37 protein-coding genes, 1 other RNA gene and 2 pseudogenes (1 of these 40 cut by a window edge) are annotated in these 41208 nt (G+C 65.6%); 32 read left to right on the top strand and 8 right to left on the bottom strand.

The features are described 5' to 3' along the window. Positions 1-2162, top strand: partial view of a calcium-binding protein gene (locus tag AC13C7_RS12980; protein WP_482867726.1) — the 3' portion only. Its footprint begins 616 nt before the window's first position; only the last 2162 of its 2778 coding nucleotides appear in the window; its start codon lies off the left edge, out of view; it ends in the stop codon at positions 2160-2162. On the opposite strand, the gene epsE is transcribed toward AC13C7_RS12980, so the two are convergent. Continuing rightward, the gene (gene epsE / locus AC13C7_RS12985; protein WP_482867727.1) at positions 2138-3349 is read right to left on the bottom strand and encodes an exopolysaccharide biosynthesis GT4 family glycosyltransferase EpsE; all 1212 of its coding nucleotides are present in this window, start codon (positions 3347-3349) and stop codon (positions 2138-2140) included. The genes AC13C7_RS12980 and epsE overlap by 25 nt on opposite strands. A gap of 77 nt (positions 3350-3426) precedes the next feature. Between epsE and AC13C7_RS12990 the strand changes: the two genes are divergently transcribed. Continuing rightward, positions 3427-4248, top strand: a complete 822-nt coding sequence (locus AC13C7_RS12990; RefSeq protein ID WP_482867728.1) for a glycosyltransferase family 2 protein — start codon at positions 3427-3429, stop codon at positions 4246-4248. Next, positions 4245-5615, top strand: coding sequence for an oligosaccharide flippase family protein (locus tag AC13C7_RS12995; RefSeq protein ID WP_482867729.1), 1371 nt, complete (start codon positions 4245-4247; stop codon positions 5613-5615). Before AC13C7_RS12990 ends, AC13C7_RS12995 begins: the two co-directional genes overlap by 4 nt. 98 nt (positions 5616-5713) lie before the next feature. On the opposite strand, the gene ssrA is transcribed toward AC13C7_RS12995, so the two are convergent. Beyond that, positions 5714-6068: a transfer-messenger RNA gene (gene ssrA / locus AC13C7_RS13000) on the bottom strand. Positions 6069-6163: 95 nt separating this feature from the next. Here ssrA and AC13C7_RS13005 point away from each other — a divergent pair. Next, a complete protein-coding gene (locus tag AC13C7_RS13005; protein WP_172320980.1) occupies positions 6164-6805 on the top strand; it encodes an LCCL domain-containing protein in 642 nt (213 codons plus the stop codon). 4 nt (positions 6806-6809) lie between these two features. Here the strand turns inward: AC13C7_RS13005 and AC13C7_RS13010 are convergent, their stop codons facing one another. Then, positions 6810-7535 (bottom strand): FadR/GntR family transcriptional regulator, encoded by a 726-nt coding sequence (locus AC13C7_RS13010; RefSeq protein ID WP_446120488.1) that lies wholly within the window; start codon positions 7533-7535, stop codon positions 6810-6812. An 88-nt stretch (positions 7536-7623) separates the two neighbouring features. Here AC13C7_RS13010 and AC13C7_RS13015 point away from each other — a divergent pair, with 88 nt between their 5' ends. The 12 genes from AC13C7_RS13015 to AC13C7_RS13070 all read left to right on the top strand — a co-directional run bounded on the left by AC13C7_RS13015 (position 7624) and on the right by AC13C7_RS13070 (position 20298). Further along, positions 7624-8361 (top strand): DUF2182 domain-containing protein, encoded by a 738-nt coding sequence (locus AC13C7_RS13015; RefSeq protein WP_172321053.1) that lies wholly within the window; start codon positions 7624-7626, stop codon positions 8359-8361. An 11-nt stretch (positions 8362-8372) separates the two neighbouring features. Beyond that, positions 8373-9038, top strand: a complete 666-nt coding sequence (locus AC13C7_RS13020) for a DUF1326 domain-containing protein (protein ID WP_172320978.1) — start codon at positions 8373-8375, stop codon at positions 9036-9038. Between the two features lie 26 nt (positions 9039-9064). Further along, positions 9065-9544: a DinB family protein gene (locus tag AC13C7_RS13025; RefSeq protein WP_482867752.1), complete on the top strand. Its 480-nt coding sequence runs from the start codon at positions 9065-9067 to the stop codon at positions 9542-9544. After that, on the top strand, positions 9544-10647 hold the full coding sequence (locus AC13C7_RS13030) for a dimethylsulfoniopropionate demethylase (protein ID WP_172320976.1): 1104 nt from the start codon (positions 9544-9546) through the stop codon (positions 10645-10647). Before AC13C7_RS13025 ends, AC13C7_RS13030 begins: the two co-directional genes overlap by 1 nt. Positions 10648-10659: 12 nt before the next feature. After that, the gene (gene acuI / locus AC13C7_RS13035; RefSeq protein WP_482867730.1) at positions 10660-11646 is read left to right on the top strand and encodes an acryloyl-CoA reductase; all 987 of its coding nucleotides are present in this window, start codon (positions 10660-10662) and stop codon (positions 11644-11646) included. 133 nt (positions 11647-11779) lie between these two features. Further along, the gene (locus AC13C7_RS13040; protein ID WP_482867731.1) at positions 11780-13003 is read left to right on the top strand and encodes an aminotransferase class V-fold PLP-dependent enzyme; all 1224 of its coding nucleotides are present in this window, start codon (positions 11780-11782) and stop codon (positions 13001-13003) included. A gap of 42 nt (positions 13004-13045) precedes the next feature. Beyond that, the gene (locus AC13C7_RS13045; protein WP_482867732.1) at positions 13046-14422 is read left to right on the top strand and encodes a cryptochrome/photolyase family protein; all 1377 of its coding nucleotides are present in this window, start codon (positions 13046-13048) and stop codon (positions 14420-14422) included. Positions 14423-14534: 112 nt separating this feature from the next. After that, entirely contained in the window at positions 14535-14978 is a 444-nt protein-coding gene (locus AC13C7_RS13050; protein ID WP_172320972.1) for a TrgA family protein, read from the top strand. 10 nt (positions 14979-14988) lie between these two features. Continuing rightward, positions 14989-16113, top strand: a complete 1125-nt coding sequence (locus AC13C7_RS13055; RefSeq protein WP_482867733.1) for a gamma-glutamylcyclotransferase — start codon at positions 14989-14991, stop codon at positions 16111-16113. A 63-nt stretch (positions 16114-16176) separates the two neighbouring features. Beyond that, positions 16177-17199, top strand: a complete 1023-nt coding sequence (locus AC13C7_RS13060) for a cysteine synthase A (RefSeq protein ID WP_482867734.1) — start codon at positions 16177-16179, stop codon at positions 17197-17199. A 4-nt stretch (positions 17200-17203) separates the two neighbouring features. Further along, the gene (locus tag AC13C7_RS13065; RefSeq protein WP_482867735.1) at positions 17204-19582 is read left to right on the top strand and encodes a DUF3772 domain-containing protein; all 2379 of its coding nucleotides are present in this window, start codon (positions 17204-17206) and stop codon (positions 19580-19582) included. Further along, positions 19579-20298 (top strand): alanyl-tRNA editing protein, encoded by a 720-nt coding sequence (locus tag AC13C7_RS13070; RefSeq protein WP_172320968.1) that lies wholly within the window; start codon positions 19579-19581, stop codon positions 20296-20298. Before AC13C7_RS13065 ends, AC13C7_RS13070 begins: the two co-directional genes overlap by 4 nt. A 6-nt stretch (positions 20299-20304) precedes the next feature. Here AC13C7_RS13070 and AC13C7_RS13075 read toward each other — a convergent pair whose 3' ends face one another. Then, on the bottom strand, positions 20305-21384 hold the full coding sequence (locus tag AC13C7_RS13075; protein ID WP_482867736.1) for a hypothetical protein: 1080 nt from the start codon (positions 21382-21384) through the stop codon (positions 20305-20307). A gap of 251 nt (positions 21385-21635) precedes the next feature. Between AC13C7_RS13075 and AC13C7_RS13080 the strand changes: the two genes are divergently transcribed. The 7 genes from AC13C7_RS13080 (at position 21636) to AC13C7_RS13110 (ending at position 27821) form a co-directional block, all read left to right on the top strand. Beyond that, entirely contained in the window at positions 21636-21923 is a 288-nt protein-coding gene (locus AC13C7_RS13080) for a hypothetical protein (protein WP_172320966.1), read from the top strand. Between the two features lie 186 nt (positions 21924-22109). Further along, positions 22110-22817 carry a hydantoinase/oxoprolinase family protein gene (locus tag AC13C7_RS13085; protein ID WP_482867753.1) on the top strand — a complete coding sequence of 236 codons (708 nt, stop codon included), beginning with the start codon at positions 22110-22112 and terminating at the stop codon, positions 22815-22817. Further along, positions 22721-23791, top strand: a complete 1071-nt coding sequence (locus tag AC13C7_RS13090; protein WP_482867737.1) for a hydantoinase B/oxoprolinase family protein — start codon at positions 22721-22723, stop codon at positions 23789-23791. The genes AC13C7_RS13085 and AC13C7_RS13090 overlap by 97 nt, the downstream gene beginning before the upstream one ends. Positions 23792-24036: 245 nt before the next feature. Then, positions 24037-25980: an aconitate hydratase gene (locus AC13C7_RS13095; protein WP_482867738.1), complete on the top strand. Its 1944-nt coding sequence runs from the start codon at positions 24037-24039 to the stop codon at positions 25978-25980. Positions 25981-26139: 159 nt separating this feature from the next. After that, entirely contained in the window at positions 26140-26364 is a 225-nt protein-coding gene (locus AC13C7_RS13100; RefSeq protein WP_482867739.1) for a hypothetical protein, read from the top strand. Between the two features lie 226 nt (positions 26365-26590). After that, positions 26591-27421 (top strand): sensor histidine kinase, encoded by an 831-nt coding sequence (locus AC13C7_RS13105; RefSeq protein WP_482867740.1) that lies wholly within the window; start codon positions 26591-26593, stop codon positions 27419-27421. Beyond that, positions 27408-27821 (top strand): response regulator, encoded by a 414-nt coding sequence (locus AC13C7_RS13110; protein ID WP_474887569.1) that lies wholly within the window; start codon positions 27408-27410, stop codon positions 27819-27821. Before AC13C7_RS13105 ends, AC13C7_RS13110 begins: the two co-directional genes overlap by 14 nt. Here the strand turns inward: AC13C7_RS13110 and AC13C7_RS13115 are convergent. Beyond that, positions 27796-28521: a Crp/Fnr family transcriptional regulator gene (locus AC13C7_RS13115; protein WP_482867741.1), complete on the bottom strand. Its 726-nt coding sequence runs from the start codon at positions 28519-28521 to the stop codon at positions 27796-27798. The genes AC13C7_RS13110 and AC13C7_RS13115 overlap by 26 nt on opposite strands. Positions 28522-28764: 243 nt before the next feature. Between AC13C7_RS13115 and pdhA the strand changes: the two genes are divergently transcribed. From pdhA to AC13C7_RS13135, 4 genes are all read left to right on the top strand, one after another. Further along, positions 28765-29892 carry a pyruvate dehydrogenase (acetyl-transferring) E1 component subunit alpha gene (gene pdhA, locus AC13C7_RS13120; RefSeq protein WP_482867742.1) on the top strand — a complete coding sequence of 376 codons (1128 nt, stop codon included), beginning with the start codon at positions 28765-28767 and terminating at the stop codon, positions 29890-29892. Next, positions 29885-30874: an alpha-ketoacid dehydrogenase subunit beta gene (locus tag AC13C7_RS13125; protein ID WP_482867743.1), complete on the top strand. Its 990-nt coding sequence runs from the start codon at positions 29885-29887 to the stop codon at positions 30872-30874. The genes pdhA and AC13C7_RS13125 overlap by 8 nt, the downstream gene beginning before the upstream one ends. A 14-nt stretch (positions 30875-30888) precedes the next feature. Then, a complete protein-coding gene (locus AC13C7_RS13130) occupies positions 30889-32289 on the top strand; it encodes a dihydrolipoamide acetyltransferase family protein (protein ID WP_482867744.1) in 1401 nt (466 codons plus the stop codon). A 414-nt stretch (positions 32290-32703) separates the two neighbouring features. Further along, positions 32704-33288 carry an HPF/RaiA family ribosome-associated protein gene (locus AC13C7_RS13135; protein WP_446169099.1) on the top strand — a complete coding sequence of 195 codons (585 nt, stop codon included), beginning with the start codon at positions 32704-32706 and terminating at the stop codon, positions 33286-33288. Positions 33289-33294: 6 nt separating this feature from the next. Here the strand turns inward: AC13C7_RS13135 and AC13C7_RS13140 are convergent, their stop codons facing one another. Next, positions 33295-34278 (bottom strand): WD40/YVTN/BNR-like repeat-containing protein, encoded by a 984-nt coding sequence (locus AC13C7_RS13140; RefSeq protein ID WP_482867745.1) that lies wholly within the window; start codon positions 34276-34278, stop codon positions 33295-33297. A gap of 826 nt (positions 34279-35104) precedes the next feature. On the opposite strand from AC13C7_RS13140, the pseudogene AC13C7_RS13145 reads away from it, so the two are divergent. From AC13C7_RS13145 to AC13C7_RS13160, 4 genes and pseudogenes are all read left to right on the top strand, one after another. Further along, positions 35105-35272 (top strand): annotated as a pseudogene (locus tag AC13C7_RS13145) (IS256 family transposase); the annotation flags it as partial. Between the two features lie 251 nt (positions 35273-35523). Continuing rightward, on the top strand, positions 35524-36303 hold the full coding sequence (locus AC13C7_RS13150) for a hypothetical protein (protein WP_482867746.1): 780 nt from the start codon (positions 35524-35526) through the stop codon (positions 36301-36303). Continuing rightward, positions 36303-38237, top strand: a complete 1935-nt coding sequence (locus AC13C7_RS13155; protein ID WP_482867747.1) for an MFS transporter — start codon at positions 36303-36305, stop codon at positions 38235-38237. Before AC13C7_RS13150 ends, AC13C7_RS13155 begins: the two co-directional genes overlap by 1 nt. A gap of 26 nt (positions 38238-38263) precedes the next feature. Further along, positions 38264-39253, top strand: a complete 990-nt coding sequence (locus tag AC13C7_RS13160) for an ABC transporter substrate-binding protein (protein WP_482867748.1) — start codon at positions 38264-38266, stop codon at positions 39251-39253. Between the two features lie 571 nt (positions 39254-39824). On the opposite strand, the gene AC13C7_RS13165 is transcribed toward AC13C7_RS13160, so the two are convergent. Both AC13C7_RS13165 and AC13C7_RS13170 read right to left on the bottom strand, forming a co-directional pair. After that, positions 39825-40082, bottom strand: coding sequence for a hypothetical protein (locus tag AC13C7_RS13165; protein WP_482867749.1), 258 nt, complete (start codon positions 40080-40082; stop codon positions 39825-39827). Continuing rightward, positions 40079-40333 (bottom strand): annotated as a pseudogene (locus AC13C7_RS13170) (YcbK family protein); the annotation flags it as partial. The pseudogene AC13C7_RS13170 and the gene AC13C7_RS13165, both read right to left, overlap by 4 nt. Positions 40334-40705: 372 nt before the next feature. Between AC13C7_RS13170 and AC13C7_RS13175 the strand changes: the two are divergent. Continuing rightward, positions 40706-41089 carry a hypothetical protein gene (locus AC13C7_RS13175; RefSeq protein ID WP_482867750.1) on the top strand — a complete coding sequence of 128 codons (384 nt, stop codon included), beginning with the start codon at positions 40706-40708 and terminating at the stop codon, positions 41087-41089. Positions 41090-41208: the final 119 nt, after the last annotated feature.

Raw genomic sequence — 41208 nt, forward strand, 5'->3', positions numbered from 1 at the left:
AGCTTGATATCCGCCTGATCCCCACCGCCCGCACGCTGTCGCGCCTCTTGACCGAGACGCCATTGGCCGACATCCCCGTGACCGGGATCTACGAGGATGACGCGCCGCATGGCACGCCGACGCTCTATTTCCTGGCCGCGCTGGTCACCTACGCAACGCTCTACGACGAGGCACCGCCGCGCATCGAGTTGCCCGACACGGTGCACCCCCTCGTGGCCACGCATTACGATGCGATCACCGCGCTGGTGCAGGCCGAGGTCTCGGGCAGCGCCTGGCCCGACCATGCCGGGACGCCACCTGCGACGGGTCTGACCGATCCGGCGCTGGCGATGGGGCTGAACGGGATCGCGGATTGGTCGACGCAACTGCCTTTCATCGACCTGATGCGCTCGGCCCGGCCCTGGGTGGGGCATCTGCCCGGCCAATGGGGCGGGGTGACGGCCGAGGATCTGCAGGCGGGCGGACATCTGGACGCGGCGGGCTGGCCCCTCAGCCTGCCCGAGGGGGTGGAACGGCTGGAAAGCTTCATCCTGACCGATCTGCCGGAGGGGGCCAGTGACACCATCGCGCGCTACCGCGTGACCTGGGAGGGGCAGGGCGATTTCGACATCGGCGGGCGGGCGGAAGGCGTGACGGTATCGGAGGGCCAGGCGTGGTTCTCCTTCACCCCCGGCGAAGGGCCGGTCGCGCTGATCATCCGGGCGACGGATGCGCAGGATCCGATCCGCAACATCACCGTCCTGCGCGAGGATCACATCGCGCTTTATGAGTTGGGCGAGGTCTTCAACCCCGACTGGACCCGGCGCATCCGCGATCTCCGCGTGGTGCGCTTCATGGATTGGATGGACACGAACGGCTCGGAACAGGAGGTCTGGGACGACCGCCCGCGCGTCACCGACTACACCTATATAAGGCGCGGCGTGCCGGTGGAATTGCTGGTCCGGCTGGCCAATGAAATCGGCGCCGATCCGTGGTTCACCCTGCCGCATCGGGCCGATGACGCCTATTACCGGGCCTTCGCAGACTATGTCGAGGCGGAGCTGGCCCCCGACCTCATCACCTATGTCGAATGGTCGAACGAGGCGTGGAATTTCATCTTCCCGCAAGCACGTTGGGCCGGGGAACAGGCCGCCGCGCGGTGGGACGGGGCCGAGGGCGATGCCTGGATGCAATATGGCGGGCTCCGCGCCGCGCAGATGGCCGACATCTGGGGCGAGGTCTTCGCGGGCCAGGAACACCGGCTGATCCGTGTCATTTCCACCCAGACCGCCTGGCCGGGGCTGGAGGAGGGGTTGCTGGAGGCCCCGCTTGCGCAAGCCGAAGGCCTGGACCCACCCGCCGCCAGTTTCGACGCCTACGCGCTTGGCGGCTATTTCGGCTATGAATTGGGCACCGAGGACTATGTCGACCAGCTGCGCGGCTGGATCGAAGAGGGCACCGCGACCCAAGAGGCGACGGCGGCCCTGCGCGACGGGTCCGTTGCCGAGTTGATCGAGGAGTTCTTTCCCTACCACGCCGAGGTCGCGCAGCGCTACGGGCTGCGGATGATCATGTATGAGGGCGGCACCCATGTGGTGGGCCATGGCGCGGCGGTGGAGGATGACGCGCTGACCGCGTTCTTCACCCGTTACAATTACAGTCAGGACATGGCCGCGATCCATGCCGACCTGCTGGCGGGCTGGCGCGCGGCGGGGGGCACTCTGTTCAACGCTTTCGTGGATGTGGCAGCGCCGACGCGCTTCGGCAGTTGGGGCGCGTTGCGCCACCTTGAGGATGCCAACCCCCGTTGGGCGACGTTGATGGATTACAACGCCACCGCAGGCGGGAGGTGGGAGGCGAGGGCCGAGGGGGCCTTCGCGCAGGGGCGCTACATCCATGGCAGCGACGCAGGGGATCGGCTTGAGGGCACGGAGGAGAGCGACGTGATGCTGGCGGGGCCGGGCGATGACGTGATGATCCTGACGCCGGGCGATCGCGCGCATGGGGGAGCGGGGCAGGATCGGGCGGTATTGCCGGGGCTGGCCTCGGATTACGCGCTGGTGGCCGAGGGCGATCTGCGCATCCTCAACAGCCGGACGCTGGCCACGCGGCTGGTCTCGGTCGAGGCGGTGGAGTTCACCGGCGAGCCCGGTGTGCTCTACGCGTTGGAGCCCGCCGAGTGATCCGGACCATCGCCCCATACCGCGCCGATCAGCATTTCCGCGCCGCGCCCCGAGTGGAACCCCTCGACGATCCGTGCGCGCCCCTGCCCGGACAGCTTGCGCGCCCGGTCGGGATCATCGGCCAGCGCGGCAATCGCGCCCGCCAGCGCCTCGGGCGATTTGGGCGGGACAAGCACGCCGTCCACCCCGTCGCGGATCAGTTCCGCCACCCCGCCCGCATCGGTGCCAATGGTCGGAATGCCGCAGGACATCGCCTCCATCAGCGCCACGCCGAGCGGCTCGTGCCAGCTGGCCAGCGCAAAGACATGCGCGCGCTGGATCTGGGTCTTCACAGCGCTTGCGTCGATCGGGCCGAGCAGGCGGACGTGATCGCGCAAGCCCAATTCGCCGATCTTCGCCTCAAGCACATGGCGATACCCGGTGCCACCCGCGTCATCCTCGCCCGCGATGGCCAGCGTCACGTCGCGGCCACGGTCGCGCAGGAGCCTGACGGCCTCCATCAGATCCTGATGCCCCTTCACGATATTGAGCCTGCCGCAGGAGAAGAGCCGCAGGGTCTCGCCCCCGGCCACAGGCTGGTAGGGCCCGGCGGGGGACAGCACATCGGTATCGACGCCCATCGGCTGGATCATCAGCCGCTCGGGCAGATCGTCGGGCAGATCGGCCCGCATCTCGGCCAGCAGCTTGCGGGTGATGATGGTGGCGAACGCCGCATTGCGCCATTTGACCCCCTGCGCGGTCCCGTAATCCGAGAGCGGCCCGTGCAGGGTCAGCGAGTAGTTCGGCCCGCCCATGGCCCGCGCCATCGCCGCCAGCAAGGCCGCGCGGCCGCAGGAGTGAACGTGGACATGGGCGATGCCGCGCGTCTTGCAGGCCCGCAGAAGGCGCATCGCGGCGGGGGCGGAGAGGGCGATATCCGTCAGCGTGGCCCCCTCGCGCCGTATCTCGCGCCAGGGCAGGCGGGGCAGGGCGGCAAGCCCCGCCATCACGTCCGGTTTGCCCAGATAGGTGGTGCGCGCCATCGCCCTTTCCGACCAGTCATGCGCGACGAGGCCGGGAGGCGGCGGGCGGGTCGAGAAGAGATGCACCTCGACCCCGCGCGCCTCAAGCTCCGCGATTTCGCGCCAGAAGAAGATATGCGTCTGGCCGGGGAATTGCGGCACCAGGTAGCCAAGCTTGCGTGTCACGTCGGGGCCTTTGCGGGTAGGAACGCTGCCAAACTGCGGAAGTTTGCCCGTGGCGTCAAAGGCAAAAGGGCGCGCGCATGATCTCGGTCATCCTCCCGGCGCATGACGAGGAACGGCTCCTCGGGTCTGCGTTGCAGGCCCTCCTCGCCTCAAGCCCCGTGGGCGCACAGGTCGAGGTGATCGTGGTCGCCAATGGCTGCACGGATGCGACCGCCGAAGTGGCGCGCGGGTTTTCGGGGGCGTTCGCGGCGAAGGGCTGGCCCTACACCGTGCTGGAGTTGGCTGAGGGCGGCAAGCCGGGGGCGCTCAACGCGGGCGACGCGGCGGCGCGGTTTGCCTCGCGGGTCTATCTGGATGCCGATGTGACGGTCGCGCCTGACATGCTGGCCGCGCTAGGGCGCGTTCTGGACCAAGACGCGCCCGCCTATGCCAGCGGACGGGTGCGGATCACCGCGCGAAGCACCACCAGCCGCCGCTATGCGCGGCTCTGGCAGTGCCTGCCTTTCATGGCGCGGGGCGTGCCGGGATGCGGGCTCTTTGCCGTGAACGCGGCGGGACGCGCACGGTGGGGGGATTTCCCGCCCATCATCTCGGATGACACCTACGCGCGGCTGCACTTCGCGCCGGGGGAGCGGCACCTTGTCGATGCGGGTTATGACTGGCCAGTTGCGGAAGGCTTCGGCGCACTGGTGAAAGTGCGCCGCCGTCAGGATGCGGGCGTGGCCGAGATCGCGGCGAATTACCCCGATCTGCGTGCCAATGACGACACGCCGCGCCTTGGCGTGAGCGGCATCGCGCGGCTTGCGCTTCGCGACCCGATGGGGTTTGTCACCTACGCATCCGTGGCGCTGGCGGTGAAGGCCCTGCCCGCGCCGAAAACCTGGAGCCGGGGCCGATGATCGCCAGTTTCCGCAACCTCACGCAAGGCTCGGGCCTGATGGCGCGCGCCACCCGCAGCGCGGGGCTGAACCTGATGGGGTTCGGCACGGGGCAGGTGTTGCGGCTGGCCTCGAACCTCATCCTGACCCGGCTGCTCTTCCCCGAGGCCTTCGGGGTCATGGCCATGGTCTCGGTCTTCCTGATGGGGCTGGCGATGTTCTCGGATGTCGGCGTCGGGCCCGCGATCATGCAAAGCAAACGCGGCGACGACCGCGATTTCCTGAACACCGCCTGGACGATCCAGATCATCCGGGGGGGATGTCTTTTTGTCGTGGCCTGCGTGCTGACCTGGCCCATGGCGCTCTATTTCGGGGAACCGGACCTGGTCTATTACCTGCCGGTCGCCGCACTGACGCAGCTGATCCTGGGCTTTCTGCCGACGCGCCATGAGACCGCCAACCGGCACCTGCGCGCGGGCCGTGTGACGGTGCTGGACATCCTGACCCAGATCATCGGGCTGGTCGTGGCCATTACGCTGGCCTGGTGGTGGCAGAGCGTCTGGGCGCTGGTGATCTCGGGCGTCGTTTCCTCGGCGGCGCAGGTGATCCTCTTCGACCTTTTCCTGCCGGGCGAGCGCAACCGCCTGCGATGGGAGGCCGCCGCGCGTCACGAACTGATCCATTTCGGCAAATGGGTGTTCCTCAGCACCATCGCGGGCTTTGCCATCGGGCAGGCCGACAAGGTGGTGATTGGCGGCTACCTCGGCACGCATGATTTCGGCATCTACAATATCGGCTTCTTCTGGGCCTCGTTCCCGCTGCTGATGGGTTCCGTGGTGGTGCGCAAGGTGATGATCCCGATCTACCGCGAAAGCCCGCCGGGCGCGAGTCGCGCCAATTTCCTGCGCCTGCGCCGGATGCGGGTGCTGGCGACAGCCGGCATGATCGCGCTGGTCATGGTGCCCGCGTTTTTCGGCGGCTGGCTGATCGAGACGCTCTACGACCCGCGCTACCTCGCGGCGGGAGGGGTTGTCGTGCTGATCTCGGCGATGCAGATCCCCGCGATCATCGGCGTCACTTACGACCAGGCGGCGCTGGCGGCGGGCGACAGCCGACGGTTCTTCGTGCTGGCCGCGACACGGGCCGTCTTCGTGGTCTCGGCCATGGTGATCGGGGTCAACCTCTGGGGGCTGCCGGGCGTGCTGATCGGGCAGGGGGCGGCGATGCTGGCCGCGCATCCCGTCGTGGGCTGGCTGGCCTCTCGGCAAGCGGCCTGGGATCCGGCGCATGACGCTGCCTATTTCGCCCTCGGTGGCGCGCTGGCCGCATTGGCGCTGTGGTGGAACTGGCCCCTGGTCGCGGCGCTGGCGGCGTTTCAGCCGGGGTGACGGCACGTCGATGCGGCCCATGGCTGCGCGGGGTCGACCCCGCGCGGGGAAAACCCATCGACGGAGGTTTACGGCCCGTGATTTCTGAAAGAAGGGAAAGTGCAGGCTTCTGTTGCCAGGTGCCTGCGAACCCCGCCTTACGCTGCTAGGCACAAGGACTTAAGTTTCGGCGACTCGAACTGCTTACGCAGCCAGAGTCATTGCCGGAGCACGATTGTCGTTTGCAATTGTACTTTTTTCGCCGGTAACGGTGGCAGACAGCCGAGACAAAGCTAACCCCTTTAGACGTTCGTCGATCCTGTTTCGGCCCCATGATCCCCAAACGAAGGATATTGGTGGAGCCGCCGGGTACCGCCCCCGGGTCCGATCCGCTTATTACGAGCGCGTTTATGTCCATAGTCCCCTTGCGGGAACACTCCGAATATAGGGCAGGGCGCGGCGCGGTTCAAGCATGCTGCATCGCGGCTTGGTCAATTTCCACCCTTGGCATAAGCTGATTCCGGGTCCGCATCGAAATACCCGGATATTTTTCAAAAAGGAGAGTTTGCATGCAGTTCGAAAGAGCAAAGGCCGCCGTTCTGGCCGCTATCTTCATGGTCATCGGCGCCACTGGCGCGATGGCGCAAGGGGCCTGTCCGACCAATGCCATGTCCCTGCAAGGCACGTCTATCTGTTCCTGCTCCGGCGCGACCAGCGGTGCGGTCTGGGGGTCGGGGCCGTATACCGCCGACAGCAATATCTGCCGCGCCGCGCAGCATGCGGGCGCGATCGGTTCGGGCGGCGGCATGGTCCAGGTCACGATGTCGGGCGGGATGAGCAGCTATCCCGGTTCCAGCGCCAATGGCGTCAGCACCAGCAATTGGGGTCAGTATGGCTCCAGCTTCTCGGTCTATGGCGTTCAGTCGGGCGGCGGTCAGGCCTGCGGGCGGATGCCTCAGGGCCAGGATGTCTATGTCTGCTCCTGTGCGCCGGGTGCGGCAAACGGGACCGTCTGGGGCACCGGCACCTATACCGATGACAGCAATATCTGCGCCGCGGCCCAACATTCCGGCGTGATCGGCGCGGGGGGCGGGAATGTGCGCGTCCTGGCGGCCCCCGGTCTGCAATCCTATCGCGGCTCGAACTGGAACGGTATCACGACCAGCGATTACGGCTCCTGGGGCCGGTCGATCATCTTCGACCGCAACTGAGGCGTCACGCCTTCGCCCGTTCGGCCATGACCGAGCGGGCGAGGGTGACCGTGTAGCGCTCCAGCGCTTCCAATTGGCGGCAGGCCCCCGGCCCGTCGCCTTTTTCGATCGCATCCGCGATGGCGCCGTGCAGGGTCACGATCTCTTCGCGGCTCCGCGCGGTGAAGGTGATCATGTTCATCAGGGGCTGCATCGCCTCGACCGCACCGGCCAGTTGATAGGACAGCACCGGATTGCCCGCGCCATCGACCAGCGCGCGGTGAAAGGCCACGTCCGAGGCACAGAAGGCCTCATCGGTCAGGCCCGGCTGTGATTGCCGGTGGATCTCGGCGCGCATCGTGGCGAGGGTGTCGGCGCTGCGGCGCGCGGCGGCAAGCGGCGCACAGGCGCGTTCCAGCGCGAACCGCGCCTCGCAGGCGACATCGAAGCTGACCGCGTTCATCGACAGCAGGAGCGTCGAGGTTGTGATCTGCTGGCCATACGCCTCCTCATAGGAGAGACGGTTCACGAAGGCCCCGCCGAACGCGCCGCGTTGGGTGCGGATCAGCGATTGTGCCGCCAGCCGTTTCAGCGCCTCGCGCACGGTGGAACGCGACACCGCGAATTGCTCGGCCAGTTCCGCCTCGGACGGCAGGCGTTCATCGACAATCAGGTCGCCGGAGATGATGGCATCGCGGATCGCGCGGGCGATCTGCGCCGAAAGGTCGGGGGAGGTCGGGTCGATTTTCATTTGTCAGACATTTAAAAGTCTGACATTTAAAACGCAAGGCTTGAGTCGCGTGGGAGGGCTTGGCGTGATCGCAGCACGGATCAGATCCATGGGGGCACCGCATTGGCTGACGCTGTTCGGGCTGATCCTTGCCGCCTGGGTTTTGCTCTATTTCATGACGCTGCCCGCCGGGATCGGCGCTGGCGGTCATGGGCGCGGCGGGCAATTCTGGATCGGGCATGGCGCGGTGACGCCCGATCTGACGGGCTATGGGCGCGTGGTGGCGATGTGGGCGCTGATGTCGGCCGCGATGATGGCGCCCACGGCGCTGCCGGCCTTTGCCACCTATGACGATCTCTCCCATAGCGGCGCGACGACAAGGTTCTGGCCACTGGTCGCGGGGTATCTGGCGGTCTGGCTTGGCTTTTCGGTGATCGCGGGCGCGGCGCAGATGGCATTGATCGGCGCCGATCTGGTCACCGGCCTTGGCGACAGCCGCTCGGCCCTGCTATCGGCGGGCCTGCTGGCGGTTGCGGGGCTTTACCAGGTCTCGCCCGCGAAGGAGGCGTGCCTGTCCAAATGCCGCGCGCCGCTTACGTTCTTCATGCAGCATTTCGAGGAGGGCCCCTGGCGCAACGGGCTGCGCCTCGGCCTTGTCTGCCTCGGCTGCTGTTGGGCGCTGATGCTGCTCGCCTTTGTCGGCGGCATGGCGAACCTGGCCTTCATGGGGCTGGCGACACTGATCATGGTGCTTGAGAAACTGCCCCAGATCGGCCGCTGGCTGACCCGCCCCCTGGGCGCAACATTGATCATCGCGGCGATCTGGGTCGCCGCCACCGGCATCTGAAAGGGAAGAGAATGACCACAAAGATCGACAACCGGCATCCCGCCACCCCGAAATCCGGCCTCGGCACGGTGGAATGGGGCATCAAGGGCGAGCTGATCCTCAACTGCAACTGCACCGTCTTCTGTCCCTGCGTCGTCAGCCTCGGCAAGCACCCGCCCACGGAAGGCCATTGCCAGACCTGGGGCGGCGTGCGCATCGACAGCGGGCATTACGGCGACGTGGACCTGTCGGGCCTCAATATCGGGTTGCTCATCGAGATCCCCGGCATGATGGGCCGTGGCAACTGGAAGGTCGCGCTTTTCATCGACGAGCGCGCCGATGACGCCGCCTACAACGCGATCTGCGACATCTTCTCGGGCAAGGCCAAGGGGACCACGGGCCTCTTCAGCGTTTTGGTGGGCGAGATCATCGGGGTCGAGCGCCAGCCGGTCAGCTACGAGACCGAAGGCAAGACCCGCCACATCACCGTGGGCCGCAAGATCCAGGGCGTGGTGCACCCGGTGCCGGGCAAAAGCGCGGATGAGGACATCGTGATCAAGAACACGCAATACTGGATGGGGCCCGATATCACCGTGGCGACCGCGACCAAGGGCAAGGTGCGCAGCCATGGCCGGGTCTGGGATTTCGACGGGCGCTCCGCCGAGATCTGCCAGATCGACTGGCATGGACCAAAGTGATGATCACACCGGATTACATCGCCACGATGTCGCGCTATAATCAGTTGCAGAACAGTATGATATACGATGCAGCTGATGTTATGGATGAAGATGGGCGGCGGCTGGATCGCGGCGCGTTCTTCGGCTCGATCCATGGCACGCTTTGCCATATCCTCTGGGCCGACACGATCTGGATGAGCCGCTTTGACGGCTGGGACGCGCCCGAGGGCGGCATTCCCGACAGCCCCGGAATGGTCGCGGATTGGGCGGAGTTGCGGGCGGCGCGGCGCGCGGCGGATGCCCGCATCGGCGACTGGTCCGGGCGGGTTCGATCGCGCGACCTGGAGGGCGACTTGACCTGGTATTCGGGCGCATTGGGCAAGGAGATGACCCGCCCCCGCGCCATGCTGATCACCCATATGTTCAACCACCAGACGCATCACCGGGGCCAGGTCCACGCGATGCTGACGGCGGCGGGCGCGCGCCTGGGGGCGACCGATCTGCCCTTCCTGCCGGAGGTGGCCTGATGCCGCAGATCGCCCTCTCGCGCCGCCTGCGCCGCACGCCGTTCTCGGACGGGGTCGAGGCGGCGGGCGTCAAGGGCTACACGGTCTACAACCACATGCTGTTGCCGACCGTGTTCCGCTCGATCACCGAGGATTACCACCACCTCAAGCAGGCCGTGCAGGTCTGGGACGTGGCCTGTGAACGCCAGGTCGAGATAAGGGGGCCGGATGCCGCGCGGCTGATGCAGATGCTGACTCCGCGCGATCTGCGTCCGATGGTGCCGGGCCAGTGCTATTACGTGCCCATCGTCGATGAGACCGGCGGCATGCTGAACGATCCCGTCGCCGTCAAGCTGGACGAGGACCGCTGGTGGATCTCCATCGCCGACAGCGACCTGCTGTTCTGGGTCAAGGGAATCGCGCAGGGCTACCGGCTGGATGTGCTGATAGATGAGCCCGACGTGTCGCCGCTGGCGGTGCAGGGGCCGAAAGCCGACGATCTGATGGCGCGCGTCTTCGGCGATGCCGTGCGCGACATCCGGTTCTTCCGCTTCAAGCGGCTGCAGTTCCAGGGCCGCGGCCTTGTCGTTGCGCGCTCGGGCTACTCCAAGCAGGGCGGGTTCGAGATCTATGTCGAGGGCAGCGATATCGGCATGCCGCTGTGGAACGCGCTGATGGAGGCGGGGCGTGACCTAGATGTCCATGCGGGATGCCCCAATCTGATCGAGCGGATCGAGGGCGGATTGCTGAGCTACGGCAATGACATGACCGACGACAACACGCCGCATGAATGCGGGCTCGGCCGGTTCTGCAACACGACCACCGCGATCGGCTGCGTCGGGCGCGATGCGCTTTTGCGCGTGGTCAAGGAAGGCCCGGTGCAGCAGATCAGGCCGGTCGAGATCCATGGGCCTGCGGTGCCGCCCTGTGACCGACTCTGGCCGGTGATGGCGGGCGCCGCCCATGTCGGCAATATCAGCAGCGCCGCCTGGTCGCCCGACCACGGCACCAATGTGGCCATCGGCATGATCCGCATGACCCATTGGGACGCGTTCACCGAGGTCGATGTGCTGACGCCCACGGGCGTGCAGGCCGCGACCGTTTATGAGACATTCTGGACCTGAAGGAGAGATGAGATGAAAGCCCTGATCGTGCGCAAGGAAGGCGACGAGAAACCCGTCGCGGGTGTCGAGGACATCAGCGAGGACATGTTGCCCGAGGCCGAGGTGACGGTCGCGGTGGAGTATTCCACGGTGAACTACAAGGACGGGCTGTGCATCGGGCCGGGGGGCGGGCTGGTGCGCAAGTATCCGCACATTCCGGGCATTGATTTCGCGGGCACCGTCGAGTCCTCCAGCGATGCGCGCTATGCCCCCGGCGACAAGGTCGTGCTGACCGGCTGGCGCGTCGGCGAGGCGCATTGGGGCGGCTATGCCGAAAAGGCCCGCGTGCGCGCCGATTGGCTGGTGCCGCTGCCCGAGGGGCTGACGACGCGGGCTGCGATGGCCGTGGGCACCGCCGGGTTCACCGCGATGCTGGCGGTGATGGCACTTGAAGATCACGGGCTAACCCCTGGACATGGCGAGGTTTTGGTGACGGGTGCCGCGGGCGGCGTCGGCTCGGTCGCGACCGCCATCCTGGCTGCCAAGGGCTATGACGTGGCGGGCGTGACGGGGCGGCCCGAGCAGGCGGATTACCTCAAGTCGCTCGGCGCCAGCCGCATCGTGGCGCGTGAGGAGTTGAACGAGACCACCAAGCGCCCGCTGGAGGCCGAGACCTGGGCGGGCTGTGTCGATGCGGTCGGCGGCGCGATGCTGGCGCGGGTTCTGGGCCAGATGAAATATGGGGGTTCCGTTGCCGCCGTCGGCCTTGCGGGCGGGGCCGATCTGCCGGCCACGGTCATCCCGTTCCTGTTGCGCGGCGTGAACCTCCTGGGTATCGACAGCGTCATGCAGCCCTATGACGCCCGCGTTCGCGCCTGGGAGCAGATCGCAGCGAACCTGCCAATGGACAAGCTGGAGGCGATGGTGACGCCTGCCACGCTGGCGGATCTGCCGGGGCTTGGCCGCGATATCCTCAAGGGTCAGGTCAAAGGGCGTGTTGTGGTCGACGTGACCGCGTGAGATCAAGGGGGTGTCGCCGCGCTGACGCGCGGCGATCCGCCGGGGGCCTTGCCCCCGGACCCCCAGGATATTTTCAGTACAAAGAAGGGAGGAGTCTCTTGCCTTCGAAGAGGACAGGGACGTGCAAGAACCGATGAGCCGACTTGATACAGATTTCGTGCGCGCGCAGTTTCCAGCCTTTGCGGAGCCGTCCCTGCGAGGCCAGGCATTTTTCGAGAATGCCGGTGGCAGCTATACCTGCGCGCCTGTCATCGACCGGCTGACGCGCTACTATCATCAGCGCAAGGTGCAGCCCTATGGTCCCTTTGATGCCAGCCGTCTGGCGGGCGAGGAGATGGACGAGGCCCGGACCCGGCTGGCCGCGATGCTGGGGGTCGAGGCGGATGAGCTGTCCTTCGGCCCGTCGACCACGCAGAACACTTATGTGCTGGCACAGGCCTTTCGGCAATATCTGGAGCCCGGTGACGCGATCGTCGTGACCAACCAGGATCACGAGGCCAATTCCGGCCCCTGGCGGCGGCTGGAGGCCGAGGGGGTCGAGATCCGCGAATGGCAGATCGACCCCGAGACCGGGCACCTGGACCCCGCGCGCCTGGACAGGCTGCTGGACAGCAAGGTGAAGCTGGTCTGCTTTCCGCATTGCTCGAACGTTGTGGGCGAGGTCAATGACGTGGCCGCGATCTGCGCCAGGATCCGTGATGCGGGGGCCTGTAGCTGTGTCGATGGCGTCTCCTACGCGCCGCATGGCTTCCCGGATGTCGGTGCGATCGGGGCGGATATCTACCTCTTTTCGGCCTACAAGACCTTTGGCCCGCATCAGGGCCTCATGGTGATCCGGCGCGACCTTGGCATGGTGCTGCCCAACCAGGGGCATTTCTTCAACGAAGGCAGCCTCTACCAGCGCTTCACCCCCGCCGGCCCGGACCATGCCCAGGTCGCCGCCTGCGCGGGCATGGCCGATTACATGGAGGCGCTGTCGGCCCATCACGGTGGACCCGCCACGGGGCCGGAGGCCGCGCGCCACGCCCATGACCTGATGCGCGCGGCGGAACTGGCCCTGCTCGGGCCGCTTCTGGACTTCCTGAAATCGAAGAACTCGGTGCGCCTGATCGGTGGGGCCAGGACCGAGGACCGCGCGCCGACCGTGGCGATGGAGCTCAAGACACCGGGCGAAGACGTGGCGAGGGCGCTGGCCCCCAAGGGCATCATGGCGGGCGGCGGCGATTTCTATGCTGTGCGGGCGCTGAAGGCCATGGGCGTCGATCCCGAACATGGCGTGCTGCGGGTGAGCTTTACCCATTACACCAGTGCCGCCGAGGTCGAGACGCTGATGGAGGCGCTGGACCAGGTGCTGTGAGGCGGCTTGACCGGGGCGGGGGGCGGTCTAGCTAGGCATCACATGGACAAGACACCGATCCTCTACTGGATGCGCCGGGATTTCCGGCTGGCCGACAACCCCGCGCTGACCGCCTGTGACGGTCGGCCCGTGATCCCTGTCTTCATCCGCAATCACAGCGTCGACGACCTGGGGGCCGCGCCGAAATTCCGCCTCGGGCGCGCCATCGGGCATTTCGCAAAACTGCTGGAGGGCAAGGGCGGGCGGCTGATCCTGCGCCGGGGCGACGCGCTGGAGGTGCTGCGCGATCTGGTGGGTGAGACTGGCGCGGAGGCTGTGGTCTGGAACCGGCTCTATGACGGCACCGCGCGCGACCGGGACGCGAAGGTCAAGAAGGCGCTGAAGGAAGACGGGCTGGCAGCGGAGAGCCACAATGCGCATCTGCTGTTCGAACCCTGGACCGTCGAGACGCAGGCAGGCGGCCCCTACAAGGTCTATTCCCCCTTCTGGCGCGCCGTGCGCGACCGGGATGTTGCCCCGCCGTGCCGGGTGCCCGATCTGACCTGGCCCGGGGATTGGCCCGAAAGCGACCGGTTGGAGGATTGGGCGCTGGAGGCGGAGATGAATCGCGGCGCGGATGTCGTGGCCGAGCATCTGCTGCTTGGCGAGGAGGCAGCGCGCGACCGGCTGGTGGCGTTCATCGACACGCGCGTCACTGACTACAAGGACGACCGCGACCGGATGGACCGCGACGGCACCTCGAACCTTTCCGAGCCACTGAGCTATGGCGAGATCGGCCCGCGCCAGTGCTGGCAGGCGGGGCGGCGGGCGATGGAGCAGGGCAGCAAGGGGGCCGAGACCTTCCTCAAGGAGCTGGTCTGGCGCGAGTTCGCCTATCACCTGATGTTCCATTTCCCCCGCATCGACCGCGACAACTGGCGCGCGGAATGGGACGATTTCCCCTGGCGGCAGGACAACAATGACGCGAAACGCTGGAAGCGGGGCCGCACCGGGTTGCCCATCGTGGACGCCGCCATGCGCGAGCTCTACGTCACGGGCCGGATGCACAACCGGGCGCGGATGCTGGTGGCCTCCTACCTCACCAAGCACCTGATGACGGATTGGCGGGTTGGCCTGCGCTGGTTCGAGGACACGCTGGTGGATTGGGATCCGGCCTCGAACGCGATGGGGTGGCAATGGGTGGCGGGGTCAGGCCCGGACGCCTCGCCGTTCTTTCGCATCTTCAACCCCGAGACCCAGGCCGAGAAATTCGACCCCGATGCCGCCTATCGCGACCATTGGCTGAAGGGCGCGGGGGCGGAGGAGTTCGCGCGCGCGGCCCCCCGATCCTGGCCCGAGGACCCTCAAGACCCGCCGCCCGTGGGCCTGAAGGAGGGGCGCGAACGGGCGTTGAAGGCGTATGAGGATTTGAAGAGCTAAGCGATTCCCGGCGGCAACACTGCGGGCGCGAAATGCACCGGCCCTCTTGCGCCGGGGACGGTCTTTGCGGACAGTCAGGGGCAGAGCAGACCCATAAGAAGGCAGACCGCACATGCCCACCGCCGCGAAACTCGTCGGGGCCATCCTCTTCGCGATCATCGGCTATGCCGCGGGCGTCGCCTATGTCGCGACCCTGCCCGAAGGCCAGACCGCCGCGATGCTGGCGCCCACGGTGGCGGGGATCGGGCTGGTACAGGGCTGGTTCAGCATGGGGCGCAACGCGTCCGGCAACATGATCATGGACCTCGGCACCGGGTTGCGCGTTTCGGTCCAGATCGTCTTTTTCGCGGTGGTGATCTTCGGCCTGCTGGAGATGTTCGACCGCTCGACCAGACTGCGCTATGACGGGCCGGGCGAGGCGACCATCGCGGCGATGGAGCTGTTTCTTGAATACGGGTTGTCCGTGGCCTTTGCGACCACCTGTTTGACGATCCTCGCCCTGGGTGGCATGGCGGCAGGGATCGTCACCGGGCGCGTTGCCCGCCGCTGGAGCTGAACCAGAGTTCATGACCACATTATTCTTTTACGGAACATTGCGTTATCCGGCGTTGTTGAAGCGCGTGCTGGGGCGCGACGTCCCGCTGATCGCGGGGGAATTGCTGCGTCACCGCACGGTCTGGGCGGCGGGTGAGAGCTTTCCCATGATCATTCCCGATGCCGGGGCATGCGCACCCGGTGTCCTAGCCACGGACCTGACGCCGGACGATATCGCGCGGCTGGATTTCTACGAGGGGGCCTTTGCCTATGACCTTGAGGAGGTCACGGTCGAGACGGTGGACGGCCCCGTGCCCGCGCTGGTCTATTTCTGCCATGACGCGCCCTGGCGGCCCGGCGCGGATTGGACCCTGGAGGATTGGGCCGAGACCTGGGGGCCGCTGACCCTGATCGCGGCGGAGGAGGTGATGCGCGCCTTTGGCCGGGAAACGGCGGCCGAGGTCGGCGCGCGCTTTCCCATCATCCGCGCCCGCGCGCAGGCGCAGGTGAGGGCGCGGGCGCGGGCGCGGCCCGTAACGCTCTCGACGCGGCTGACGCGTGAGGATGTCATCGTGACCGGCCTCAACCGGCCTTACGAAAAGTTCTTCGCGCTCGAGGAATACCAGACCGTGATGCGCCGCTTTGACGGCCAGCAATCGCACCCCGGCGAACGCGCCATCTTCCGGGTGGCCGATGCGGTGACGGTCCTGCCCTATGACCCGGTGCGCGACCATGTGCTGCTGATCGAGCAATTGCGCATCGGGGCCTATGCGCAGGGCGATCCGCAGCCCTGGCTGCTGGAGCCGATCGCGGGCATTGTCGATGCCGGGGAAAGCTACGAGGAGACCGCCCGCCGCGAGGCCCGCGAGGAGGCGCATGTCGAGATCGACACGCTGCATGAGGTCGCGGGCTATTACCCCAGCCCGGGCGGCGTGGCGCAATACCTCGTCTCCTATATCGGCCTGGCCGATCTGCCGGAGACCCGCGCCGACACCGGCGGGCTGGATGTCGAGGGCGAGGATATCCGCAATTTCCGGGTGCCTTTCGACCGGCTGATGGCGATGCTCGACAGTGGCGAGTTGGTCAACGCGCCGATGATCCTGTCGGCGCAATACCTGGCCCGCCACCGCGACCGTTTGCGCGCGCAATCGGCTTGAGTTTGCCCCCTTGCCCCCCTATTCGTGCGGGGGCAAGTGAAACTCGATGGGAGCGTGCAGGCCATGGATATCAGGAAAGACCTCGTCGCCACGGTGGGCAACACGCCGCTGATCCGCCTCAATGCGATCAGCGAGGAAACCGGCTGCGAGATTCTCGGCAAGGCCGAATTCATGAACCCCGGCCAGTCGGTCAAGGACCGCGCCGCGCTCTATATCATCCGCGACGCGGTGGCGCGCGGCGATCTGCAACCGGGCGGCACCATTGTCGAGGGGACCGCCGGCAACACCGGCATCGGCCTGTCGCTGGTCGGTGCCGCGATGGGGTTCAAGACGGTCATCGTGATCCCCGAGACGCAGAGCCAGGAGAAAAAGGACATGATCCGCCTGGCCGGGGCCGAATTGGTGCAGGTTCCGGCCTGTCCCTACAAGAACCCCAACAATTACGTGCATTATTCGCGCCGTCTGGCCGCCGAGCTGGCCAAGACCGAACCCAATGGCGCGATCTGGGCCAACCAGTTCGACAATACCGCCAACCGACAGGCCCATATCGAGGGCACGGGGCCGGAGATCTGGGCGCAGACCGACGGCAAAATCGACGGCTTCGTTGCCTCAGTGGGGTCAGGGGGCACGCTGGCCGGTGTCGGCATGGCGTTGCAGCCAAAGGGCGTGAAGGTCGCGCTGGCCGATCCAGAAGGCTCGGGCCTCTACAAGCTCTATACCGGCAACGAGGCGGGGGGCGACAGCATCACCGAAGGTATCGGGCAGGGGCGCATCACCGCCAACCTGGAGGGCTTCACCCCCGATATGGCCTACAAGATCCCCGATGCCGAGGCGCTGCCGCTGGTCTTCGACCTTCTGCGCGAAGAGGGGCTGTGCATGGGCGGCTCTACGGGCATCAACATGGCCGGTGCCCTGCGCATGGCGCGCGAGATGGGGCCGGGGCACACCATCGTGACCATCCTGTGCGACTATGGCACGCGCTATCAATCCAAGCTTTTCAACGCCGAGTTCCTGCGCGAAAAGGGCCTGCCGGTGCCCGATTGGCTGACCGCGACGGCGCGGGATCTGCCCTCGGTCTTCGAGTAACCCGATGCGTCTTCGCCTCATCTTCGCGGTTCTGACCGCTCTCTTCCTGTCCATGGGTCTGGCCCTGGCCCAGGATGGCAACGCGCCCGATTACGAGGCATGGGACAGGACGGCCAGCCGGGCGGAAGCGGCCATCGACGCCGAAGCCGCCTCGGACCCCGCCTTCGAGACCCTTCGCGGCGAACTGGTCGAGTGGCGGAGCCGGTTTCAGGACGCGACCGGGCTGAACGCGGCCCGGATCGAGACCCTGCGCGCCCAGATCGAGGCGCTTGGGCCTGCCCCCGCCGAGGGCGAAAGCGAACCCGCCGAGATTGCCGCACAGCGCAGCGAGTTGACGACAAGGCTTGCCGAGGCGCAGGCCCCCTCGCGCCGCGCCGAGGCCGAGCTCTTGCGCGCCCGCGGGTTGATCGGCGAGATCGACGAATTGCTTGCCGCGCGACAGGCCGGGGCCCTCATGTCGCTGGAGCCCGCGCCGCTCAATCCCGCGAACTGGGCCGATGCGGTGTTCTCGGTCTATGACTGGGTCCATGCGCTTGTGACAGAAAGCGTCAGTCTCTGGACCTCGCCGATCTACCAGACGGAATTCAGTCAGAATCTGCCGGCCGTGGTGATCTACCTCATTCTGGCGCTGCTGCTGCTGGCCCGTGGCCGGGCCTGGGTCGGGCGGCTGATGACGGCCCCCGTCGCAGCCGAAGCCACCTCGCCTGTCGCCCGCCTGCTGTTGTTTTTCCTGTCGCTGGCGCAGAACGCGGCCCCCGTGCTGGGGGTCTATCTGCTGGTGGCGGCGATCAGGGCCAGCAGCTTTGTCGGCATGCGCAGCGGCGTCGTGCTGGATGCGCTGCCGGTGGTGGCGATCTTCTTCTTTACCGCCAACTGGGTCGGGCGGCAGGTCTTCCCCCTGCGCGAGACCGCGCCCCGACCGATGAAGCTGCCCCCGCAACAGCGCCGCCGTGGGCGCATCACCGCAGGCGGGCTCGGGCTGTTCATGGGGTTGAGCTACCTGGTTGAACGGGTGGCCGAAAGCGAAGGCTTCCCCACGGCGGACCGGATCGTCGTTCTTTTCCCTCTCATCATCCTGACGGGATTGTTCCTGGCGCAGATCGGGCGCTTCATCCTGGCCCATATCCGCACCGAGGTCGCGGACGAGAAGATGCTGGCGCAACGCGCGCGCGTCTATGGCTTCCTTGGCCGCGTGGTGATCCTGGCCGGTATCGCCGGCCCGCTGCTGGTGGGGTTCGGCTATTTCAGTGCCGGGTCCATCTTCCTGTTCCCGACCGCCTTGTCGCTGGCGCTGCTGGCCATTCTCGGCGTGCTGCAACGGCTTGTCACGAATGTCTATGGTGCCTTGACCAAGTCCGGCGTGGCCGAGGAGGAGGCGCTGATCCCGATGCTGGTCGGCTTCGTGCTGACGATCCTGTCGCTGCCGGTCTTCGCGCTGATCTGGGGGATGCGCGTGGCGCAGCTGCAAGACCTCTGGCAGCAGATGATCGACGGGTTCACCATCGGTGGCGTCACCATCAGCCCGAGCAATTTCTTCGCCTTCGTGCTGGTCTTCTCGGTCGGCTACACCATCACGCGGCTGGTGCAGAGCTCGCTCAGGAACTCGGTCCTGCCAAAGACCAAGCTCGATGTCGGCGGGCGCACGGCGGTGGTGACGGGGGTCGGCTATGTCGGCATCTTCCTGGCCGCACTTGTCGCCATCACCATGGCCGGGATCGACCTCAGCTCCATCGCCATCGTCGCGGGTGCCCTGTCGGTCGGCATCGGTTTCGGTCTGCAGACCATCGTGTCGAACTTCGTCTCGGGCATCATCTTGCTGATCGAACGCCCGATCAAGGAGGGCGACTGGGTGCAGGTCGGCACCACGGCGGGCTATGTGCGCGACATCTCGGTGCGCTCGACCCGGATCGAGACCTTTGACCGCTCGGACGTGATCGTGCCCAATGCCGACCTGATCTCGGGCGTCGTTACCAACATGACGCATCACAACACCACCGGGCGCGCCATCGTGCCGGTGGGCGTGGCCTATGGCAGCGATACGCGCCGGATCGAGAAGATCCTGCTGGAGATCGCCGAGGCGCATCCCATGGTGCTGCTGACGCCGCCGCCGACGGTCGTGTTCCAGGGCTTCGGCCCCGACAGCCTGAATTTCGAGATCCGCGCCATCCTGCGCGACGTGAACTGGGTGCTGTCCACCATGAGCGACATGAACCACGAGATCGCCAAGCGCTTTGCCGAGGAGGAGATCGAGATCCCCTTCGCGCAGCGCGACGTCTGGCTGCGCAACCCCGAGGCGCTGTCGGGCGGATCGAGACAGGAGGCCGTCGCGGCGCCATCGGTGCCGGACGACCAGCCCACGACAGACGGAGACAGCGACGAATGACGGACCCCCTCTTTCTGGCCGATGCCTATCGCAAATCCGCGTCGGGCAAGGTGACCGCCTTGACCGAGGAAGGCGGCATCGTGCTGGATCGCAGCATCTTCTACCCGCGCGGCGGCGGCCAGCCCGGCGACAGCGGCACGCTGGACTGGTCGGGCGGGCGCATCCGGGTCGCCACCGCGGTCAAGGGCGAGGCAGGGGCCATCGTTCTGGTGCCCGCCGAGGCCGGGAAACTGCCGCCCGTGGGGGCCGAGGTGGAACAGCGCCTCGACTGGGACCGGCGGTTCGGGCATATGCGCGTCCATACCGCGCTGCATCTTCTCTCGGTCGTGGTGCCGCTGCCGGTGACCGGCGGGGCGATCTCCTCCGAGAAGGGCCGGCTGGATTTCGACATGCCGGACGCGCCCGATGACAAGGCGGTGTTGCAGGGCAAGCTGAACGCGCTGATCGGCCGCGACCTGGCCGTCTCGGACAGCTGGATCACGGATGCCGAGCTTGCCGCCAATCCCGGCCTCGTCAAGACGATGTCGGTGCAGCCGCCCACGGGCGCGGGGCATGTGCGGCTGGTGCGGATCGGTGATGCGGCGGGACAGATCGACCTGCAACCCTGCGGCGGCACCCATGTCGCGCGGACGGCCGAGATCGGCAAGATCACCATCGGCAAGATCGAGAAGAAGGGCCGCCAGAACCGCCGCGTCAGCGTCATATTGGCCGATTGATCCCGCTCAGACGACCCAGGGGATGAACGGGTAGAGCACCGCGATCCCGATCGGCCCGAGCGGCAGCAGCCAGGGCAGGATCACCGCGCGCGCGGGCAGCGGGTCGAGGTCCATTCCCCGCGCCCGGCCAAGCGGCGGGCCGGCGGCGATCACCAGGAGCACGGCGAAGAAGACAAGCTGCGACCAGCGCCCGTAATCGACACCAAGCGCAAACAGCGCCAGCGCCGCGAAGGGGGCGAGGAACAGCAGGTCGGGCCGCGTGCGCGCCAGCCGGTAATGGGTCCAGAGCAGGAACAGCGGGACAGCCGCGAAATAGGCGGCGATCAGGTAATGGACGGGGGGGAAGCCGCGCGCGGGCTCCAGCAGGTCGCGGGTCCAGACCGAGGCCGCCAGCGCGACCTCCTCGGGCAGGGTGGCGCTCAGGTCGGCCTCGGTCCCGCCCCAGATCACGAGGGCCAGGGCAGCGGCCAGGGGGGGCAGGGCGGCGACCCACGCGTCGCGCAGGCGGAACCGTATCCGCCAGGCCAGCACCGTGACGACCGGCACCGCGTAGAACAGCGCCGCCTCATGCACCAGCACCGCGACCAGCATCAGCGCGCCCGCGGCGATGCTCCAGCCGCGAAGGGCGCAGAGAACCGCGATGGCGGCCAGCACGAAATTCACATGATCCAGGCGGCCCGCGTCATAGCCCAGTTGCACGAAGCCCACCGGCGACAGGATAAGCGCGGCCAGGATCCAGCCTTGCCCCGGCACGCCGTCTTCGCTCAGGAAAAACCGCATCGCCAGCCAGATCAGCACCAGCATCAGGCCGAGATCCAGCCCCAGCATCACCGCATATTCCGCGCCGCCCCCATCAGTGAGCGGGGCCAGCAGCGGGGCCATCGCCGTGCCCAGAAGCCCACGCCGCAGGAAGCCATATTCGGGATAGGAGACGTGATAATGCGTCAGGTTCCAGACCAGCGCATCGGGCGGGCTGCCAGCCGTGAACCAATGGATCAGGTGCGGGCTGATCCCGATCAGGTAGGCGGCAAGGCAGAGGAGAACGAACAGCGAGCGGCCGCTCTTGCCCCGAAACAGGTTTTCCATCCGTGGCCCTTTCCTGCGCGCACCATGGGTTCGGCGTGGTTAAGCACAGGAAAACGGCAATTTTGGGGAGAGGGCGGCCCCCCGACAGATGCCCCGCAACTGGCCCGCGTCCAAATCAGCAGCGGCAATTGTCGCGCGAGGTGTTACAATCGCGCGAACCGTGCCCACGGAATCGACGGAATGCGGTCAAATTGAGGCCAAGAAGCTCCGTCACGTTTGAAAGGACAATCCAGGATTGGGACCCAACTGCCATGACAACTTCGTCTGAATACACGACCCTGTTCGATGCCTATCGCGAGGCCCGCCTCGCCTATGAACGCCTGTCTGCCAAGGGCCTGTCGCGCCCCGACCGCGATCTGGCCCGCGACCCGGATTACCGGCGCTTCCTGCGCTCGGGCGTCACGATGGCGCGCATCGGCGGCCCGGTGGCCATCGAGGGCGCGATCGCGTCGCTGGACCGGTCAGCCGATGAGCCATTTGGCTCGGAACAGGCCGACCTGGCCCGCCTCTGGGCCGGTGTCGGCGTCTGGACCAACTGACGCAAGGCGACAGCGAAGTCACCACTGATTTCATTGTGGATGTGCGCGGGTCCGGGGATCCGCGCTGGGCAAGCCGCTCAAAACAGGCGTTTTTTTACTATAGGTAAAAAAGCTTGACGGATCGGGCTTTCGGCCTGCAGGGGCGAGGAACGCGAGGGCCTGGACCTCTCGGGTCTGCCTGCCATCCTGGACGAGTTTCGCGCCGAGGGTGTGGAGGCGGTGGCCGTCTGCCTGCTGCACGCCTATGCCAATACCGCGCATGAGGTGGCCGCGCTGGAGGAAATCCGCCGCCTCTGGCCCGAAGTCTCGGTCGTGGCCAGCCACCAGATCACCCGCGAATGGCGCGAATACGAGCGCACCAACACCGCCGTCCTGTCGGCCTATGTGCAGCCGGTTGCCGCGCGCTACCTGGGCAAGCTGGATGCCGGGCTGAAATCGCAGGGTTTGAGGAAAAGCCCCTATATCATGCAATCCAATTGCGGCGTGGACAGCCTCGAGGCGCCATCCGCCGTGCCGATCAACATGGTCGAGAGCGGCCCCGCCTCGGGCTTCTGGGGCGCCGCCGAACTGGGCAAGCTGATCGGAGAGGAGAACATCCTCGCCCTCGATATTGGCGGCACCACGGCCAAGTGCTCCCTGATCGAGGGCGGCGAGGCGCGCGAGATCTCGGGCGAGATGATCGTGACCGCGCCTTGTGCCGCCTCCTGCGAGATCGCGGCGAGCCTCGCGAACCGCTTCGGCGTCATCGTCGGGCGGCGCAAATGGGTCGACCAGATGAAGGCCACCGCAACGAGGCCGTGGCCGACATCATCAGGACAAACTCGCGCCTGCCCGATTTCGTCACCGGCGATCTCTGGGCGCAGGTCTCGGCCGGGCGCCGCGCCGCGCGGCTGATCCGGGGCCTGTGCGACCGCTACGGGGCCGACACATTGCGCGCGGCCATTGCCGACGCGCATGACACCGGCCTGGCGCGCGCCCTGAAGGGGCTGGCCGCGCTGCCGCAAGGCCGTTTCGACGTGGCGCAGGCGCAGGATGATGGCAGCACCTGGACCGCGACGATCACGATCACGCCGGAGCGGTTCACCGTCGACCTCAGCGCCGCCCCCGACCAGACCACCGGCCCCTTCAACACCTGCCATGACGGGGCGCTGGTGGCCTGCCAGATCCTGTTCAAGGCGCTCACCGATCCCGAACGCTATGCCAATGCCGGATCCTTCGCGCCGCTCGAGGTGATCACCCGGCCCGGCTCCATCTTCGATCCAAGCCCCGACGCGGCGCATGGCTATTATTTCGAAACCCGCATCCGGCTGATCGACATGCTCTGGCGCGGATTGGCCGAAAAGGCGGGGGCGAACCTGCCGGCGGGCAGCTTCGCCTCGATCTTCGGGGTCGTCATCGCGGGTGAACATCCCGACACGGGGCGGCGCTACACCATGGTCGAGCCGCAGATGGGCAGATGGGGGGCGACGCCTGAGAGGCCCGGGAATGACGCGATGTTCTCGACCAATCACGGCGATACGTTCAACTGCCCCATCGAGGTGGCCGAGGCGCGCTACGGGTTCGAGGTGATCTCCAAATCGCTCGGCGAGACCGGCAAGGCCGAGGGCGAACATGCCGGGGGCAGGGGGGTGCGCACCCGCTACCGGATGCGCGGGCGCGGCGTGATGTCGGCGGGGTTCTCGCATGGTGCGGTGCCGGTCTGGGGGCTGCCCGGTGCCTCGGAAGGCGGGTTGAACGCGTTGCTGCTCTCGCAAGGGGGGCAAGCCAGGGCGCAGCCAACCTTCGTCAGCAAGCTCAAGGTCGAACCGGGCGATGAGATCGAGGTCGCAACCGCCCATGGCGGCGGCTCGGTGGCGGCGCGGAACTGATCAGATCACCGAGACAGCCCCGCGCCCGCCCGACCCTGCCCCCCGGGGAGGCGGGCAAGAGGAAAATGGCGGAGAAACAGCACCGACTCGAAGGGCCGCGGTGCCAGCCTGACCGCGTCCCGCGCCTTGCTTGCCGGAAACAATCGCCGGGGCAGATGCGTTGACCTCCAAGGCGCGTCCGCAGCGATCGGCCTGGTGACACGGTATGGCGGGCGATGTGAGGACCAAGGCAAGGAGATATGAGCATGGGCGGCACGCTCACGCATCGGCTGATCGAGTCACATCTTGACGGGGACGACCTGCCCGAACCGGGCGCGCAGATCGCGCTGAAGATCGACCAGACGCTGACCCAGGACGCCACCGGCACATTGGTCATGCTGGCGCTTGAGGAATTGGGCCTCGACCGGGTGCGGACGGATGTCTCGGTGCAATATGTCGATCACAACCTGATGCAGGCAGACGCGAAGAACGCCGACGATCACCTGTTCCTGAAAAGCGCCTGCGCCCGCTTCGGGGTCTGGTACAGCCCGCCGGGCACCGGCGTCAGTCATCCGCTGCACATGAAGTATTTCGGCAAACCCGGCGCGACGCTTCTGGGGTCGGACAGCCACACCCCCGCGGCGGGTGCCTTGGGGATGCTGGCGATCGGGGCCGGCGGTATCGACGTGGCGCTGGCCATGGGCGGGACGCCCTTCACCTTCACCATGCCCGAGGTCTGGGGCATCCGGCTGACCGGCGACCTGCCCGACTGGGTCAGCGCCAAGGACGTGATCCTGGAGCTTCTGCGCCGTCACGGCGTGCAGAAGGGCCGGGGCCGGATCCTGGAATATCACGGGCCGGGTGTCGCATCGCTGGAGGTCATGGACCGGCATGTGATCGCCAATATGGGCACCGAACTGGGCGCGACCTCCAGCGTGTTTCCCGCCGATGACCAGGTGCGCGGGTTCCTCGACCGGCACGGGCGCGGCGGTGACTGGCAGGCGCTGGAGGCGCGCGCGGACTGCACCTTCGATCATGAGGACGAGATCGACCTCGGCGCGCTGGTGCCGCTGATCGCCAAACCGTCCAGCCCAGGCAATGTCGTCCCGGTCGAGGAGGTCGCGGGCGCGCCGATCTACCAGGCCTATATCGGGTCGTCGGCCAATCCCGGCTTTCGTGATTTCGCGGTGGTGGCGGAGATCATGAAACAGGGCGGCGGGGCGGCCCCCGGCGTGTCGCTGGACATCAACCCGACCTCGCGCGATGTGCTGCACGACCTGCTGGCGGGCGGGCGCTATGGCGCGCTGCTGGAGGCGGGTGCGCGCATCCACCAGGCCGGATGCAACGGCTGCATCGGCATGGGTCAGGCCCCGGCCACCGGGCGCAACAGCCTGCGCACCGTGCCCCGCAATTTCCCCGACCGCTCCGGCACCGCCGAGGACAGCGTGTTCCTGTGCAGCCCCGAGACCGCCGCCGCCTCGGCCCTGCGCGGCGAGATCACCGATCCGCGCGACCTGGGCCAGGACTATCCGCGCATCGCGCCGCCCGACCGACCTCATGTCGATCCGGGCCAGTTCATCCACCCGCTGCCGCCCGCGGAGGCGCGCGAGGTGACGTTGGTCAAGGGCCCCAATATCGGCGAGATGCCGGTCCATGGCGGGATCGAGGACAATCTGGACCTGCCCGTTCTGCTGAAGCTCGGCGACGATATCTCGACCGATGAGATCATGCCGGCGGGGACCGAGATCCTGCCCTATCGCAGCAACATCCCCGAGATCGCGAATTTCGTCTTTCGCGTCATCGACAAGGGCTATCCCGACCGGGCGCGGCAGGTGCAGGCGGAGGACGGTCATGCCATTGTCGCGGGGGAAAATTACGGTCAGGGGTCCAGCCGCGAACATGCCGCCGTCGCGCCGCGCTGCCTGGGACTGCGCGCGGTCCTGGCGCGGTCCTTTGCCCGTATCCACACGCAGAACCTGATCAATTACGGCATTTTGCCGCTGGTCATCGAAAGTGCGGACGACCTGGCGAGGCTGGAAAAGGGGATCACCGTCAGGTTGCGCGGCATACGCGATGCGCTGCGGGACGGGACCGCGTTTGCCGCCGAAACCGGCGACGGGGCCGCGATCCGGTTCGCCAATGGCCTGAGCGCGCGGCAGGCCGAGATCGTGCTTGCGGGCGGGATCATCGGCTGGTGCCGCCAGGGCTGAGCCCCGGCATCGGGCTGTCCGAGGCAACAGGAAAGTACGCTCACGCACCATCGCGCAAAGCGCCGGATCAAGATGCTAACGTTACTTCAACCACACAGTCCGGATCGGGAGGCGCTGCCAATCTGCCCCCGATCATGACGCATCTGGGGGGGCGATCCGATGCCAGACGATCTGCAACCGGTCGGGATGACCGAGCTGTCCGCAAGCGAGGGCGGCGTGGTGGTCTGGACGCAGGCCGCTGTCGCGCTGTCCAATGCGATGATGGCAGGCGCGACGACATCGCAAGCCTTCCTCCAGACCCGCTTTCTGACGAATTACGACGCCTGCAAGGCGCTGATCTCCTGCCATGACGTGGCGGAGCTGGCGGGCCTGCAAGCGGGCTAGCTGACGGCCACCACGGACCAGTATCGCGGCTATGCCCGGGACATGGTGGGCCATATGGGCGATCTCGTCGGGCGCGGGGGGCCTCGGGGGCCGTCCCCGGAGAATTCCTGACCCCTTCGTCATGAAAGTTTTGTCTTGATGAGTGAGGCTAGCCACCATGATACGCATCCACAGCCGATTACCGGAGAGAACCGGCCGCGCCGCCGACTCTGGGCAGGAGAGGTCCGTGCAGGTTCAGACAGGTCTGGTGCGCAGCAAGCTGATGCGCGAGAGCCTGCTGATGCTTGTCGATCTCGGCCTGACGCCGCATGAGATGAGCCGCTACACCGGCCTGCCGCTGGCAACGATTCGGAGACAACTGAGGTCACTGATCAGGCCGACCCCGGTGGCATTGCCGCAAGACCCGGCCAGCGCTCCGGCCGACGCGCGGCAGATGGAGGCGGATCACAGAATCGCCAACAGCATCCAGTTCGCCGCCTCGATGCTGCGCCACGAGAGTCGGCGGGCCACCAGCGTGCAGGCGGCGCAGGCCGCGCTGACCGATGCCGCCGCCCGTCTGAACGCCGTTGCGCGCCTGCATCGGCAGATGGCCAAGACTGCGTCCGGCGGCGATGTCTCTCTTGCGGCGTTCCTTGGCCCGTTCTGCAAGGATATCGCACAGAGCGTCGGGGCCGTGATCGAGGTGCGGGCCCCGGGCGTGACCCTCGGCGCGGATGTTGCGGGCCAGATCTGCATCATCGTGAACGAGCTGGCGATGAACGCGGTCAAACATGGCCGCCCCGTCAACGGCGCAGCGGTCACCCTGACGCTGGAAGCCGTGAAGTCCGGCCAAGGCCAGTTGACGATCCTGCTGCGTGACAACGGCTGCGGGCTGGCCGAGGATTTCTCGCTCAAGCGCTCGACCGGCCTGGGCATGGTCATCGTCACCTCGACGGTGGAGAAACTGAGCGGAAGCATCCGGACCCTGCGCGGGGACGGGGCCGCCTTCGAGATCATCCTGCCCTGCGGCACCGAAGCCACGGCATCGATCAAGGATCACTGCCATGATCAGGTCTAGGGTTCTCCTGGCCGAGGATGACGCGGTAGTCGCCATCGACCTCGCCAGAGAGTTGGAGGCGGCGGGGATGGTGGTGTCGGGGATGGCCAGTTCGCTTGCCGAAACCCTTGAGCTGATCGACGCGGCGACGCCCGATATTGCGCTCTTGAATGTTCGGCTTCGCGATGGAGTCAGCTTTCCAGCGGCGCGGCGTCTCAAGGCGCTGAATGTCCCGTTCGCGTTCCTGACCAGTTTCGAGAGGTCGGAAATCGCATCTGAATTCCGGGACATTCCCCGGCTCTCGAAGCCGCAGGTTTCAAGCGTGATCGCCGAATTCGTGCGGCACCTGGCTGAAACCCGGCTGGCCGCGATCCGCAGGCGGGGCCCCGGCGACATCAATCCGGCTGGTCATAGCCGATGAGACGCTCGTAATCGGCCTCGGGCGCGCCATAGGATTTCCACGCCTCGTTTTCCAGTCCGGCGCGGTCCAGCACGACGATCTGGCCGCGATTGGCCCTGATCAGCCCCTTGCCCTCCAGCATATGCGTGCCGACTGTCACGCCCGCGCGGCGCACACCCAGCATGACCGAGATGAACTCGTGGGTCAGGCTCATCTCGTCATTCCGGATCCGGTCGTGGCACATCAACAGCCAGCGGGCCAGCCGCTCCTCGAGCTTGCCATGCCCGTTCGACAGCGCGGTTTGCGAGATTTGCGACATCATCGCCTGCACATAGCGCAGCAGGTGGCGGCGCAGGGTGGGGCTTTGATCGAGCAGTTCGCGCAGGGTGTCGGGCGCGATGGAGAATCCGTCCCCCGCGATCTGCATGAAGGTTTCGTTCGACGCATGGTCCGACTGCATCACGATGGCAGTGCCGGACATGCCGCCGCAGCCGAAGAGACCCACCTCGATCCGGCGGTCGTTCCTATTGACCGCGACCGTCGAACCGACGCCGGTTTTCGGGAAATAGACCAGCTCGACCGGCTTTCCCGGTTCCTCCAGCATCATGCCCTTGGGCAGCTTCACGGGCTTAAGTTCCGGCTCGATCAAGGCGCGGTCGGCGCTGGACAGCGTGTATATGAGGTTGTTCTGCCCGTAGGGGCAGGAAAGACCCTTGCGCATGGGATGCTCTTGGCTTTGGGGCAAGAGCACGATCGCAACGGTCTCTCAGCCGGTGCCGCCCGCGTAAGATGGACACCGATAGCGCGACGGTACCACGGGACCGGCCGTTTGGCTGCGTGAATTCCGGTACGGTTCCGCACCCAGGCGCCGTCTCGCGCCCAAGGCTCCCCGGTCAGGAACAGTTGGCGCGGATCATGCGTTGGATCAGTGGACCGAGGGGGGTCTCATGCGAGGCATCCCCCCATGTCACGTCCCGACGATCAGGAGGACAGGATCCCGATGACCGCCCATTTGTCATGGCCCGACCCGAAATTCGAACCGCATGAAGCGCTCGCGCCGGATGGCACGCTGCTTGAGGATGACGAGGTCGACATCGGCACGCTGGAGCAGATCTACAAGACGATGCTCTGTGCCCGCCGCTTCGACGAACGGCTTCTGAAACTGCAACGCCAGGGCGCGCTCGGCACTTTCGCGCCGATCAAGGGGCAGGAGGCGGCGCAGATCGGCGCGGCGGCCTGCCTGCGCGAGGATGACTGGCTGGTGCCGTCCTTCCGCGAGACCGGCGCGGTGCTGTGGCGCGGGGCCGACATGGCCGACCTGCTGGTCACCCTCGCGGGCTGGAACGCGGGCAACGACCTGCCCGAAGGGGCGCGGACATTGCCCGACACGGTGCCGGTCGCCTCGCAACTGCCGATTGCGGTGGGCATCGCCCATGCCGGACGGCTGCGTGGCGAGGATGCCATTGTCATGGCCTGTTTCGGCGACGGGGCCACCTCGGAGGGCGATTTTCACGAGGCCCTGAATTTCGCCGGGGTGCTGGAGGCGCCGGTCGTGTTCCTGTGCCAGAACAACGGGTGGGCCATCTCGACCCCGCGCGCCCGACAGACGGCCTCGCAGACGCTGGCGCAAAAGGCGCATGCCTATGGAATTCCGGCCGCACAGGTCGATGGCAATGACGCGCTGGCGGTGATGCAGGTCACGCAGGAAGCCGTGGCGCTGGCCCGCGACAAGGGACAGCCCGCGATGATCGAGGCGCTGACCTACCGCATGGAGGTCCACACCACCGCCGACGACCCGACCCGCTACCGCGACGAGGGCGAGGTGGAAGAATGGCAGGACCGCGACCCCATCGAACGGGTGCGCAAGCTGCTGGTCGCGCGCAGCCAGCTGGACGATGCCATGCAGGAGGCGCTGAAGGAGGAGATCCGCGACCGGATCGACGCCGCGTGGAAGGAAGCCAAGGATCGCATTTCCAGGCTGGAGGAGACGCCGGGCACCGCGATGTTCGACCACATCTTCGCAGAACCCACCGCGCCGCTGCGCCGCCAGCGCAAGGAATTTTCCGATCAGGAGGAGGCCGCCAATGACTGATGCAAGCGACGGTCTGACCATGGTCGATGCCATCAACCGCGCCCTGCACGAGGCGATGGCCGAGGACGACACCACCGCGGTGATGGGCCAGGATGTCGGCGTCAATGGCGGCGTCTTCCGCGTCACCGAGGGGCTGATCGACGATTATGGCGCGGCCCGCGTGATCGACACGCCGCTGGCCGAGTCGGGCATCGTGGGGCTGGCCATCGGCATGGCGATGAACGGCGCGCGGCCCATTGCCGAGATGCAGTTCTCGGGCTTCAGCTATTACGCGCTGGCCCAGATCGAGAACCACGCCGCCCGGATCCGCTGGCGCACGCGCGGCGCGCATACGGTGCCGCTGGTGATCCGCATGCCTTACGGCGCGGGCGTGCGGGCGCTGGAACATCACTCGGAAAGCCGCGAAGTGTTCTATGGTCATATGCCGGGGCTGAAGACGGTCATCCCGGCCACCCCCGCCCGCGCCCATGCACTGCTGCACGCCGCCATCCGCGACCCCGACCCGGTCATCTTCATGGAGCCCAAGGCGGTCTACCGCCAGATGCGCGAGCCGATAGCCGACGATGCGGAGCCCGCGCAGATCGGCACCTCGCGCGTGGTGCGGCGCGGCAAGGATCTGACGCTGGTCTCCTACGGCGCGATGCTGCATCGCGCGCTGGAGGCCGCCGAGTCGCTGGCGGCGGAGGATATCGACATCGAGGTGATCGACATCGAGACCATCGCCCCGCTGGATGCCGAAACGATTGCGACATCGGTCGGGCAGACCGGGCGGCTTCTGATCGTGAACGAGGCGCCGCCGAGCTATGGCGCCGCCGGTGAGATCGCCATGCGCGTCATCGAACAGGAGTTCTACGCCCTGCGCGTGCCGATCCGGCGGGTCTGTGGATGGGACGTGCATGTGCCCTTCTTCGCGCGCGAGCAGACCTACCTGCCCTCGGTCGACCGGATCAGGGGCGCGGCGCGCGCGATGATGGCGGATTAGAGCGGGAGGACGCGATGAAGAACGAATTCAAGCTGCAGGATCCCGGCGAAGGGATCCACGAGGTCGAGATCCTGGAAATCATGGTGTCCGAAGGTGACGAGATTTCCGAAGGGCAGGAGGTGATGGCCGTCGAATCCGACAAGGCGGCGATCGAGCTTCCGTCGCCCTTTGCCGGAAAAGTCGCCGAGATCCGGGTCGGCCAGGGCGATACCGCCTCGGTCGGCGATGTGCTGATGGTGGTCGAGGATGAAGACGCACCGCAAAAGGCAGAGGCGGCCCCCCAAGAGGAAGAGAGGGCGGACGGCGAGGAGGACGCGCCCGAAGATCAAGATGCGGAGGGCGCGACCGAGGCAGAGGAGAACCCATCGCCGGAGGGTAAGACCGACGAGGAGGCGCGCGAGGCGGATGATGCCCCGTCCGAGGAGGAGGAGGATACCGGCAAGGACGGCTCTGACGAGACCGGCCAGGAGGCGCGCGACTCCGATGAGGACCGAGGGGATGCGGAGGGCCGCGACACGGGCGGGGCCTCGGAGGAGGCCCCGGTGCGCGCAGCCCCCGCCGCCCGCAAACTGGCGCGCGAAAAGGGCGTGGATCTTGCCGACCTGAAGCCGAGCGGCAAGGACGGGCAGGTGACGCTTGAAGATGTGCAAGAGGCAACCGGGGCTGACGGCGCGCGGGCCGAGGACGAGGCCGACAGCGACGATTTCGGACCGGTGGAGCGCCAGCGGATCAGCGCCATCCGCGCCGCGACCGCGCGCGCCATGACCCGTTCCTGGACCGAGATCCCGCATGTCACGCATGAGGATGCCGCAGACATCACCGAACTGGAGCTTTGGCGCAGGCGCCAACCTCAGAAGGACCGGCTGTCGCTGACGCCGATCATCGCCAAGGCCGTGGTCGCGGTCCTGAAACGCCATCCGCGCTTCAACGCGGTCTATGACGGCGACGCGGATGAGATCGTCTTGCGCAAATACTGGAACATCGCCATCGCCACCGCCACCGACCGGGGGCTGGTGACGCCGGTGCTGAAAGACGCTGACCGCAAATCGGCGCGCGACCTGGGCCAGGAAATCGTGGCACTCGCGAGGAAGGCCAAGGACCAGAAGCTGGGCAAATCCGACCTCGCGGGCGGCAGTTTCACCATCACCAATGTCGGGGCGTTCGGGGGCAGGGGCCTCGCGCCGCTGATCAACCCGCCGCAAACCGCGATCCTGGGCGTTGGCCGCGCGCGGATCGAAGCGGTTGTCACCAGCGACCTCGACGCCGACGGCCCGCCCATCATCGAGCCGCGCATGATCCTGCCGCTGGCGCTGTCCTTCGATCACCGCGCCATCGACGGGGCCGACGCGGCGCGTTTCGTGAACGAGATCGTCGGCCTCCTGCGTGACCCGGTCTCGCTGGCGCTGGAGACGTGATGCGCGCAGGCCCCCCCTGACAATGGAACGGAGTTCTCCCATGCAGACCATGGACCGCGACACGCTGAAGCAGAAGATCGACAATGGCGCGGACATGATCCTGATCGAGGTTCTGGGGGCCGGAAAGCTGCGAAGGCTTTCACCTGCCCGGCGCAATCAGCGTCCCCGTGGGCTCGGGTGGCTTCGACAAGCCTGCGCAGGCCGCCGCCCGCAAGGGCGATCAGGTCATCGTCTCTTGCAAGGATCAGGAATGCGATGCCTCGCCGCCGCGCGGGCCGCAGGCTGGAGGCGCTTGGGGTCGCCAATGTCCTCGACTGCAAGGCCGGCAAGGAGAATTGGCGCGCCGCCGGGTTGCCGACGGAATGACAGGGCACCATCTGAAACAGAACGCGCAACCAAAGAAGGAGAGCCGCAATGGACAGCCCCCTGGAAATCGCCTGGCACAATGTCGAGAAGTCTCAGCCGCTGGAGGACCGCATCCGCGCGCGTGTGGACAAGCTGCACCGCTATTTCAACCGGATCAACAGCTGCCACATCGTGATCGAACGACCGCATCGCAGCCAGCACAACGGCAAGGAGTTTCACCTGCGCATCGAGGTGCGCGTGCCCGAGCGCGAGATCGTCATCAGCGGCGATCCGGGCGACCGCAAGGATCATTTCGACCCCAACCTGACGATCCGCGATGCCTTTGACGCGATGGAGCGGCGGCTTGAGGCCCATTCGCAGAAAATGCGCGGCGAAACCAAGATCCTGTCCGGGCCGCCGCAGGGCGTCGTGGTGCGGAAATTCGATGAATACGGGTTTGTGCGGATGAGCGACGGTCAGGAGATCTACTTCGCGCCCAATGCGGTGCTGAACGAGGGGTTCGGCGCGCTTTCGGTCGGATCGCCGGTGGAACTGAGCGTGGCCGAGGGCGAGGGCGCGATGGGCCCGCAGGCGTCGATGGTCAGGCCGATCAGCGAGGTCAGCCTGGAATCCGAACGGCGCGAGGAGGTCTGACGCGCCTCAGACCGCGACCAGAGCCTGCACCCGGTCAAGGCGATCGCCGGCAAGGTCCAATTCCTGCCAGCGGTCGCCGTCATCGTCACTGACAAGGATGCGGCCATCGCCGAGCCCGGCGAAAAGGCGTCCGGCCCGGTATGTCATGGCATAGGGCAGGCTGGTCAGTCCGTCGCAAACGGCCTGCCACGGCCCGCCCCCTCGCCTGCGATAGATGACGGCCTGCGCGTCGCGATCCGGGTCATGCGCCGCGCGCGGGCCGGGGGCGGCCGAGACGAACCAGGTGTCGGGATTGTCGGGATGCACGGCAAGCCCCCAGCAATAGTCGCGGTCGCGGCCCTCATCCGCCGGGCTCCAGGTCTCGCCGCCATCGTGGCTTTGCGCCGCGCCGCCGCCACCCGCCTCATAGGCGCGGTCCGGGGTCGAGGGGTGCCAGGCGAGGCAATGCACATCGCGTTGCGCGCCGGGGCGATGATCGGCCCAGGTCTCGCCGCCATCCTCGCTCAGCATCAGGCCGCCCAGTTCGATACCCACCAGAAGCCGCCCCGCCTCATGCGGGCAGGGCGCGATCCAGCGCACATGGCTGGTCCAGGGGCGCGGGGGAAAGCTCCAGTCCGGGGCCGAGGGCAGGGCGCGCAGCGCGTCAAGCTCGCGCCAGGTTGTGCCACCGTCGCGGCTGACGAAAAGATGGCTCGGCTCGCACCCGGCATATAGCGCCCCGTCGGCAGCGCTGACGGCGAGCGAGAACACATCGGGTTGCGACATGGCAAGCCGGGTCCAGCGCGCGCCGCCGTCGCGGCTTTTCCAGACACCGCTGCCGCGCGTTCCGGCATAAAGCGTCTCGCGGTCGCGCGGATCGGCGGCGAGGCACTGCACCCCCCGGTCGTGCATCGAAAGGCGCGCACACCAATGGCCGCCCTCCCGCGCGATCCGGGCGACGGCGCCGCCTGTCGCGGCATGGAGAACGGGGTTCTGCGTGGCGTCTCGCATGGGGGATCAACCCCAAACAAGGCGGCGCGGTTCCGTCGCCCCTCCCCGCTGTCCAAACGGCAACATCCCTCAGAAAGCGATCGCGCTCATCTTCGCCCAGAGATCTGCGGGACGCGGGTATGAGATTGACCTTGTTCGGAACCGCCAGGCGCAGAGGGCACCTGGCTTTCCGCAGATGCCGGGAGGTCAAAGAGATCAGGGGTGGAGGGCGTATGATAAGACGACATTCGAAAGCCCAATTTCTGGGCAAATCGACGGCGTCATGCACATCCTGATTTGCAGCTATGTTTCTCAGTGATCCATCCTCGGGCAGTCACCCGGCACGAGGCACAACGGGATTTGAAATGATGCGACGGGCCTCAAGGCCGTAGAACGTGCCCAGAAGAAAGGTGGGTCCGGGTTTAGGGCCAGTATCTTCGAGGTGAAAATTCCTATTAGGCACAGATTCATATGCTGGGATAATGGCGGAGGGGACGAGACCCACGTCTAACCTTCTCTGCCCAGTAAGTAATTGTAAATATGGTAATTTCTATAGATCACCCGAATTTCTCAGTCGGCTCAGCGTCACGGGCGACATTCCCAGAAACGACGAAATCTGACTGTGATTGAACAGCGTTTCATGATCAGGATAGAGGCTGCGAAACCACTCCAGCCGCTCCTTGGCTTTGAGCAGTGTCCCAACAGTTGGTGTAACTCCCGCCGGTGGCGCGGGCTGAGCGGGGCCTTCGCATAGCGAAGCGAGGCCCGTGCGGGTCGCTTGGCGGCCATGGTTGTTCTTCAGCTAAGGTTTCGTTTGCGGACGTAAATTTGACCGAGGAGAACGACCATGACCAAGAACACTCTATCAGGTACTGCCGCGCTGCGGGCGCTTTTGTCAGAAACATCTGACAGCAACCTGCTTGCCGAGATGCTCGGGTTCGTCGCCGACCGCCTCATGGCGCTGGATGTCGATCAGCTCTGCGGTGCCAGCGCGCACGAGCGAAGCAGCGACCGCCATTCAACTCAGGTGAACGTCAACAAGCCCTAGGTCGACGCAGAATATCATTCCACATTTCAGGTCTACTCCGCAGATCGCGCGCGCGCCAGACGCGCGGCCCTAGCGGGTATTCAAGCTTTTCCGCTCGAAAATATCTGTTGATCTGAGGGGACATTTACAAGTAACTTTCAACTACATCATGAAAAAGAGCATAACGCCACCAGCCAACCGCGCGGTGACTTATTTGAACTCTTTCCGGTTGGAGATAAATGGGCCTTTTCTGGAGAATCTGGGGCGCCGCAATCGGCGTTATCTTCGCGGTCGGATGCCTCCTAGTGACGCTTGTGACTCTCGAATTCAAGCGTGACTATGACCGACTGCTAGGGGAACGGCTGCTTGTCATCGCGTCTTCTGCTTCGGCGCCGTTCTCAGCCGCGGCGGAACTTGGCTTGGCTCTGTCGAGCGTGCGCAATGCGTCTGCGCTGCTCGATATCGCGCGTCAGGCCGACCCTTTGATCACCGGCGTCTGGGTGCTCGATGCGCATTCTCGGCCGATTGCGCAATCGAGCAACCAGATCCGAGCCGAGCAGGGACGCTCGTTGCCAGACGTCTCTGACGCCCGGTTGCAAGACAGGTGGTTTTCAACCATCGGAGACGACTTCATGGCAGGGGTTGAGATCCGCGACGCGGCGGGTCAGCCGGTCGGTCAACTTCTGGTCGCTTACCCGTTGGAGATCAGCCACACACGCGTTCTGGCCATGGTGGCCGAGCTTTCACTGATCGTTTCGCTGATCGCGCTGGGGTTCTCGTTGGCAGCCGGGGGCGTTTTGCGCTGGTGGATAGACGGTGAAATCAGAGAATTTTCTGACGTCGCGGCTGATCTAGAGAGCTTTGAGCGTCAGGTGTGGACTCGTCAACGCAGTGACGACGACACCGCATCGCCGGGTAGTTTGCACACCATGCTCAATCAATCGCGCTGCGCGTATCTGGGCCTGCTCGGCTATCAGGCGGAACATGAAATCCCGCGCAACGGCGAGCAGAAAACCTGATGCGATCCAACGCGTCCATCAGCCGCGAACGGCTCAGGCTGCGGTTGGTTGTGGTGATGACGACGGTTGTCGTGCTGGCGGTGCTCGGCATGTTCCTGGTTGTGGTGAACAGCTTCAGCGCCGCATTGGCCCCGGAACTTGAGAATCGAACGCGGTTGATTGGCACCAATGTCCGGAGCGACCTGCAACGGGTCACTCAGATGGGCATTCCGATGGCCGCTGCGGGTGGAGTCGAGGCGTTTCTGAGGGCCGCTGTTGCCCCGTTTCCCGAAGTGCGCCGCGCTGCCGTGATTGGCGCGGACGGGACGGTGATGGCCGAAATTCTCCGCGACGGCGTTGCATCACCACAAGCCGGACAAAACCTGTTCTCGATTATCGCCGCCCAACCCGCGCAATTCTCGTTTCCCATTATCGCCGGTAATCGCGAGATGGGGCGCGTCGAGATCCAAGGCAGCGCGCAATTCGTGCAAACCCGGCTGCGCAGTATTTTCTTGGATGTAGGCGTGTTGTCCCTCACGGTGATCCTCATTGGGCTTGAAGTCATGATCGTCGTCATGGCCACGGGAATCTGGAAACCCTATGCGCGGCTCATCCATCTGCTAAGGGAGCAGTCTCAGGGTCGGTTTGGGGTAACGGCCCAGGCATCCGGCCCCGTTCAGTTTTCCCGGACAATCAGACGGTTGAACGATCAGGTCAGGGATCTTGCAAGCCGTTTGCCAAACCGCCAAGCCCCTGTCGGTCGACTAAGGCTGACCGATGTCGAGGATATGCGGCTGGTGCTGTTCGTCTACGTCATCGGGACCGAAATCACTGCCTCCTTCTTGCCCGTTTACGGGGCAAGCGTTTCCCGCAGCGCGTGGATGTCACCAGAACTGGCAGCGGCCCTTCCCGTTGCGGCCTTTCTTCTGGGCGTCTTTGCGTTGAGTCCGTTTGCGGGCGAGTTGGCGCGGCGGTTCGGCGCCCGCAGGCTCTTTATTGTGACGGCCCTTCTGACTTCGGTCGCTTTGATCGGCATGGCGCTTGCCACCACTGTCCTGGCCGTTACCGCAGCCCGCGGAGCTGTCGCAATCCTCTACGCATTGGCGACAATATCGTGCCAGCGATATGCGTTTCAGGCCGAGGAACGCGGGCGAGCAGCCCATGACTCCGTCGGTTCCAGCGCGTCGTCAGCGTATTATGCGATGATCTTTGGTGGCATGCTCAGCGGAACGGCACTTGGCGGTATCGTTTCCAGCCTGTCGTCCTATCGGTCTGCGATTGCCCTGGGGGCTGGCCTGGTGTTGCTGAGCACAGCCATCGCCTGGGCTAGCATGAAGCACGATTCCGACACGCCGACGCAAAGGCGCGAGTCACCCCCGATGGACGCCGGACGACGGGTCTCGACGCGACCTCTGCTGGTCGTCCTGATTGGCTTTATCGGCGCACCCGTCGCCGCGACAACCGCGATTTTTGTCTGGTATCTGACCCCCATCCGGTTGTCGGCCTCTGGCAGCAGCGCGGCCGAGATCGGGCGTGTCGTCATGCTATACTATCTGATGCTGGTCGTGGTTGGCCCCTTGGCAAACTCGTTGTTCCAACGCAGGCAGGGCGCGATAGCGTCGATCATCACCGGCTTGGTCATCACGGCATCGACCCTGTTCGTGCATGAGACGTCAACCACCCTGATGGGCTATGCACTGGCGATGATCGGTTTGGGGGTCGGCCACGCGCTTATTCGTACACCCCTGCTAACGCTGGTCGTAAAGACGGCGGGATCAGCGACCGGCCCGGTGAACGTGTTGCGTGGTGCCGAACGATTGGGCGGGCTGATCGGGCTGTCGGCTGGAGGCTTCCTGCTTTCGCGCGGCATGGAAAATCTCGCTCTGTCAGCCCTTGCCGGGCTTTCTGTCGCCGGAGTCTTGTTATTGACCAGTGTCCACACATTGCAACGCTAGAAAACGAAATTCATTGGAGATACAAAATGAACCCCCGATTGTTGGTGGCAAGCCTTCTTTTAGTCATTTCAAACTCCTGGATTTTGCCCGCGCAGGCAGCGGATCGGACGGTGATGATCGTAACCTGGCGTGGGTGCGAAGAGGCATGTCAGGGATTTCAGGACTATCTGAGAGAGAGTGGAGCGGACATCGACTTTCTGCTGCGCGATGCCGCACAGGACGTCTCGACGCTTGGTCCTTTCCTGGAAGAGGCGCGCGCCGAGGGTGTCGACCTGATTGCCACCTGGGGGACATCAGTCACTCGGGGCATCGCCGGAACGCTGGACACTTTGGCAGATCGTGCATTCAACACCACCATTCCGCAGGTTTTCATGATCGTTGCAGATCCCGTTGGTGCCCGCATCGTGGAAAGCCTCGATGCACCCGGGCGGCCCAATGTGACCGGCACCTTCAACCGGGTGCCCGAAACTGTGACGATTGCGACAATGCGGCGCTACTTGCCGTCATTCAGCCACATGGGAATGCTTTTCAACAGCTCCGAGACGAACTCGGTCCTAAAACGCGATGAAATGGCGGGCCTCGCTGCCAACCAGGGGCTCGCCTTCACCTCCATCGATGTCGACAACATGGGCGGGGTGGGTGGAATTGCCCAAGGGTTCGACGAGTTACGCCAAGCGGGGGTGGATTTCGTCTATCTCGGCTCCTCGTCAATGCTCAGAAGCAATGCAAATGCCGTCGGTGCTGCCGCGATTCAGGCCGGGTTGCCCTTGCTGTCACCCTACGAAGAAATGGTTCGCGACGGGACGGCGCTGATCTCCATCGCCTCTCGCTATTACGATGTCGGCCGTTTGGCAGGCGAGCAGGCTGAGCGCATTATGGTCGGCGGTGCGTCGGCGGGCGATCTTCCCGTTGCGCGCATGACCGACTTTGCCGTGACGGTGAACATCACCTACGCCCGCGCCATCGGCATCGTTTCGCCCATAGATATATTGCAGTTTTCCGAGATCGTTGAGTAGGTGACACAGCGCGCCCGGAAATCTCTGATAACGAAGTTCGCGTAGCCGTCCGGGCACGTTGAACCCAGCCAACTTTGCCGGAGGCTGCAACTCCTGAGTAAGATGGAGCGTCATGATGCGCGAGACCTCTGACCAGGGAATCCGGTTGCCATCGGCATCCAGGACCTCGACATCGGAATAGTCGCCCGCTCGGGTAACCGGCCCGGGCCCCGCATGCAGGTCTTCCAGCAAAGTGTTGCGCACGCATATCATCGCCATTGCCTTGGCGAGTTGCGCTGCGATCCGTTTTTCGGCATCCGTGCTCATGCGGGCAGCTTATGCCTGCTTGAACGGTCCGACCAGAACCTTCCGCCAAGGAGTCCGTCAGTCGAGGTCGCAAACCGGCTTTCCGGCCAAATCCCACCGCATCTATCCCGCGCAACTTCGGGCCTGATCCCTGAGCACACTGTAGTCCGCCAGCCAGTCAATCAGCACAGCATCACCGGGCAAGGTTTCGATCTCGTTTGCAGCCCGCGTCTGCTCTGCCTGGCTGTATTCCGTCACCGGGGGACAAGCCCCCAAGCCGTTCGCTTCAAAACCCGCCGTCTCGCAGCCGGTCAACCAACTCGTCGCGATCACGAGGCCGACGAGCTGCCGCCTCGAGCATCCGGCGTTGGATATCATTGGCCTTCTCCTTGGTTTTAAGTCGTTCCGCCAGGCGACCGACGCGCTCACCGGAGCGGCGGGCCGACAGGAGAAACAGGACAATGGCGAAGACAACGGCACCGTAGCTCAGCACGGCCTTCACCCATGGGGTGGCGGCGATCCTGCCGAGAATGTTGGCAATCATCTCTGCCCCCGGCGCCAATCATCGAGGCGCGCATAGATCGTGACTGCGATCCCCCCGAGCGCGACGGCGATGAACACCCAACGCAGCGTGTCGAGATAAGGGACGAGCGGCAGGATGGCCGTTTGGGTTTCAGTCAATACGCTCTGTGCGTCCTCGACCACGGCAACACCGAGCGTGGCCACCCCGACCGCTCCGCCACCTTTTATCGTGCGGCATTCAGCCAGAACTTCGCGCGCAGGTGTCGTATCTTCGACAACGGAGATCGCTCCGCCTGGGGACCTTTCGCCCTATTTCCTCTCTGCCGGCAGCGTCGGTGGTTCGCAGAAAAACGCACCGGCCGAAACGATCAACGGAGTGTTCGAGGCGGACGTCATCCATCTTCGCGGCCTATGGGCAGTACCGACGCTGCAGAACACGCCACATTGACTAGGTCAACATGATCGATTGTGCCGACTGCTGGAAGACATCGCAGACATCCTGTCTGCGGACGTCGAAGCAAGTTATCACGCGACACTGGAAACCCTGACCTCGGCCAGATAGCCTAATCTCGCTGGCCCCCTGGCAAATCTCGTGTGGCTCTGACTTCGGCCAACGCCAAACTAACAAAACAGATCTGATTACCCATGGCAAATCCGTTACGTCGCTTTTTTTCTGATGATGAGTTCGTACCGCTGGCAGCGGTGTTTCCCCAGATCAACGTGGAAACCATCGCGCGAGAAGCGGACCTAGACAAAAAAGCGCGGGCCAGCGGAGAAAAGGATCTTCCTTCAAGTGAGTCGACAGCCATGGATGCTGTCGAGGTCGAACTGATGGAACGCGTGAGCGATGTCCGTCGTCGAGGACTTGAGAACTATCACCGCAACCGCGAAGTCTACCAGCGCAGGGTCAACCAGATTCAGTCTGCGCACACAGCTGTGAAAACGGCTGCAGGGACCGCAGTCGGAGATTTTCAGAAAGCTGTGAGGTCTCACCGTGGTGGAATGGTAGAGGTGGCTTGGTTTGTCTGAACAGTTTCGAGCCGTTTCGTAAGTGGATTTCCCGCTCGGTTATGCCGCGACCGGGATTTGTCGCGGCGTGATGTGATATGCCTGATCGGGTGTCTTCCCGTCCAGCGATGAATGCGGTC

The sequence above is a fragment of the Alterinioella sp. B-7 genome, assembly GCF_056857775.1.

Excerpts from the sequence above, each read along its gene's own strand:
- AC13C7_RS12990 (WP_482867728.1), top strand. The coding sequence starts at position 3,427 with ATGATCTCGGTCATCCTCCCGGCGCATGACGAGGAACGGCTCCTCGGG.
- AC13C7_RS12995 (WP_482867729.1), top strand. The coding sequence starts at position 4,245 with ATGATCGCCAGTTTCCGCAACCTCACGCAAGGCTCGGGCCTGATGGCG.
- AC13C7_RS13005 (WP_172320980.1), top strand. The coding sequence starts at position 6,164 with ATGCAGTTCGAAAGAGCAAAGGCCGCCGTTCTGGCCGCTATCTTCATG.
- AC13C7_RS13010 (WP_446120488.1), bottom strand. The coding sequence starts at position 7,535 with ATGAAAATCGACCCGACCTCCCCCGACCTTTCGGCGCAGATCGCCCGC.
- AC13C7_RS13015 (WP_172321053.1), top strand. The coding sequence starts at position 7,624 with ATGGGGGCACCGCATTGGCTGACGCTGTTCGGGCTGATCCTTGCCGCC.
- AC13C7_RS13020 (WP_172320978.1), top strand. The coding sequence starts at position 8,373 with ATGACCACAAAGATCGACAACCGGCATCCCGCCACCCCGAAATCCGGC.
- AC13C7_RS13025 (WP_482867752.1), top strand. The coding sequence starts at position 9,065 with ATGTCGCGCTATAATCAGTTGCAGAACAGTATGATATACGATGCAGCT.
- AC13C7_RS13030 (WP_172320976.1), top strand. The coding sequence starts at position 9,544 with ATGCCGCAGATCGCCCTCTCGCGCCGCCTGCGCCGCACGCCGTTCTCG.
- acuI (WP_482867730.1), top strand. The coding sequence starts at position 10,660 with ATGAAAGCCCTGATCGTGCGCAAGGAAGGCGACGAGAAACCCGTCGCG.
- AC13C7_RS13040 (WP_482867731.1), top strand. The coding sequence starts at position 11,780 with ATGAGCCGACTTGATACAGATTTCGTGCGCGCGCAGTTTCCAGCCTTT.
- AC13C7_RS13045 (WP_482867732.1), top strand. The coding sequence starts at position 13,046 with ATGGACAAGACACCGATCCTCTACTGGATGCGCCGGGATTTCCGGCTG.
- AC13C7_RS13050 (WP_172320972.1), top strand. The coding sequence starts at position 14,535 with ATGCCCACCGCCGCGAAACTCGTCGGGGCCATCCTCTTCGCGATCATC.
- AC13C7_RS13055 (WP_482867733.1), top strand. The coding sequence starts at position 14,989 with ATGACCACATTATTCTTTTACGGAACATTGCGTTATCCGGCGTTGTTG.
- AC13C7_RS13060 (WP_482867734.1), top strand. The coding sequence starts at position 16,177 with ATGGATATCAGGAAAGACCTCGTCGCCACGGTGGGCAACACGCCGCTG.
- AC13C7_RS13065 (WP_482867735.1), top strand. The coding sequence starts at position 17,204 with ATGCGTCTTCGCCTCATCTTCGCGGTTCTGACCGCTCTCTTCCTGTCC.
- AC13C7_RS13070 (WP_172320968.1), top strand. The coding sequence starts at position 19,579 with ATGACGGACCCCCTCTTTCTGGCCGATGCCTATCGCAAATCCGCGTCG.
- AC13C7_RS13075 (WP_482867736.1), bottom strand. The coding sequence starts at position 21,384 with ATGGAAAACCTGTTTCGGGGCAAGAGCGGCCGCTCGCTGTTCGTTCTC.
- AC13C7_RS13080 (WP_172320966.1), top strand. The coding sequence starts at position 21,636 with ATGACAACTTCGTCTGAATACACGACCCTGTTCGATGCCTATCGCGAG.
- AC13C7_RS13095 (WP_482867738.1), top strand. The coding sequence starts at position 24,037 with ATGGGCGGCACGCTCACGCATCGGCTGATCGAGTCACATCTTGACGGG.
- AC13C7_RS13100 (WP_482867739.1), top strand. The coding sequence starts at position 26,140 with ATGCCAGACGATCTGCAACCGGTCGGGATGACCGAGCTGTCCGCAAGC.
- AC13C7_RS13110 (WP_474887569.1), top strand. The coding sequence starts at position 27,408 with ATGATCAGGTCTAGGGTTCTCCTGGCCGAGGATGACGCGGTAGTCGCC.
- AC13C7_RS13115 (WP_482867741.1), bottom strand. The coding sequence starts at position 28,521 with ATGCGCAAGGGTCTTTCCTGCCCCTACGGGCAGAACAACCTCATATAC.
- pdhA (WP_482867742.1), top strand. The coding sequence starts at position 28,765 with ATGTCACGTCCCGACGATCAGGAGGACAGGATCCCGATGACCGCCCAT.
- AC13C7_RS13125 (WP_482867743.1), top strand. The coding sequence starts at position 29,885 with ATGACTGATGCAAGCGACGGTCTGACCATGGTCGATGCCATCAACCGC.
- AC13C7_RS13130 (WP_482867744.1), top strand. The coding sequence starts at position 30,889 with ATGAAGAACGAATTCAAGCTGCAGGATCCCGGCGAAGGGATCCACGAG.
- AC13C7_RS13135 (WP_446169099.1), top strand. The coding sequence starts at position 32,704 with ATGGACAGCCCCCTGGAAATCGCCTGGCACAATGTCGAGAAGTCTCAG.
- AC13C7_RS13140 (WP_482867745.1), bottom strand. The coding sequence starts at position 34,278 with ATGCGAGACGCCACGCAGAACCCCGTTCTCCATGCCGCGACAGGCGGC.
- AC13C7_RS13150 (WP_482867746.1), top strand. The coding sequence starts at position 35,524 with ATGGGCCTTTTCTGGAGAATCTGGGGCGCCGCAATCGGCGTTATCTTC.
- AC13C7_RS13155 (WP_482867747.1), top strand. The coding sequence starts at position 36,303 with ATGCGATCCAACGCGTCCATCAGCCGCGAACGGCTCAGGCTGCGGTTG.
- AC13C7_RS13160 (WP_482867748.1), top strand. The coding sequence starts at position 38,264 with ATGAACCCCCGATTGTTGGTGGCAAGCCTTCTTTTAGTCATTTCAAAC.
- AC13C7_RS13165 (WP_482867749.1), bottom strand. The coding sequence starts at position 40,082 with ATGATTGCCAACATTCTCGGCAGGATCGCCGCCACCCCATGGGTGAAG.
- AC13C7_RS13175 (WP_482867750.1), top strand. The coding sequence starts at position 40,706 with ATGGCAAATCCGTTACGTCGCTTTTTTTCTGATGATGAGTTCGTACCG.